The organism is Kribbella caucasensis (assembly GCF_004361855.1).
Classification (GTDB): domain Bacteria; phylum Actinomycetota; class Actinomycetes; order Propionibacteriales; family Kribbellaceae; genus Kribbella; species Kribbella caucasensis.
In genome coordinates this window covers 283,268-336,761 of the sequence record NZ_SNWQ01000008.1, presented here as the reverse complement: position 1 = coordinate 336,761, position 53,494 = coordinate 283,268, and the positions used below count along the sequence as shown (strand labels likewise).

The 53,494-nt window shown below is 67.2% G+C and carries 61 protein-coding genes and 3 pseudogenes (1 of these 64 only partly in view); 27 read left to right on the top strand and 37 right to left on the bottom strand.

Features of this window, described 5'->3' with window-relative positions:
- Together EV643_RS19150 and EV643_RS45710 are read left to right on the top strand one after the other, a co-directional pair.
- Positions 1 to 625 carry the 3' portion of an ABC transporter ATP-binding protein gene (locus tag EV643_RS19150; RefSeq protein ID WP_166665490.1) on the top strand. It extends 281 nt beyond the left edge of the window, so 625 of the gene's 906 nt are visible here — the last part of the coding sequence; its start codon lies beyond the left edge, outside the window; the stop codon is at positions 623 to 625.
- A pseudogene (locus EV643_RS45710) lies at positions 622 to 1,356 on the top strand (ABC transporter permease); the annotation flags it as partial. The gene EV643_RS19150 and the pseudogene EV643_RS45710, both read left to right, overlap by 4 nt.
- On the opposite strand, the gene EV643_RS19140 reads toward EV643_RS45710, so the two are convergent.
- The 7 genes from EV643_RS19140 to EV643_RS19110 form a co-directional block, all read right to left on the bottom strand.
- The gene (locus tag EV643_RS19140) at positions 1,249 to 2,217 is read right to left on the bottom strand and encodes an RNA polymerase sigma factor (RefSeq protein WP_238165663.1); all 969 of its coding nucleotides are present in this window, start codon (positions 2,215 to 2,217) and stop codon (positions 1,249 to 1,251) included. The pseudogene EV643_RS45710 and the gene EV643_RS19140 sit on opposite strands and share 108 nt — an antisense overlap.
- Before the next feature lie 13 nt (positions 2,218 to 2,230).
- Positions 2,231 to 2,539 (bottom strand): YciI family protein, encoded by a 309-nt coding sequence (locus EV643_RS19135; protein ID WP_202869617.1) that lies wholly within the window; start codon positions 2,537 to 2,539, stop codon positions 2,231 to 2,233.
- Between the two features lie 212 nt (positions 2,540 to 2,751).
- Entirely contained in the window at positions 2,752 to 3,141 is a 390-nt protein-coding gene (locus EV643_RS19130) for a hypothetical protein (protein ID WP_133801437.1), read from the bottom strand.
- Positions 3,141 to 3,506, bottom strand: a complete 366-nt coding sequence (locus tag EV643_RS19125) for a VOC family protein (protein ID WP_133801436.1) — start codon at positions 3,504 to 3,506, stop codon at positions 3,141 to 3,143. Before EV643_RS19125 ends, EV643_RS19130 begins: the two co-directional genes overlap by 1 nt.
- Positions 3,507 to 3,551: 45 nt before the next feature.
- On the bottom strand, positions 3,552 to 4,136 hold the full coding sequence (locus EV643_RS19120) for a helix-turn-helix transcriptional regulator (protein WP_133801435.1): 585 nt from the start codon (positions 4,134 to 4,136) through the stop codon (positions 3,552 to 3,554).
- Positions 4,133 to 4,336 carry an HTH domain-containing protein gene (locus EV643_RS19115; RefSeq protein WP_133801434.1) on the bottom strand — a complete coding sequence of 68 codons (204 nt, stop codon included), beginning with the start codon at positions 4,334 to 4,336 and terminating at the stop codon, positions 4,133 to 4,135. Before EV643_RS19115 ends, EV643_RS19120 begins: the two co-directional genes overlap by 4 nt.
- A 203-nt stretch (positions 4,337 to 4,539) precedes the next feature.
- Positions 4,540 to 5,490, bottom strand: a complete 951-nt coding sequence (locus tag EV643_RS19110; RefSeq protein ID WP_133801433.1) for a helix-turn-helix domain-containing protein — start codon at positions 5,488 to 5,490, stop codon at positions 4,540 to 4,542.
- A gap of 185 nt (positions 5,491 to 5,675) precedes the next feature.
- On the opposite strand from EV643_RS19110, the gene EV643_RS19105 reads away from it, so the two are divergent.
- The 4 genes from EV643_RS19105 to EV643_RS19090 all read left to right on the top strand — a co-directional run bounded on the left by EV643_RS19105 (position 5,676) and on the right by EV643_RS19090 (position 8,745).
- Entirely contained in the window at positions 5,676 to 6,695 is a 1,020-nt protein-coding gene (locus EV643_RS19105; RefSeq protein WP_133801432.1) for a carbon-nitrogen hydrolase family protein, read from the top strand.
- Positions 6,696 to 6,710: 15 nt separating this feature from the next.
- Complete coding sequence (locus EV643_RS19100) at positions 6,711 to 7,766, top strand: phenylacetaldoxime dehydratase family protein (protein ID WP_133801431.1); 1,056 nt, start codon at positions 6,711 to 6,713, stop codon at positions 7,764 to 7,766.
- 58 nt (positions 7,767 to 7,824) lie between these two features.
- The gene (locus EV643_RS44895) at positions 7,825 to 7,965 is read left to right on the top strand and encodes a hypothetical protein (RefSeq protein ID WP_202869616.1); all 141 of its coding nucleotides are present in this window, start codon (positions 7,825 to 7,827) and stop codon (positions 7,963 to 7,965) included.
- Between the two features lie 378 nt (positions 7,966 to 8,343).
- Positions 8,344 to 8,745: a DUF6262 family protein gene (locus EV643_RS19090; protein ID WP_133801430.1), complete on the top strand. Its 402-nt coding sequence runs from the start codon at positions 8,344 to 8,346 to the stop codon at positions 8,743 to 8,745.
- 496 nt (positions 8,746 to 9,241) lie between these two features.
- Here EV643_RS19090 and EV643_RS44890 read toward each other — a convergent pair whose 3' ends face one another.
- On the bottom strand, positions 9,242 to 9,409 hold the full coding sequence (locus EV643_RS44890; protein ID WP_202869615.1) for a hypothetical protein: 168 nt from the start codon (positions 9,407 to 9,409) through the stop codon (positions 9,242 to 9,244).
- A 295-nt stretch (positions 9,410 to 9,704) separates the two neighbouring features.
- Here EV643_RS44890 and glnII point away from each other — a divergent pair, with 295 nt between their 5' ends.
- Positions 9,705 to 10,724 carry a glutamine synthetase gene (gene glnII / locus EV643_RS19080; RefSeq protein ID WP_133801429.1) on the top strand — a complete coding sequence of 340 codons (1,020 nt, stop codon included), beginning with the start codon at positions 9,705 to 9,707 and terminating at the stop codon, positions 10,722 to 10,724.
- A 67-nt stretch (positions 10,725 to 10,791) separates the two neighbouring features.
- Here glnII and EV643_RS19075 read toward each other — a convergent pair.
- Positions 10,792 to 11,189, bottom strand: a pseudogene (locus EV643_RS19075) (AMP-binding enzyme); the annotation flags it as partial.
- A 250-nt stretch (positions 11,190 to 11,439) separates the two neighbouring features.
- The gene (locus tag EV643_RS19065) at positions 11,440 to 11,739 is read right to left on the bottom strand and encodes a hypothetical protein (RefSeq protein ID WP_133801427.1); all 300 of its coding nucleotides are present in this window, start codon (positions 11,737 to 11,739) and stop codon (positions 11,440 to 11,442) included.
- A gap of 253 nt (positions 11,740 to 11,992) precedes the next feature.
- Between EV643_RS19065 and EV643_RS19060 the strand changes: the two genes are divergently transcribed.
- From EV643_RS19060 to EV643_RS19040, 4 genes are all read left to right on the top strand, one after another.
- Entirely contained in the window at positions 11,993 to 12,712 is a 720-nt protein-coding gene (locus tag EV643_RS19060) for a hypothetical protein (RefSeq protein ID WP_133801426.1), read from the top strand.
- Position 12,713: 1 nt separating this feature from the next.
- Positions 12,714 to 13,139 carry a phage holin family protein gene (locus EV643_RS19055; protein WP_133801425.1) on the top strand — a complete coding sequence of 142 codons (426 nt, stop codon included), beginning with the start codon at positions 12,714 to 12,716 and terminating at the stop codon, positions 13,137 to 13,139.
- Positions 13,115 to 13,735, top strand: coding sequence for a DUF3618 domain-containing protein (locus tag EV643_RS19050; RefSeq protein WP_133801424.1), 621 nt, complete (start codon positions 13,115 to 13,117; stop codon positions 13,733 to 13,735). The genes EV643_RS19055 and EV643_RS19050 overlap by 25 nt, the downstream gene beginning before the upstream one ends.
- A gap of 412 nt (positions 13,736 to 14,147) precedes the next feature.
- A complete protein-coding gene (locus tag EV643_RS19040; protein WP_133801423.1) occupies positions 14,148 to 14,618 on the top strand; it encodes a DUF4383 domain-containing protein in 471 nt (156 codons plus the stop codon).
- Between the two features lie 679 nt (positions 14,619 to 15,297).
- Here EV643_RS19040 and EV643_RS19030 read toward each other — a convergent pair.
- On the bottom strand, positions 15,298 to 16,104 hold the full coding sequence (locus EV643_RS19030) for a sigma-70 family RNA polymerase sigma factor (protein ID WP_133801422.1): 807 nt from the start codon (positions 16,102 to 16,104) through the stop codon (positions 15,298 to 15,300).
- A 231-nt stretch (positions 16,105 to 16,335) separates the two neighbouring features.
- On the opposite strand from EV643_RS19030, the gene EV643_RS19025 reads away from it, so the two are divergent.
- Positions 16,336 to 16,554, top strand: a complete 219-nt coding sequence (locus EV643_RS19025; RefSeq protein WP_133801421.1) for a hypothetical protein — start codon at positions 16,336 to 16,338, stop codon at positions 16,552 to 16,554.
- A gap of 98 nt (positions 16,555 to 16,652) precedes the next feature.
- Here EV643_RS19025 and EV643_RS19020 read toward each other — a convergent pair whose 3' ends face one another.
- Positions 16,653 to 17,333, bottom strand: a complete 681-nt coding sequence (locus EV643_RS19020; protein ID WP_133801420.1) for a GAF and ANTAR domain-containing protein — start codon at positions 17,331 to 17,333, stop codon at positions 16,653 to 16,655.
- A gap of 201 nt (positions 17,334 to 17,534) precedes the next feature.
- Between EV643_RS19020 and EV643_RS19015 the strand changes: the two genes are divergently transcribed.
- Complete coding sequence (locus tag EV643_RS19015) at positions 17,535 to 17,909, top strand: DUF8129 domain-containing protein (protein WP_502255084.1); 375 nt, start codon at positions 17,535 to 17,537, stop codon at positions 17,907 to 17,909.
- Between the two features lie 138 nt (positions 17,910 to 18,047).
- Here EV643_RS19015 and EV643_RS19010 read toward each other — a convergent pair whose 3' ends face one another.
- Positions 18,048 to 18,629 (bottom strand): TetR/AcrR family transcriptional regulator, encoded by a 582-nt coding sequence (locus EV643_RS19010; protein ID WP_133801418.1) that lies wholly within the window; start codon positions 18,627 to 18,629, stop codon positions 18,048 to 18,050.
- Between the two features lie 189 nt (positions 18,630 to 18,818).
- On the opposite strand from EV643_RS19010, the gene EV643_RS19005 reads away from it, so the two are divergent.
- From EV643_RS19005 to EV643_RS18995, 3 genes are all read left to right on the top strand, one after another.
- Positions 18,819 to 19,613, top strand: coding sequence for a GAF and ANTAR domain-containing protein (locus EV643_RS19005; protein WP_133801417.1), 795 nt, complete (start codon positions 18,819 to 18,821; stop codon positions 19,611 to 19,613).
- On the top strand, positions 19,600 to 19,722 hold the full coding sequence (locus EV643_RS46485; RefSeq protein WP_255513002.1) for a hypothetical protein: 123 nt from the start codon (positions 19,600 to 19,602) through the stop codon (positions 19,720 to 19,722). Before EV643_RS19005 ends, EV643_RS46485 begins: the two co-directional genes overlap by 14 nt.
- Before the next feature lie 891 nt (positions 19,723 to 20,613).
- On the top strand, positions 20,614 to 21,093 hold the full coding sequence (locus EV643_RS18995; protein WP_133801416.1) for an MSMEG_6728 family protein: 480 nt from the start codon (positions 20,614 to 20,616) through the stop codon (positions 21,091 to 21,093).
- A gap of 5 nt (positions 21,094 to 21,098) precedes the next feature.
- Here the strand turns inward: EV643_RS18995 and EV643_RS18990 are convergent, their stop codons facing one another.
- The gene (locus tag EV643_RS18990) at positions 21,099 to 21,554 is read right to left on the bottom strand and encodes a hypothetical protein (protein WP_133801415.1); all 456 of its coding nucleotides are present in this window, start codon (positions 21,552 to 21,554) and stop codon (positions 21,099 to 21,101) included.
- A gap of 303 nt (positions 21,555 to 21,857) precedes the next feature.
- Between EV643_RS18990 and EV643_RS18985 the strand changes: the two are divergent.
- A pseudogene (locus EV643_RS18985) lies at positions 21,858 to 22,568 on the top strand (cytochrome c oxidase subunit I); the annotation flags it as partial.
- 5 nt (positions 22,569 to 22,573) lie between these two features.
- Here the strand turns inward: EV643_RS18985 and EV643_RS18980 are convergent.
- The 9 genes from EV643_RS18980 to EV643_RS18940 all read right to left on the bottom strand — a co-directional run bounded on the left by EV643_RS18980 (position 22,574) and on the right by EV643_RS18940 (position 30,575).
- A complete protein-coding gene (locus EV643_RS18980) occupies positions 22,574 to 22,861 on the bottom strand; it encodes a hypothetical protein (RefSeq protein ID WP_133801414.1) in 288 nt (95 codons plus the stop codon).
- 414 nt (positions 22,862 to 23,275) lie between these two features.
- The gene (locus EV643_RS18975; RefSeq protein ID WP_133801413.1) at positions 23,276 to 23,623 is read right to left on the bottom strand and encodes a hypothetical protein; all 348 of its coding nucleotides are present in this window, start codon (positions 23,621 to 23,623) and stop codon (positions 23,276 to 23,278) included.
- Positions 23,624 to 23,962: 339 nt separating this feature from the next.
- On the bottom strand, positions 23,963 to 24,544 hold the full coding sequence (locus EV643_RS18970) for a hypothetical protein (protein ID WP_133801412.1): 582 nt from the start codon (positions 24,542 to 24,544) through the stop codon (positions 23,963 to 23,965).
- A gap of 16 nt (positions 24,545 to 24,560) precedes the next feature.
- Positions 24,561 to 25,709, bottom strand: coding sequence for a zinc-dependent alcohol dehydrogenase (locus EV643_RS18965; RefSeq protein ID WP_133801411.1), 1,149 nt, complete (start codon positions 25,707 to 25,709; stop codon positions 24,561 to 24,563).
- A gap of 76 nt (positions 25,710 to 25,785) precedes the next feature.
- Complete coding sequence (locus EV643_RS18960) at positions 25,786 to 26,355, bottom strand: hemerythrin domain-containing protein (protein WP_133801410.1); 570 nt, start codon at positions 26,353 to 26,355, stop codon at positions 25,786 to 25,788.
- A gap of 278 nt (positions 26,356 to 26,633) precedes the next feature.
- Positions 26,634 to 27,971, bottom strand: a complete 1,338-nt coding sequence (locus EV643_RS18955; RefSeq protein ID WP_166665489.1) for a neutral zinc metallopeptidase — start codon at positions 27,969 to 27,971, stop codon at positions 26,634 to 26,636.
- A gap of 341 nt (positions 27,972 to 28,312) precedes the next feature.
- Positions 28,313 to 28,963, bottom strand: a complete 651-nt coding sequence (locus EV643_RS18950; RefSeq protein ID WP_133801408.1) for a HemK2/MTQ2 family protein methyltransferase — start codon at positions 28,961 to 28,963, stop codon at positions 28,313 to 28,315.
- The gene (locus EV643_RS18945) at positions 28,960 to 29,985 is read right to left on the bottom strand and encodes a carboxylate-amine ligase (protein WP_166665488.1); all 1,026 of its coding nucleotides are present in this window, start codon (positions 29,983 to 29,985) and stop codon (positions 28,960 to 28,962) included. Before EV643_RS18945 ends, EV643_RS18950 begins: the two co-directional genes overlap by 4 nt.
- Positions 29,986 to 30,365: 380 nt before the next feature.
- Positions 30,366 to 30,575 carry a CDGSH iron-sulfur domain-containing protein gene (locus EV643_RS18940; protein WP_133801406.1) on the bottom strand — a complete coding sequence of 70 codons (210 nt, stop codon included), beginning with the start codon at positions 30,573 to 30,575 and terminating at the stop codon, positions 30,366 to 30,368.
- Positions 30,576 to 30,661: 86 nt separating this feature from the next.
- Here EV643_RS18940 and EV643_RS18935 point away from each other — a divergent pair, with 86 nt between their 5' ends.
- Both EV643_RS18935 and EV643_RS18930 read left to right on the top strand, forming a co-directional pair.
- On the top strand, positions 30,662 to 31,654 hold the full coding sequence (locus EV643_RS18935; RefSeq protein WP_133801405.1) for an iron-containing redox enzyme family protein: 993 nt from the start codon (positions 30,662 to 30,664) through the stop codon (positions 31,652 to 31,654).
- Between the two features lie 434 nt (positions 31,655 to 32,088).
- Positions 32,089 to 32,436, top strand: a complete 348-nt coding sequence (locus EV643_RS18930; protein WP_133801404.1) for a COG4705 family protein — start codon at positions 32,089 to 32,091, stop codon at positions 32,434 to 32,436.
- A gap of 32 nt (positions 32,437 to 32,468) precedes the next feature.
- Here the strand turns inward: EV643_RS18930 and EV643_RS18925 are convergent, their stop codons facing one another.
- On the bottom strand, positions 32,469 to 33,209 hold the full coding sequence (locus tag EV643_RS18925; protein ID WP_133801403.1) for a catalase family protein: 741 nt from the start codon (positions 33,207 to 33,209) through the stop codon (positions 32,469 to 32,471).
- 61 nt (positions 33,210 to 33,270) lie between these two features.
- Positions 33,271 to 34,221 carry an acyl-CoA desaturase gene (locus tag EV643_RS18920; protein WP_238165662.1) on the bottom strand — a complete coding sequence of 317 codons (951 nt, stop codon included), beginning with the start codon at positions 34,219 to 34,221 and terminating at the stop codon, positions 33,271 to 33,273.
- A 609-nt stretch (positions 34,222 to 34,830) separates the two neighbouring features.
- On the opposite strand from EV643_RS18920, the gene EV643_RS18915 reads away from it, so the two are divergent.
- Positions 34,831 to 35,469 (top strand): sigma-70 family RNA polymerase sigma factor, encoded by a 639-nt coding sequence (locus EV643_RS18915; RefSeq protein WP_238165661.1) that lies wholly within the window; start codon positions 34,831 to 34,833, stop codon positions 35,467 to 35,469.
- Between the two features lie 101 nt (positions 35,470 to 35,570).
- Positions 35,571 to 36,533: a UDP-glucuronic acid decarboxylase family protein gene (locus tag EV643_RS18910; protein WP_133801400.1), complete on the top strand. Its 963-nt coding sequence runs from the start codon at positions 35,571 to 35,573 to the stop codon at positions 36,531 to 36,533.
- On the opposite strand, the gene EV643_RS18905 is transcribed toward EV643_RS18910, so the two are convergent.
- The 9 genes from EV643_RS18905 to EV643_RS18865 are packed head-to-tail and all read right to left on the bottom strand — an operon-like array spanning position 36,472 to position 46,255.
- On the bottom strand, positions 36,472 to 37,398 hold the full coding sequence (locus EV643_RS18905) for a glycosyltransferase family 9 protein (protein ID WP_202869613.1): 927 nt from the start codon (positions 37,396 to 37,398) through the stop codon (positions 36,472 to 36,474). The genes EV643_RS18910 and EV643_RS18905 overlap by 62 nt on opposite strands.
- On the bottom strand, positions 37,395 to 38,081 hold the full coding sequence (locus tag EV643_RS18900; protein ID WP_133801398.1) for an SDR family oxidoreductase: 687 nt from the start codon (positions 38,079 to 38,081) through the stop codon (positions 37,395 to 37,397). The genes EV643_RS18905 and EV643_RS18900 overlap by 4 nt, the downstream gene beginning before the upstream one ends.
- Positions 38,081 to 39,424 carry a PfkB family carbohydrate kinase gene (locus EV643_RS18895; RefSeq protein ID WP_133801397.1) on the bottom strand — a complete coding sequence of 448 codons (1,344 nt, stop codon included), beginning with the start codon at positions 39,422 to 39,424 and terminating at the stop codon, positions 38,081 to 38,083. Before EV643_RS18895 ends, EV643_RS18900 begins: the two co-directional genes overlap by 1 nt.
- Positions 39,421 to 40,029, bottom strand: coding sequence for a D-sedoheptulose-7-phosphate isomerase (locus EV643_RS18890; protein WP_133801396.1), 609 nt, complete (start codon positions 40,027 to 40,029; stop codon positions 39,421 to 39,423). The genes EV643_RS18895 and EV643_RS18890 overlap by 4 nt, the downstream gene beginning before the upstream one ends.
- Positions 40,029 to 41,231 carry a glycosyltransferase gene (locus tag EV643_RS18885; protein WP_133801395.1) on the bottom strand — a complete coding sequence of 401 codons (1,203 nt, stop codon included), beginning with the start codon at positions 41,229 to 41,231 and terminating at the stop codon, positions 40,029 to 40,031. Before EV643_RS18885 ends, EV643_RS18890 begins: the two co-directional genes overlap by 1 nt.
- Positions 41,228 to 42,187: a glycosyltransferase gene (locus EV643_RS18880; protein ID WP_133801394.1), complete on the bottom strand. Its 960-nt coding sequence runs from the start codon at positions 42,185 to 42,187 to the stop codon at positions 41,228 to 41,230. Before EV643_RS18880 ends, EV643_RS18885 begins: the two co-directional genes overlap by 4 nt.
- On the bottom strand, positions 42,184 to 43,182 hold the full coding sequence (locus EV643_RS18875; RefSeq protein WP_133801393.1) for a glycosyltransferase family 9 protein: 999 nt from the start codon (positions 43,180 to 43,182) through the stop codon (positions 42,184 to 42,186). Before EV643_RS18875 ends, EV643_RS18880 begins: the two co-directional genes overlap by 4 nt.
- Positions 43,179 to 44,624 carry an HAD-IIIA family hydrolase gene (locus EV643_RS18870; RefSeq protein ID WP_133801392.1) on the bottom strand — a complete coding sequence of 482 codons (1,446 nt, stop codon included), beginning with the start codon at positions 44,622 to 44,624 and terminating at the stop codon, positions 43,179 to 43,181. Before EV643_RS18870 ends, EV643_RS18875 begins: the two co-directional genes overlap by 4 nt.
- Entirely contained in the window at positions 44,621 to 46,255 is a 1,635-nt protein-coding gene (locus EV643_RS18865) for a carbamoyltransferase family protein (protein ID WP_133801391.1), read from the bottom strand. Before EV643_RS18865 ends, EV643_RS18870 begins: the two co-directional genes overlap by 4 nt.
- 405 nt (positions 46,256 to 46,660) lie before the next feature.
- Between EV643_RS18865 and EV643_RS18860 the strand changes: the two genes are divergently transcribed.
- From EV643_RS18860 to EV643_RS18845, 4 genes are read left to right on the top strand one after another with little or no spacing between them, the layout of a single operon-like run.
- On the top strand, positions 46,661 to 47,401 hold the full coding sequence (locus EV643_RS18860; protein WP_133801390.1) for a hypothetical protein: 741 nt from the start codon (positions 46,661 to 46,663) through the stop codon (positions 47,399 to 47,401).
- A 44-nt stretch (positions 47,402 to 47,445) separates the two neighbouring features.
- Positions 47,446 to 47,823: a phage holin family protein gene (locus EV643_RS18855; protein WP_238165660.1), complete on the top strand. Its 378-nt coding sequence runs from the start codon at positions 47,446 to 47,448 to the stop codon at positions 47,821 to 47,823.
- Positions 47,799 to 48,431 carry a DUF3618 domain-containing protein gene (locus EV643_RS18850; protein WP_133801388.1) on the top strand — a complete coding sequence of 211 codons (633 nt, stop codon included), beginning with the start codon at positions 47,799 to 47,801 and terminating at the stop codon, positions 48,429 to 48,431. Before EV643_RS18855 ends, EV643_RS18850 begins: the two co-directional genes overlap by 25 nt.
- Positions 48,431 to 49,384 carry a YihY/virulence factor BrkB family protein gene (locus tag EV643_RS18845; protein WP_133801387.1) on the top strand — a complete coding sequence of 318 codons (954 nt, stop codon included), beginning with the start codon at positions 48,431 to 48,433 and terminating at the stop codon, positions 49,382 to 49,384. The genes EV643_RS18850 and EV643_RS18845 overlap by 1 nt, the downstream gene beginning before the upstream one ends.
- A 58-nt stretch (positions 49,385 to 49,442) precedes the next feature.
- Here EV643_RS18845 and EV643_RS18840 read toward each other — a convergent pair whose 3' ends face one another.
- A complete protein-coding gene (locus EV643_RS18840; protein ID WP_133801386.1) occupies positions 49,443 to 50,321 on the bottom strand; it encodes an SDR family oxidoreductase in 879 nt (292 codons plus the stop codon).
- A gap of 207 nt (positions 50,322 to 50,528) precedes the next feature.
- The gene (locus EV643_RS18835; RefSeq protein WP_133801385.1) at positions 50,529 to 50,966 is read right to left on the bottom strand and encodes an SRPBCC family protein; all 438 of its coding nucleotides are present in this window, start codon (positions 50,964 to 50,966) and stop codon (positions 50,529 to 50,531) included.
- Between the two features lie 65 nt (positions 50,967 to 51,031).
- Between EV643_RS18835 and EV643_RS18830 the strand changes: the two genes are divergently transcribed.
- Positions 51,032 to 52,204, top strand: coding sequence for an alcohol dehydrogenase catalytic domain-containing protein (locus tag EV643_RS18830; protein ID WP_133801384.1), 1,173 nt, complete (start codon positions 51,032 to 51,034; stop codon positions 52,202 to 52,204).
- Positions 52,201 to 53,145, top strand: a complete 945-nt coding sequence (locus EV643_RS18825) for an SDR family NAD(P)-dependent oxidoreductase (RefSeq protein ID WP_133801383.1) — start codon at positions 52,201 to 52,203, stop codon at positions 53,143 to 53,145. The genes EV643_RS18830 and EV643_RS18825 overlap by 4 nt, the downstream gene beginning before the upstream one ends.
- A gap of 152 nt (positions 53,146 to 53,297) precedes the next feature.
- Here EV643_RS18825 and EV643_RS44190 read toward each other — a convergent pair whose 3' ends face one another.
- Positions 53,298 to 53,447: a hypothetical protein gene (locus tag EV643_RS44190; RefSeq protein WP_166665487.1), complete on the bottom strand. Its 150-nt coding sequence runs from the start codon at positions 53,445 to 53,447 to the stop codon at positions 53,298 to 53,300.
- Between the last annotated feature and the right edge of the window lie 47 nt (positions 53,448 to 53,494).

Below are 53,494 nucleotides of genomic sequence, written 5' to 3'. Positions count from 1 at the left end.
GTGCCTCGACTACCTCGGCACACTGCAGCAGCGCGCACCCGTACGCCGGCGGGAACTGTGCGATCGGCTGGAGCTGTCCCAGGCCGACCTGCGGCGCCAGGTCAGGCTGTACTCACGGGGTATGAAGCAGAAGATCGGCATCATCCAGGCGTTCCAGCATGAGCCCCGCGCACTGGTGCTCGATGAGCCGACCGAAGGCCTCGACCCCGTCATGAAGGAGCGGTTCGTCGAACTGCTCGCTGGGCACCGTCAGGCAGGTGGGACAATCTTCCTGTCCTCCCACATCCTCTCCGAGGTGGAGGAGACGACCGAGCGGGTCGCGGTGCTCAAGGCCGGCCGGATCGTGCGAACCGGGGCGACCGCGGACCTCACCGGTGAGCGCGTGCGGCACTGCACGCTCGTGCTCAAGCAGCCGCTCGCCGACGCGGCCGCACTGGATATCGAGGGCGTCTCGGGCCTGGAGAGCGACGGGCTGATCCATCGCTTCGAGTTCCGGGGCGACATGGAGCCGCTGATGCGCCGACTCGGGACGTTCGCCGTGCAGGAGTTCCTCTCCGAGCCGGAGCATCTCGCCGAAACGTTCTTCGAGATCTACGGGGACTCCGACCAGGGCCGGTCGCGATGAGCTCCACCGTGTTCCGCCAGACACTGCGGCAGGTGCGCCGCACCCTCGGCGTTCTCGTCCTCGGCGTCGGCGCGTTCTTCTACCTGGTACTCCTCGCCTCGTCGTCGTTCACCAAGGAGGCGCCGAACCTGCCCTTCTTCCAGTCGCCGCCCAAGGCCATCACGGCATTCCTCGGCGGCTCAGCCGACTTCTTCCACGCCGACGGATGGCTGAGTGCCGGCATGACCCACCCCGTCATCCTCTCGCTGCTGACCTCGTCGGCGCTGCTGGTCGCCGCAGGGTCAGTGGCCACGGAGGTCGAGCGAGGCACCATCGACCTCGTGCTCGCCCGGCCTGTTGGTCGCGTGCCGTTCCTGCTCGCCAAGGCGCTCGCCTCGATCATTGCCGTTACCGCTGCCGAGCTGGGAGGTCTAGCCGGCGTACTGATCGCCAGACAGACGATCGACGGGGTCCGGGAGTTGTCGATCGGGTCCGTCCTACGCGCTTTCACCGGCTCCTGGCTGCTGTTCGTGGGCGTCGCCATGGTCGGCATGCTCGTCTCAGCCCGGTCGAGCCTGCGCGGACAGTCGATCGGCATCACCGTCGGCATCGTGGTCGCGTGGTTCTTCATGAACTTCATCGCGCTACTCATCGACGGCATCAGCGGCCTGCGGTTCGCCTCTCCGTTCCACTACTTCCGGCCCATCGACCTGCTCGCCGGCAACGCCCCCGCAGGCGACCTGCTGGTCCTTGCGGCGGTCCCGGCGGTCGCCCTGCTCTTGGCGGCCGCCGAGTTCACCCGGCGCGACCTCACCCGCTGAGCGAGCGTGCCCCTCCCGGATGAGAACGCGATCCCATCGCCGCCGATCCTGATCCCGTAGTAGCGCCAGGGCGCCGTCGTACCCGGTGCGGGTGCGGCGACGAGCCTCGGTGAGGAGCATGAGTGCGAGTAGGCCGGCGACCTCGGGTTCGTCGGGCATCAGCAGCCGGAGGGTTCTACCCAGGTCGAGGGCTTCACCGGACAGATCGGGGGAGTGTTCGGGCTTGCCGTAGCCGGTGGTGTAGGTCAGGTAGATGGTCGCCAGGACCGCCTTCAGGCGATCTGGGAGTTCGGTGTCGTCGGGGATCCGGTAGGGAATGTTGGCCGCCTTGATCTTGTACTTGGTGCGGACCAGGCGCTTGGCCATCGTCGGTTCGCTGGTGAGGAATGCCCGGGCCACGTCCGCCGTCGACAGTCCGCACAGCAATCTCAGCGTCAGTTCGACCTGTGCCTGTGCTGCCAGCGCTGGATGGCAGCACGTGAAGATGAGCCGCAGTCGATCATCGCCCGTGGTCTGTGGGCTCAGGTGTACGGCGGCCTGCTGCAGCAACTCGTTGCCGCGGGCATCACGTCGCAGCCGGTCGATCGCACGGTTTCGTGCCGTGACGGTGATCCAGCCGCCGGGGTTGGGCGGCAGCCCTTCAGTCGGCCACCGCCGCAGGGCGATCGTGAACGCCTCCTGGACCGCGTCCTCGGCCAGGTCGATATCGCCGAACATTCCGATCAAGGCTGCGACCGACCGACCGGACTCCGCCCGGAAGATCCGCCCGATCGCCTCGTCCTCAGCCGTCATGGCGAAGCCCGCGTCAGGAGGTCATCTCGTCGACGAAGGGGCGGACCTCGATGGAGGCCTGAACGAGTGCGCTGACCTTCCCGGCCCAGCTCAGCGCCCCGTCGAGATCGCTCGTGCTGATCAGGTAGAAGCCCCCAAGGTGGTCTTTCGTCTCGGCGAACGGCCCGTCCGTCGCCAGTACGTCGCCCGCCTCGGCCTTCACGACCGTCGCCGTCGAAGGATCGTGCAACCGCCCGCCGAACACCCAGGCCCCGGAGGATTTCATCTCCGCCTCGAGTCGCCGGATCGCCTCCATGTGCTGCTTCAAATCGTCCTCGGACATCGTCGGACGCTGGGCAGCACGTCCTGGCCGCAACATGTAGTACGTCATGTGAGGTCCCTTCCCGTACGGCGGGACACGACTCCCGCTCTCACCCTCACTACGAACGCCGGACTCCCAGTATGGACAGCTCGGTCTGCATGAGGTCTCGCGAGAGCTTCGCGAGCTGCTTCAGGTAACCCGGTACGGCGGCTCCACCTCGACGTACATGCTCCTCACTGCTCGTGGCCGAGCGACTGTCGCGCGAAGGCGACGGCCTCGGCGAGCACCGTGCTCCACAGCTCGCGATCGAGCGTGGCGATGGCCACCCACTCGCGGAAGACCTTGCCGGCGGGGGCGAACGGGTCGCCGGTGCCGGTCTCGACGAGTTCGGTGACCCGCTCGCGCGGCAGCTTCACGACCAGACATGCTGCCTTGTGGTCGTAGCTCGCGAGGAAGCGTCCGGCCAGCCGCACGCAGGGGTACCCCATCATTGTGGCCCGGCCGATGGCGGGGTCGTAGAGCAGGTCGTCGAGGAGCTCATCGTAGAGGTCGCGGGGGGTGTAGCCGGCAGCGTCCCCGCCGGAACCCTCTGACGGGGACGTCGCCTGGTCGTTCGCCGGCATCAGGCCGCCGGCGGGGTGAAGACGCCGAACAGGTTGCCCGCGGGGTCGCGCAGGTACGCGAACGTCGGGGCGCCGGGGCCAGGGTCGAGGTGCTTGCTGACGACCAAGCCGCCGAGCTGTTCGGCATCGGCGCAGGTGGTGTCGATGTCGGCGACCAGGATGTAGAACACCGCGTGGTCGGGCGCTTGCCCCCCGGTGTTGGCGATGCCGCCCATCGGGGCGTCGGCGCCGGAGGCCTTGATGTTGCGGCAGTCCATGCCGCCGGACGCCGCGGGCCCGTCGGCCTCGAAGGCCCAGTCGAACAGGCTGCCGTAGAACTTCTGGGCGCCATCGGGGTCGCTGGTGGCGATTTCGAACCACGCCAGGGTGCCGGGAGCGGGGTTGGTCTTGGGTCTCTCCTTGTGCTCGGATCACCCGCCGGGGCGGCGGGCTGAACCCACCGTCTCGGTCGTTCGCGACAGCCCTATCTCGGAGTTCGGCAGAAGATTCTCGGGACGCAGGGCCGACGCCGGCAGCTTCGTTTCGTGGCCGTCGACGACCGGCTCGGGGGCGGGCCGCGGCCGGGTCGGGCGCGGCGACCGCTCGGCTTCGGTGATGCGGTCCATGCGGAACACCCGGTCGTCTCCCCGCAGGTGGCACCAGGCCGTGAGGTAGGAGCCGTTGGGGCCGACCACGACGTGCTGCGGCTCGACCTCTCTGACTGTCTCGACGCCGCCGACGTCGATGTAGTGGATACGGAGCACGTGGTTTCCGCGAACCGCCCGCCAGATGGCCTCGGCGATCTCTGTGTCGGGGTCGGGAACGGGCGGCACGAGCAGCCGCACCTTCTCGGCAGTGGTGCGCGCCTCGTCGAGTGCTCGCTCAGGCATCGCGGCCATGATCTTCTGCAGCGCGCTGCGTGCGTCCTTCTTGAAGAGCACGTGCTCGCTCCGGCTCAGCGCCACCGCAACGGCCGCCGCCTCGCGCGGCGTGAAGTTGAGCGGCGGCAGGCTCATCGAGCGGTCGATCGTGAAGCCGCCCCTCGTCCCTGCTTCGTCGCGAGCGGCACCCCGGCCTGGCCGAGCGCGCTCAGGTCGCGCTCGATGGTGCGCACACTCACCTCGAAGTGCGCGGCCAGTTGCCGGGCGGTCCGCCCGCGGGGCCCCGCCGCCCGCAGCTCCTCCACCAGGGCGTAGAGGCGGTCGATGCGGTTCATGCTCGAAGCGTAGACGCGGGCGGGGACAGTGCGCTGAAGTTCATGTGGCGAGGTTGCTTCCCGCACGCCAGTGTCTATCGCGACTTCGAGCTCGAGCTGGACGCTGGCCGAGCATGCTGCTCACAACTCACCTGATGGCCTGCAGCACGTGCTGGGCAGGGCCAGTTGGCACACGACGCGCTCGTGACGACCTAGGCCGGTTGTTATGGAGCGGCTCGGCGAGGCGGATTGGCAGCCACCCGAGCAGATGTCGTTAGGTGGCGAAGAGACGATGGGGATCTCCCGAACTCGCGCTTGAAGGCACGGCAGAAGGTGTCGGGGTCACTGAATCCAGAGAGGCGTGCCGCCCGCGCGACCGGTTCGCCACTGAGCAACAGGCGCCGTGCGGACTCCAGCCGACGGCGACGGATGTAGGCGGCCGGTGAGTCGTCGTCCGCGGCGAACAACTTCTGTACGAGGCGAAGCGAGACGTGGTGGGCTTGGGCGACGTACGCCGGACTCAGCCGCGGATCGGTGAGGTGCTCATCGATGAACCGGCGCAGAGCAGTGGCCAGTACATGGGAATCGATCGGGGGTGCGTTGAACGCGGTCTCGGAGGCAACCAATGCGGTGAGCAGGCTGATCATCGCGTCGGCAACGGCTGCGTCCTCGATCCTGCCGCTCACGGCTGGATCCGGCTCGACGGATGCGGCGAGAGCGGTCAGGGCGTGCAGTGGACCGCCCTCGGGAAGCGGCCGGGCGGTGAGGTCGGCCAAGGCGCCGCGGCAACCGGGAAGCGCGCGACGGGGGAGCTGCAACACGATCTCGCTCATCCGACCTGGGAAGGTCAACGTGTACGGCGACGAGGCGTCGTACAGCGCTGCGCTGCCGCCGCGGAGCGTCGCCTGACGCCCGTGCTGGACCACTGAGCCGCTGCCGCTGCGGTGCAGCGAGACCAGAACGTCGTCACTCGGGTGCTGCGCGATGACCTGGTCGCTGCGGTAGACCTCCGATGCGGTACTGGCCACGCGGGTGAGCGAGACCTCCGGACTGAGGACGTGCTGCTGCAGGCTTGCGGTGAAGCTGAGGGAGGCAGAGCGCACACGCAGCGGCACGAAGGCTGAACTGCACGCCTCTGCCCATCCCGCCACGGAGCTGACGTCCACACGCGACACGCTGTCGAGGATAGGCCGGTGCGGGGTTCGGGTGAAGATCTTGGCGTTACCCCGACGTTGCCCGGCGAGTCGGCGTGCGCGAATCGTCGGAAACGGTGCGCTCGAGGCCGGGGCGAGGCGCGATTCACATTCCTAAGGTGTGAGAACTCCGGGGCGCGACGAGCCCCGAACCCGAGGAGGTCTCCATGCCTGACTACACCAAGAAGTTCCGTGCCGCTGCCGTCCAGGCCGAGTCGGTCTGGGGCGACGTCGCCGGCGGCGTCGACAAGCTCATCGCGTACTCGCAGGAGGCCAAGAACAACGGAGCCGAGATCGTCGCCTTCCCGGAGACCTGGATCCCGGGCTACCCGTGGTTCGTGTGGCTGGACTCGGTCGCGTGGCAAAGCCAGTACGTCGTCCAGTACGCCGCCAACTCGATCGAGGTCGGCGACGCGAACTGGCAGCGCGTCGAGGATGCCGCCCGCAACATCGGCATCACGATCGCCTTCGGCTTCAGTGAGCGTCAAGGCGGCTCGCTCTACATGGCTCAGGCCGTCATCGACGAGATCGGCGCGCCCGTGCTGACCCGCCGCAAGCTCAAGCCGACCCACGTCGAGCGCACCCAGTTCGGTGACGGCGACGGCTCCGACATCACCGTCGTCGACTCTTCCCTCGGCCGGGTCGGAGCGCTCAACTGCTGGGAGCACCTCCAGCCGCTGACCAAGTACGCCATGTACTCCCAGGGCGAGCAGTTGCACATCGCCGGCTGGCCGAGCTTCTCGATCTTCGAGGGCTCCGCCTTCGCGCTCGGCCCCGAGGTCAACACCGGTGCCTCGCGCCAGTACGCCGTCGAGGGCCAGTGCTTCGTGCTCGCGGCCTGCGGCCTGATCGGACCGGCTGCCCACGATCACTTCGCCGACACCGACCTGAAGAAGCAGCTCCTCAACCTCGGTGGCGGCCACGCCCGGATCTTCGGGCCCGATGGTCGTGAGCTCGCGACGCCGCTGGCGCCCACGGAGGAAGGCATTCTCTACGCCGACATCGACTACGCGATGATCCTGGCCGCCAAGAACGCTGCGGACCCGGTGGGCCACTACTCCCGTCCGGACGTCTTCACTCTGCACATGCAGGTCGCCGGTCGGCTCCCGAACGTATCGGAGACCAAGCCCGTGATCACGGTCGAGATCGACGAGTCCGACGCGGTGCCCGAGCCCGTCGCGCTCTGAGGGAGGACGGCAGCCATGAGCGCGGAGACATCGACACTCGAGTCCTCGATCGCTCCGCACCTGTTGCGTGAGGGGCGCTCCCCGAAGCACAAGCCCGGCGCGTACCAGCCGCCGTACCCGTCGTTCTCGGCACGGTTCGGCGAGGACGTGACGGCCGTGGTGATGGCGTATTTCGGAGTGCAGGTCCGCGACGCGGACGACCCGGCGCTCGCCGCTTCGCTCGCCGACATGCGGCAGCGGTTCGCAGCGACCGACGGGCCGGCGTACTGGGACCGGGCCCGCTACGTCGACGCCGACGGCTACACCACTGTGATCGGCATTGCCTACTGGGTTGACAAGGCTGCCTTCGATGCTTGGTACTCCGCCGAGGGGGCGCCGTGGACGGACCCAGCGCGGGTGGCGGACGGGGTGGGGCACTTCCTGGAGTTGGTCACCCCGTCGGTGGACCGATTGGAGACCATCTTCTCGGCCAATGACAAGGTCGAGGGCGTGGCCGGCGCGGGCACGGGCATGAGCGGGATGATCGAGGAGCACGCCTACTGGGGTTCGATGCGGGACCGCCTGCCGCTGAGCCAGGGCGCCCCGCTCTACCCGGAGGGCACCCCCAGGATCGTCGAGGACGGACCGGTGTGCACGGTGGTGCTGCATGAGAACGCCTGCGTCATCCGGTCGGGCCAGGACCTCACCGAGACCGGCGAGACCGAGCGGTCGGCGTATCTCGCCGAGGTCGAGCCTTCGCTGCGCGAGGGGATGGACTTCCTGCGCGACCAGGGCAACGGCATCGGTTGCTACGACAACCGTTACATGACGGTGCTGGACGAGAACGACCAGCCCACGCTCCGCACCTTCGGTGTGAGCTGGTGGCGGGACCTGAGTGCGTTGGAGGATTGGGCGGCATCGCACCCGACCCACGTGCAGATCTTCGGCGTGGCCATGCGACACCTGTCCAGTTTCGGCCCGGAGTCCAGACTGCGGCTTTACCACGAGGTCACCGTCCCGGCGGCGACCGAGCAGCGGTTCGTGTACGTCGGCTGCCACGCGCGGACAGGCATGCTGCGTGCCGTGTCCTGACCGATCGCGACGTTCAGCACGCTGGCCGGGAGGCGACAAGAGTTCGAGGAAGTGAGTCATGCAGGACCTGAGCCCGCGTCCGGGAGACCTGGAGCCCATCGAGACCGCGTCGGTGGACGAGCTGCGCGCCCTGCAGCTGGACCGACTGAAGTGGTCGGTGCGGCACGGGTCGCCCCACCGTCGTCGGCTACACCCGTGACGACCTGGACAACTGGGCCACCGTTATGGCCCGCAGCATCCGGGCGGCCGGCGGCCGTGCCGGCCACACGCTACACAACGCCTATGGCTATGGCCTGTTCACCGGCGGGCTCGGTGCGCACGCGGGCGCCGAACGGCTGGGCTGCATGGTGGTGCCGGTCTCGGGTGGGATGACCGAGCGTCAAGTCCAGCTGATCCAGGACTTCCGGCCCGACGTCATCATGGTCACGCCGTCGTACATGCTCTCGATCATCTCTGCCGCCGAGGCCCGAGGACAGCAGCGGCCTGTCGGAGATGAACCGGCAGGTGCTTGGCAACCTCGACCGGATCATCGGCGCCCTCGAAGACGACGACAGCCACAACGACCAGGGCAGGAGCGATGAGAGCTGACAACACGATCCACCTGACCACAGCAGCCCGGCGCTGCCACGAACTCACCCGGAGCAGGACCATCCGGACGCTGCGCGAGCTCGACGCGTCCGGCGGCGCCGTCACCTTCGAGATCGTCGCCAAGTCCGCCGGAGAATCCAGGTCGTGGCCCTACACACAACCCGACATCCGCGCCGAGATCGAACGACTCCGGAGCCTTCACGACCGAGCACCGACGCAAGCGGTGCCCGCGCGACAACGCACTACCGACCCGTCACTGCTGCAACGGCTCCAGGTCGCTAACGCACGCAACGCTGAACTCGCCGACGACGACCAGCGACTCCGCCGGCAACTCGCCCAGGCGCTCGGCGAGTTACGAGCAATCGGAGTGACCGGCAAACTGCCGGGGTGATCCGTTTTCACGGGCATCCGCGCCGGAGATGTCGTTCGCTGCACCGCTGGGCAGTGGCTATCGCAGCAGACGCCGCGCTGGCCGCGGCGACTGCCTGCACGAGCACCACCTTCAGGGTGGCTCGCCCGCACCGGCCATAACAGCCACCGACTCCTCGAGCCACCCGAGCGAACCGCCCCGGGGTCGTTTGGCGAAGTCGCCACCGGATTGACTTCGGATGACCGCTGGCCGCGAGGACGTCAGGATGGACTGCATGCTGAGCCCACCGCAGATTCGTCGTCGACTGGGAAGGCGCCGCGGCGCCTTCCAGGGCGACCGGGCGGTCTTGGACGAGACCGCGTCCTGGGTCACCTCATTGACTGCACGTGCATAGATGTACGGCGGCCACCCGAGCGCGAAGGCGAGTCCGGCGAGCCTCGGCAGGGTGCTCGCGAGGACGGTCAGGCGGCGTTGCAGGGCAAGGGAGCTCGGCGGCCGTCGCGAACACACGCTGAGGTCAATGCCACCAGGAGACGTACCAGAAGATGCCGGTTGCGCAGAGCAACAGGAACCCTTTGAGCGTGTGGATCCACCAGTGCTGGTTGTCGATCACAAGGCACAGCAGCCCGGACACCGCGATGGCCGCGATCAGTCCGACCCACCTCCCGACGGCTGCCTGAGGCAATCACTGTCGTGAGCGCCTCGCGACCGGCGTGGTCGGCACCGAAGTACCGTCTTCAGCTTGGGTTGTACGACGAACAGCGAGTAGGCCATACCGCCGACCCCCATACCGCCGCGAGCCCCGCATGGACGATCGCCAGAACCGCGTCGACCATCGTCACACCACGAAACACTAGGTCGGAGGGGCGGTTAACGCGCTGTTCACAATCGGGCAACAGGTCCGTAATAGCCGATTGACACTGTCGGCATCGGTCGGTTCAGGAACACCTGAGGGACGGCCGCGACGAAGGGACAGACGGTTGACCTACAAGGCCGAGTACATCTGGATCGACGGTACCGAGCCGAGCGCGCGGCTTCGCTCGAAGACGAAGATCCTCGCCGACGGCGCCGAGCTGCCGGAGTGGGGCTTCGACGGTTCGAGCACCAACCAGGCACCCGGTGACAACTCGGACTGCGTACTCAAGCCGGTCTTCTCGTGTCCCGACCCGATCCGCGGCGGCGACCACAAGCTGGTGCTGTGCGAGGTCTACCTCGTCGACGGCACCCCGCACCCGACCAACAACCGGGCCAAGCTCCTCCCGATCGCCGAACGGTACGCCGAGCAGGATTCCTGGTTCGGCATCGAGCAGGAGTACACCTTCTTCCAGGAGGGACGCCCGCTCGGCTTTCCGGCAGTCGGCTTCCCCGCCCCGCAGGGCCCGTACTACTGCGGCGTCGGCGCCGACGAGGTCTTCGGCCGCGAGATCGTCGAGAAGCATCTGGACGCCTGCATCGAGGCGGGCCTGAAGATCTCCGGCATCAACGCTGAGGTCATGCCCGGCCAGTGGGAGTTCCAGATCGGCCCGGCGGGTCCGGTCGACGTCGCCGACCACCTGTGGGTGGCCCGCTGGCTGCTCTACCGCATCGCCGAGGAGTACGACGTCGCCGCGACCCTGGACGCCAAGCCGGCCAAGGGTGACTGGAACGGCGCCGGTGCGCACACCAACTTCTCCACCCGGGCCATGCGCGAGGGCTACGACGCGATCATCACCGCCTGCGAGTCCCTCGGCGCCCCAGGCAAGGTCGAGGAGCACATCGCCGGCTACGGCGACGGCATCGAAGAGCGCCTGACCGGCGACCACGAGACCGCCCCGCACGACGTCTACAGCTACGGCGTCTCCGACCGCGGCGCCTCGGTCCGCATCCCCTGGCAGGTAGAGGTAGACAAAAGGGGCTACATCGAGGACCGCCGCCCCAACGCGAACATCGACCCCTACAACGTCACCCGACTCCTGGTAAACACCTGCTGCACCGCCCTGGAAAAAGCCGGCCAGGTCTGACCACCCCACCCCCCAAAGCACAAGAAGGCCCCCAGGAAAATCTCTCGGGGGCCTTCGGCGTACGACGTCAGTCCTCGTCGGTCTTGCCGGATTCGAGGGTGGACTTGATGAGGTCTACGAAGGTGGAGTCGGCGAGGGTGGTGACGTCGCCTAGCTCGCGGTTCTCGGCGACGTCGCGGAGGAGGCGGCGCCTGAGCTTGCCGGAGCGGGTCTCGCGGAGTTCGGCGACGACCATGATCTGGCGCGGCTTCGCGACCGGGCCGATGTCCTTGGCGACGTGGTTGCGGAGCTCCTGGACCACGTCCGGACCGCCGTCCCCCGGCCCCGAGCGGCGGATCACGAACGCCGCGATCACCTGACCCGTGGTCGGGTCGGACGCACCGACAACGGCGGCCTCGGCGACCTTCGGGTGCGAGACGAGCGCGGACTCGATTCAGTGGTGGACAACCGGTGGCCCGCCGCTGAGGAAGGCATCGTAGGCGCCGTGGTCGGCGACCGCGACGCGGACGAAGTAGTCGGGGCGCCGTACCTGCGGCTGAATTCGGTGACCTTCTCGTAGGACGCCACGGTGTCCACGAACTCCTCGACGGTCTTGCGGTCGTTGGCGTAGATCTCGACGTCGATCAGGACCTCCAGCCCGCGACCCAGGGCCACGGGATCGATGACGTCCCGGTAGCCGGCGATGACGCCGGCCTGTTCCAGACGCTGCCGCGTGTCAGGAGGCGCGTACAGGTCCAGGTGCATCGGTTCTTGACCTGCTTGCCATCTGGTACGCGCGGAAAGTCCAGTCGTACGGGTCCACCGTGCAGTTCGGTGTCACCATGCTCGTCGCGACGCAGGTCGCCGCCGAGCAAGGACTGCCAGAACCGCCCGACCGCAAGCCCTGGCGGCAGACTGCGGGCGGCCACACCGACCAGCGACCGGCTTCGCCGAGTTGATTGGGTTCAAGCCCGGCGAGCATCTCGTGAATGTCGCGGTCGTTGCGCATCAGCCAGAGGCCGTGCAACTCGAGCATGTCCCGATGGCTCAACTCGCCTGGGCTCAGCGGGATTGTTGGGTTCGACGATGGGTACTGGCCAGGCAGTTCAGGGGTGGTACGACAGAGTGCCATTTGCCACGTCTTGTTGCGAGGTACGGATGCCGTGCCTATTTCGCCCGTTGGACCTTTCTCTCAACAGCTCTCGCCGACGATCGTCAGCGGCGGATCAGACGCGTGCGTGAAAACGAGCTTCGCAACGCCCCATCATGCTCCTGGAAGGAGTCGTCACATGACGCCCACGACGAACCATCGGATCGACGTTGACGGTCCACCCGCGGAAGGTGTGGCCGAGGCAGCCCGGGACGAAGCCGGACAGTTGAAAGAGACATCGGCCGAGGCCGCTCGTCAGGTTGCGGGGACCGTCAAGGACAAGGCATCGGACGTGACGTCGGATCTCGGTCAGCAGACCCGGCGGCTGGTCGGTCAGACGCGGGACGAACTGGTCGAGCAGGCAAGCCAGCAGAAGGAGCGGGCCGCTCGCAGTCTTCGTTCAGTGGGTGATGAGCTGCGGGGGATGGCCGAGCACGGTCAGCCCGGCTTGGGCGCTCAGCTGGCTCGGCGCGGTGCCGAATTCACGGATCAGGCTGCGGACTTCCTGCAGAAGCACGAGCCTGGCGACTTGCTGGAAGAGGTGCGCGGATTCGCCCGGCGCAAGCCTGGCATGTTCCTGCTGGCGTCCGCGGCAGCCGGGGGCCTAGCCGGTCGCCTCACGCGTGCCTTGGCAGCGGGCGGCACCGAGACGTCGAGCAGCACCACGACCGAACGTAGTGGGTCGGCGGATTCCGTCGTTGCCGCCGACGACCATCTCGTCCCGCCGCCGTCCGCACCGATGAGTGCTCCGCCGGTCGCCCCCACCTCGGCGCCACCCCCTGTCGCCAGCGCGGTAGTGCCCGACCCGGATCCAGGGGCGCCGGTGACGCCCAGGTTCGGACCCGGATCGGACCAGTGACATGAGTGTTGGCGGATCACCACCCGACAGCGGTCCGAAGCGGTTGTCGATGGACGAGTCGGTCGGCGAGCTCGTCTCCCAGCTGACCACCGATCTGGGACAGCTGACCCGCCAGGAGCTGGCGCTGGCGAAGGCCGAGCTCCAGACAGAGGCGAAGAAGGCCGGCAAGGGAGCGGGCATGCTCGGCGGTGCGGCCTTCGCAGGCTGGATGGTCGCTCTGTTCCTCTCCCTGACGGTGATGTGGGCTCTGGACGAAGCCATGGATCGCATCTGGGCAGCGCTCATCGTCGCCGCCGTCTGGGCGGTCGTTGCCGCCGTTCTGGCGATGACGGGACGCAAGGAGCTACGGGAGGTCAATCCGAAACCCGACCAGACGGTCGAATCACTCAAGGAGGACGCGAAATGGATGAAGACCCGGAACAGCTGAAGCGAAACATCGAGGAGACCAGACGCAACGTGGGCCGCGACGTCGACACCTTGACCGAGAAGGTCAGTCCTAGTCGCGTTGTCGGCCGGCGGGTCGATCGAGCCCGGTACGGAGTTCACCGGTTCAAGGAGCAAGTGATGGGCTCCGCGGAGTCGGTCGGCGACACCGCCGGCTCGGCGGTGTCATCAGTGCAGGACGCGGGCAGCAAGGTCGGTGACGCTGTCGGTTCGGCACCGGACATGGCTAGGGCGAGAACTCGCGGTACGCCGCTGGCCGCCGGCATGATCGCCTTCGCGGCTGGCTGGGTCGCGGCCGCCGTGCTCCCCGCGTCGACGAAGGAACGCGAGATGGCGCAGGAGGCCAAGGACAAAGCGATGGACGCAGCCGGCCCAGTGAAGGAGCAGGCTGCCCAGATGGCCCAAGAGGTCAAGGAGAATCTGCAGGAGCCGGCGCAGGAAACCGTTAAGCAGGTCAAACAGTCCGCGTCCCAGGCAGCCAGCGAGGTGGCGGACCAGAGCCGGTCGGCAGCTCAGCAGGTCGCGGGAGATGCGAAGGACTCGGCAGACAACGTGCGGCAGGCCGGTTCCTCCAGCTGATGAGCGACGAACGACGGCCGGACGTTCCGGGGTGGATGCGACAAGCCGACGGAGATCCCGGTGGCGGGCTGATGGCAAGTGATCAGGCGGGACGGCGAGTTCAGTGACCACGACGGTCCCACCACGACGGCTCCGATGCCCGCGCCCACACGTCCGGACGCACGCTTTCAGGGGCCATGGACCTGCCCAACACCGTCGAGAAGGTAGCGGGAGCACTTCAGGACAAGGCGAAAGAAGAGCGGGACTCCCCATCGCTGTGGGCGGCCGCCAGCGGTCGGCGCTTCGAGTGAACTCGGAAATTCGTGGCGCGCGTCGGGCGGCGGGCGCCACCGAATTCCGGCCGGTACGCGTACAGGGCCGCGAACGGGGTACCGCGCCGCAATCTTGGCTTACGAAGAGAAGGGGCATCGATATGTCCGGTTCGGTGAACACCCACCACAGCGCGGGGGCCACCACTGTCCAGAAAGCCGCGGTCGGCGTGGCGATCGCGTTCTTGGCCGTCGGCGTTCTCGGATTCGTTCCGGGGATCACGACCGACTTCGACACCATCGACTTCGCCGGTCACCATTCCGACGCGATGCTGCTCGGCTTGTTCCAGGTCTCGATCCTGCACAACATCGTCCACCTGTTGTTCGGCGTCGTCGGACTGGCAATGTCTCGCACCGCGCGCGCGGCGAGGGTCTACCTGATCGCCGGGGGAGCGGTCTACCTGGTCCTGTGGATCTACGGCCTGATCATCGACCAGTCCAGCCAAGCCAACTTCGTCCCGGTCAACACTGCCGACAACTGGCTTCACCTTGGTTTGGGTCTGGTGATGATCCTGCTCGGCCTAGTACTCACCCGTCGCGCAACTGGGCCTGCGGCACCAGCCTCCCACTCTTGATCGGTGCGGCGTAGCCGGCCATGCCTCATCGGAGCAGTACCCCGACCTCAGGATCCGAATGTCGGGGCAAGTTCCGGTGGTTCGTGGCTCGGTCGTGCATTCTGCTTCCGCCCGGGGGTACCAGCCACACTTCGATCTTCTGTGACCGATGAAGATGGTGGGTGATTTGGCTGCCTGCGTAGGTACTGGTTGCGCTGTCGGCGGGGAAGAACGAGGTGCGCGAAGATGTCGGGACAGCGAATCGTCTTGACCGGTGGTGCGGGATTCTCGGAAGTCATCTGAGCGAGCGACTGCTCGCTGACGGCCACCGGGTGATCTGCCTGGAGAACTTCGTCACTGGCGCGCCCGACAACGTGGCGCATTTGTTGCAGCACCGGACTTCACGCTGACACGCTGCGACATCACCGATTTCCTGCACGTGCCGGGTCCGGCCGACGTCGTTCTTCACTTCGCGAGTCCGGCATCCCCGATCGACTACCTGCAACTCCCGATCCAGACCTCGGCCCACGTCGGGGGTCACGGATCGCGATGCGCGCATGCTTGTCAGCGCGGGCGAGCTCCTGGAGAAGGCCGTTCTGATCCTCACGGACCAGGCCAGACGGCTGCCAGGATCGTCATCCACCTCGAGATGACGTGACTTCATGCTGAACCGGTCGCCATGTGTCCAGGCGATGGGCTGTCAGACCGACAGCGCCACGCGCAGCCGAAGCATGATCCGTCCGAGGAGCCGCGAGATCTGCATCTGGCTGACGCCGATTTCGTGACCGATCTCGGACTGGGTCTGATGTTCCAGAAAGCGCCGTTGGAAGATCAGCCGGTCACGGGCCGACAGGTTGTCAACGACCGGGCGCAGCGACTCGATCTGGTCGACGAGCTGGTATGTGTCAGCGGGATCGGCGACCTGCTGACCGCGCGTCATCGACGAGCCGTCGTGCAGGGGAACGTCCAGAGAAGACGGGCTGAAGCATCCCTGAGCTCGTTGCGCCTCGATGACCTCCTTCACGTCGAGGCCGAGGGCGTCGGCCAGTTCGTGGCTTGTGGGCCAGCGTTTGAGGCGAGCTGTCAGGGCCGCTTCTGTCGCGCTGATCTGCGTCTGTATTTCCTGCAGGCGACGAGGCACTTTGACGGCCCAGGCGTGATCCCGGAAGTGGTGCCGGATCCCGCCGCGGACGGTGGGAATGGCGAACGACCGGAAATCGGAGCCGTCGACCGGCCGGTAGCTGCGGGCTGCCTTCACTAGGTGCTCGTACGCGATCTGGTCCAGGTCTTCAGCGTCTACGCCGCGCCGGTAGTAGCGGCTCGCCAGCGTGCGGGCGAGCGAAACGGATGCAATGATCGCTTGATCGAGCAGGTCCTCTCGCCGTCGCCCGGTGGCTGCCGCAGCCTCCCGGAGAAGTCTTTCCGCAGTTGCCGCCTGCTCGCTGCGCGGATCAGTGCAGTCTGCCACCGTTGCGGTCGGCCGGGGCTGCTGGCTGTTGAACGACATGGGAGCCGCCTGAAATTCCATTGTCCAGCGGAGGTGGCAAGGGTTGAACCACGGCCAGACCACACCCACGTACCCACCTCTACCGGCTTGAATCGGACCGCTGCCCGTCGGTGGGAGACCGACGCTGAAGCCCGCTCCATCGACGGCCGGCAGACCTGCAGCATCCTCCAAAAAGTTCGCATCTGGTGGGTTTCGATCGTTCGGCGGGGGGAACCGCCACGAGCGCTGGAGATGGTGCCGAACGACTTGGTGTGGAGCTCGCTGGCGCTCACGCAGTTGGATGCCGCGTTGCGTGGCCGCGCGCCCGCCGAGGCAGCCCAGCTCGTGGAAAGGCTGGAGAACCTGCCTTTGCGCACTGGCTGGGGCCGACCGGATGGTGACGAGGTGATGGTTCTGTACTGCCCGGGGTTCCGGGTCACATATCAGCTCGTGGTGCCGGAACGACGATGAGGATTCTCGAACTGCAGGAGACCTCGTGACCGTGAGCCCGCACTGACCTCATCGGCGATCAGCGCTCATTGGGGCGAAACCTGTTCGGTCCAGCAGGGTTAGCGGGGCGGTTGTTCGCTCGTGGCGATGATCTGTTCGGCGATCGCGCGCAGTTTCATGTTGCCGTGCTGCGAGAGCCGGGTGAGGAACGCGAAGGCCCGGTCGTCGGTGAGTTTGTAACGCTCCATGACGATGCCGACGGCTTGGCCGATCATGCCGCGGGTTCGGACGGCTTCGCGCAGATTCTGGATCTCGCGGGCGTAGTCGATCGCCATCGCGGATTGATGCTGGAAGAAGGCGCCTAACATACCGAGGTCCTCGAAGGCGCCGGTCTCTCTCGCGTAGAGGTTGAGCGCACCGCGGGACTTGGGGGCCTCGAAGAGCCGGATGCCCGCTTGAGCGTTGATACCCGCGGTCACTGCGGTTGCGGCGTACCGGGGGAACCGCTGGTCGTTGGCCAGATCAGGGGAGACGACGTGAACCGCGTCGGCGGCTGCGTCGTAGCAGGGCCCCTCCCGCAGTTCGTACTGTGCGGCGTCGACGCCCCAGAGCAGGTCGTCGGTGGGAGCGACGGTTTCGAGTCTGCCGTCGCGATGCAGGACGGTGATGCTGGCGAACTCGACACTGGGCAGAACCTCCACCGCTGCCCCGGTGATTCGGCTGAGCGTGTGGTCCAGGTCGCCCGGCGTCAGGGACCTCGACAGCCGCTGCATGAGCTCGAGAAGTCGCTGGTCATCCATTGCATCCCGGTACCCCTTCTCCAACACCTGACGCTATCCACCGCAAAGCGCCGTACGCGCGTCGATCCGGGACGTTACATCCGCCGAGTTTGCGCGGACGCCGGTTGGAAACCGCGTGTCGCAAGGACAACGGACCGAGGAGCTGGCGAGCGATGACCAGTGCACGAGGATCACGTCTCAGAGTCGGGCACGGGGGGCGACATGACGGGTGGTGATGGCTCGCTACCGTCGCCAGAGTTCGACCACTTGCCCGTCGGATCCCTCGCGGCCCGCGTCCGCTCACTCGACGTCCAGCGGGTGGAGCAGTTGATCGAGTACGAGCGCAATGATGCGGAACGGGTCCAAGTACTCAACCTGCTCCAGCGTCGTCGCGACCAGCTCCACGACGGGCATGAACCGACCGGCGGCACTCCGAACTGGCTGAAAACCGGAGATCGACGCCTCAGCGGTCAAGCGGGTCAGGCCGAGTACGGCGAGCGCCATCGGGAGGCGGTTGTCTTCGACGCTGCGCGGGACAGGCCGGCGTCGACACCGGTCGGCAGGTCCACCTTCTGCGCCTGCGTCATGAACATCTGACGGCCAAGATCGACGCCTGGGTCGCCACGCCGTTCAACCCGGAATCGGGTTGCTGTGGCGGCCGTCCAGTACCCAAAGGGTGAACTTCAGCCGCCCGACAGTGGCAGAAGCATCCGCCAGTTCCTCGCCCGATGCGGTTCAGCGGTACTGGTCGATCAGGTTGGCCGCCATGGCTTGTGCGCGCCGTGCGGCTTCGGTGTCGCCTTCTGCGGCGGAGACGATGGAGCCTTTCATGAGGATGTGCCAGGAGCGGGCGAACTCCTCGGGCTCCCGCAGGCCGGCTTCAGTGGCCAGGTCGGCGATCACAGTGCGGATGTTTCCTAGGTGGCGGATGCTGGCCTCGCTCAAAACATGATTCGGACCCATCTCCAACAGCACGTTCACGAACGTGCACGCGTCGAATTCGTCGCTGCGGAACCATTCGTCGAAGACATCGAACACGGCCAGGAGCCGGTCCTCGGCGGTGGCGCCACGCCGGCGCGCCTCGGCCTCCACCAGACCCAGCGTCCAGAGCTGCTCGCGCTGCTCGAGCACCGCCAAGACGAGATCGGTCTTGGACGGGAAGTGCCGGTACAGGGTCGCCTTGGCGATGCCTGCTTTGGCGATCACCTCTTCGACGCCTACATCCCGGACACCTCGACGCGAAATCAGTTCGTAGGCGGTGTCGAGAATGCGTTGCCGGGGCGCCCGCTTCCGCTCCGTTGCCCCGTCGACCGTCATGCCACTCACTCTACGCCCTCGACATCAGCCCGGACACACGGTAGAAAGAGGTGTCTTCCTACCCGCGATTCAGTGGGCGGCAGTCGGAGCCTCCCGGCCTCGTCTGACCCGGGCACATCAAGCAGCGGTGTGTGCCGACCAGGGTATCGAGCGCAATGGAACCCAACCGGTTCCGACTCGGAGAAACCAATGACCTTCCCGGCAGCCGACCAAGGCCCGCAACCGACAGGCCCCACGCAGCTGAACAGCACCGCACCGCGAGATCCCCGGCCGGCGCCGATCCTCGAAGAAGACCGGCTGGAGAACCTGGTCGTCGAGCTACACGAGGCACCCGACGTGCAGCAGACGATGGACCGGTTCCTGGCCTTCGCAGTCGACTTCCTGGCCTGTGACCACGCGACTATCGCGCTGCGCCATCGCGCCAGGATCACAGCAGCGGCCGCCACCGACGACGCTTCACACGCCGCGCTGCTCGCTCAGCTGCAGTGCGGTGAAGGGCCGTGTCTGACAGCGATCTCGACCGGTTTGTCCGTTCTGGTTCCCGACACCGCCCGCGAAACCCGCTGGCCGCTGTGGGTGCGTCAGGTCGCAGCCCGCGGTCGTTCGATCTTCGCCATTCCGCTCACGGCGTCCAGCTCCACCTTCGGCGCTTTGACCCTGATCGGTGACCAACCGCACAGTTTCGACGCCGAGGACGCCAGAGCACCGCGCGTTGCCACCTACGGCGCAGTGGCGATCGCGTCGGCCAGACAGCACGACTCCCTCCTCGAGGCTGTGGAAACCGGCCAGCGAATCGGCCAAGCCATCGGCATCCTGCGCGAGCGGTACAGCATTGATGACGGCCGCGCCTTCGAGATCTTGAAGCGCTACTCACAGGACTCCAACAACAAGCTGCGCAACGTCGCACAGCACCTGCTCGACACCGGCCAGCTACCCACCGCCGGCCGCAACTGCCGCCACAACTCCACCGATGGAGCTTCCTGAAACCGCCGACCAGCTGGTCCTCGCCCTGGACATGACTACGGGCACAGCGCCGGAATTCCCGATCGTGGAGGCGGGCCGCTGGCTACTCGCCACCGGCACCCTGCCCTAGCAACGGACCTCGACGCCCGGGTCCGATGCGGGTCGGCGACCAGGTAATCGGAACCCGCAGACTGCAGAGCTAACCGTCCGGTCACCGCGAGGCCCGATGGCGACCTCGGAATCCATGCTGGCGGCGACAACTTCGGGAAGCTTGCGCAGGGCGTGTTCGAGGGTGCGGGCCACGGCGGGGTCGAGGTAGATCCCGTCACCCCGCCAGACCTGGTGCACCAGCACCTCGGCAACGGCTTTCGGTGATCTGCGGCAGTTACGCGCGCAGGTGGCGATCAGGGCGTCAGCCTGTGAGGCAGTCACACCGAACCACTCGGTCAACAGCGCAGTCGCCTGCTTCAGACACGGTCGAGTAGCCGGTTCAACGGAATGTGACGGGATCATGCTTGGCTCTGGTTCCTTGTCAGCACTGGACCGGTACCCGGCTTCTGCCAAACCGGTAGGACCAGCGACTCCCTAGGTACCCCGGCCGCAGTCGGCCATTCGCGCCCGGCCCACCGGTGACGCTCGGCGGCCGGCGGTGCGGCACCGACCACTGGCAATGTCTTCGACTCCAGCTAGCCGCCAGGCCTTTCCGGGATCCGGCCGGGTACCGCAGGTTCATGCCGCAAGCAATCGTGACGGGATCGGACAGTGGTATCGGCCGGGCGACGGCGGTCGTGTTGGCGCAGGACGGCTTCGATGTCGGCATCTGGGGCAGCTGACGCGCCGGCAACTGGAGCTCGCGAAGGCCGAGTTCCAGGCAGAGGCGAAGAAGGCCGCAAGGGCGATACAGCCGGCTCGGCGGCGTCATCAATGCGGAACCTCTGGCGATCCGGTTTGGGAGATCGCCGCGGCGAAGGTGATTTGGTGCGGCGCCGGGGTACCGCAGCCGACAGCGAAGGGGGTGGTCATGCAGTCGTTCTTGCCGTTTCCGGACTTCGCGGACAGCGCTGCCGTGCTGGATCCACGTCGTCTGGGCAAGCAACGGGTGGAGGCGCTGCAGATTCTTCGCGGGTTGACGGTTCAGGGATATGGCTGGCGTCATCATCCGGCGGTGAAGATGTGGGCGGGGTACGAAGAGGCACTGGTGCGGTACGGCCTGGAGATCTGCCGAGCCTGGACGGCGCAGGGGCGGGCGGACACCTGCCAGGTGACGTTGCTTCGTGACCTCGCCGATGTGTGTGAGGTCCGGGACGTGCGCACTCAATCCGACCTCGGCGAAGCGGGTGATCTGCCGCCTTGGCTGGGCGACGACGCCCTCCATGCCAGCCATCGCTCGGCGCTGCTACGTAAGGATCCGGAGTACTACGGTTGGCTGTTCAACGACCCGCCGAACCTGCCCTACGTGTGGCCGTCATCCGATCGGGGGCCATGCCGGGGGCCGGGCTGAGAATGTCAGATCTCGTGGCCGGGGTGTCCCGGGGTGACGCGACGCTGCTTCATCTCTGCCTCGTTCAGGTGGCGCTTGCCGCCGGTGAGCTGGTCGCGGGCCTGCTTCTCCAGGTCGGCGAACGGGCCGTAGTAGTGGTCGTCGTACTCCTCGATGATTCGGAACGTCCAGTGGCCGGGGATCACGTTGCGGCCGACGAGCTCCGTGGTGATCCGGTCCGCCAGGTCGTGGTGGCCGGCTTGCCGCAGCAGTTTTACGGCATCGTCGAGCCGGTGATCTGCGCGTCCGGTCAGTTGATGGAACGCATAGAGGTGACCGCGCGCCCGGATTGCCGTCTCCATCGCATCGGTCAACGTCCCGACCGCCGCGACGGTGAGATCGTCGACACCGCAGGGACGTTCGTGCCCTGCCGGAGCCGGCTGCACGTCCAGATCGGGCTGCAGGTCCGCAGGCTCAGTCATGCGCAGACGGTGCCCACCACCCGCGCGCCGAAACCGTGCGCGTAGTTATGCGCTGTCGGGCCGACAGCGCTAGGCGCAGCTGAAGCATGATTCGTCCGAGGAGTAGTGAGACCTGCACGGCCCCGGCATGAGCTCGAGAACCCGATCCGCAACACCGGCAAGCTCCGCTGACCTGGCTGAGTGTGTCGGCTGCATCGGCGACCGGGCACGAATCCGCATGAGCGTCTCAGGCTGGGCAAGACACCAGTCGGATGGGCGTGGACCGCATGGATTGTGATGCGGGGGGTACCTGCGCGGGCATCCATGTGGCAGGGATCGCTGTCCTTCGAGACGCCCATGTTGTGGTCGATCGGGTTCCTGGTCACGTTCCTGTTCGGCGGCCTGACCGGAATCATCCTGGCCTCGCCGGCACTGGACTACCAGCTCAACGACTCGTACTTCGTGGTCGCGCACTTCCACTACGTCGTGTTCGGGACCGTGGTGTTCGCGATGTTCGCCGGGTTCTTCTTCTGGTGGCCGAAGATGACCGGCAGGATGCTCGACGAGAAGCTCGGCAAGCTGCAGTTCTGGATGTTGTTCATCGGTTTCCACACGACGTTCCTGGTGCAGCACTGGCTGGGCGTTGAAGGCATGCCGCGCCGCTACGCGTCGTACGGGGCGAATGAGGGATTCACCGTTCTGCACCAGGTGTCGACGGTTGGCTCGATGCTGTTGGGGCTCTCGACTTTGCCGTTCCTCTACAACGTCTACAAGTCACGCCGGTCGCCGTTGGTGAAGGTGGACGACCCGTGGGGCTGGGGCCGGTCGTTGGAGTGGGCAACCAGTTCGCCACCGCCGCGGCACAACTTCGTCCAGCTGCCGCGGATCCGCTCCGACAGCCCGGCCTTCGACGTACACCATCCGCGCGTCGCACTCACCGAGTACGGCGACACCGGAGCGCCCGCCGACAACCTCCTCGACGCCGGTGAGGACCAGGGCCGCGTCGAACATCTCGAACAGCAGACTGACGACTGACGTCGTCACGTCCCGGGCCGAATTGGCGGCGCGTGCCCGTGGCGGCTGCCCTGGTAGGCGAGTTCCCGCACCGTTCGCAGCCAGGCAGGAGCCATTTGCCAGCCCGGCGGGGAGTTGAGCATCGGATCGAGCCGATCACCCGTGTCGCTCATCGGGTCCAGCAGGGTCAGCCGGCCGACGGTGAGCCACCCTCCCGTGAGACCGGCGATCGCGAGGGCGAACGCTTCGGGTGCGTTGTGTGCGAGCCCCGACACCGATGCGTGACCGACCTTCGGTCCTCGTGAAGTCGCCATGAGCCAGAATCGCCGATGGTCCAGTTCGTACGGAGACAATGTGCTGTAACGCGCAGTGCTCCAATCCCGGGCGGGCAGCGGCAAGCATCGGGTCAGACGGCCTTGTCCCGCGCTGGACATCAACAAATCCCAGGGATCATCGGCCGCTGGTCGAACCCGGATCGCGAGCCCTAGGACGTCTGCCAGGCCGTCGGGAGTGCCAGCGCCCTTGGTGAGCCTCGCCATGGCGTCGTACCGTCCCTCGGGGAGCGGAGCCACCAGCTCTAGTGTGGCTTCGAACGCCAGTCCGCGGGGATGAAAGGCGGCGGCACCGCGCGCAGCAGCGATCCGGCGAAAGGTCTCCCGGACCACTGTTTCGGCGGTGCGCCGGATGACCCCGATGGCTTTTCGACCTGTCGACATGAATCGATCTCCCTACTCGTCACCGTCGCGGCGCTGGCGCGCCAATTCCCGCGTTCGACGGCTGCGGCGCCACAGGTAGAACAGCAGCGATCCGCCGACGAGCAGGCCCAGGAAGAGGAACGAGATCACCGCCAAGGGAGTCTGGTCGAAGTCGCTGGGATCCGCATCGGTGTCGCCTGGTGGGTTCACGCCGGGCTGCGGCGTCGATCCCAAGGTCGGCGACGGAGTGTCCGCGACTGGAGCCTGGACCGCCGCTCGGGTCCGACCACCGCGGTCAGCAGATCCCGCGGTGGCGTGAACCCCGGCCGATGTCACCACCAGGACGAGCCCGGCCAGTAGGAGAATGCGCAACCGTCGCATCGCCTGCAGGTTCCCCGCGTGAGATCTTCTACACGCCCTGCGTGAGTGTGGCGCGTCCTGGCGGGTACCGGCGATGTCCAGAAGAAGGCAGCCCCCGAGGAGAAGGCAATGGTTGCGGTTCGCATTCGTCCGGTGGGAGGTGGGTCCGGTTGTCTGCTGATGATCCTGGTTTCCGTCGCCGCCTCCATCCTGCTCACTGTCGTCCTGAATATGCTCATCTGACCCGTACTGGGGTTACTGGCTCAGCGCGGAAGGTACTGGGGATCCGCTGCTGTGAGGTTCGGATCAGGAGGTGGAAGCTCGCCACGTGCCGTCGGTTGATGGGGCCACTGTGGGTCGTCATGATGTCGATCCCTGGGAGCGACGGATGCGGCGGACCGCGCGGTAGCCCAGGACGCCCGCGATGATCCATGGGGCGGCGACGATCAACGGATCCAAGGGCTGATGGATCAGGTCCGCGCGCTTCTGGCCGCGGCGGGACCGCAGCCCATGGTGCTTGATCTCGCTGAGGATCCCGGTCTCGGTGACTGGGTTGTCGGGGTGCCGGGAAGCGAAGGATCTCAGCGTGCTCTCGAGCGCGTCGACCCGGTCGGCTGCGATCAGGAGGAGCCAGTGGGCCGCTCGCCCTTCGCTGTATCGCTGGTAGGCGGTCCTGCGGATCACACCTGAGACGCCGTGAGGTGGGCAGGATGTGCCGAAGACCGGGGTGAGGAACTCGTGCTCGATCGACCGCTCCCGTGGCCGTTCCTCGGGTTGGCGGTCGGGGAAGTCCCACTCGGCGCCGTACGGATGCGGTTCGAACTGCTCCTTCGGTACGGCTGGACGGTCCTTCGGATCGAGATCCGCACCCCAGCCAGGAATGCGTGCACGCAGTTGCCCGCTGGTTTCCGGGTTCGGTGGTTTCTGCTGTGTGTAAGCCATGTCGCTCCGATCGGCGTCAGGCGGCTTCGGGTACGACGAGCGGCTTGATGCAGCCGTCGAGTTTGGCGGAGAAGATGTGGTAGCCCTCGGCGATGTGCTCGAGCGGGATGCGGTGGGTGACGAGTTCGCTGGGCTTGAGGTAGCCGTTGCGGACGTGCTCGAACAGCCGCGGCCACTGCCGCTTTACCGGGCACTGGTTCATCCGCAGCGTCAGGCCCTTGTTCATCGCGTCGCCGAACTTGACCGCGCTGAACATCGGGCCGTAGGCGCCCATCACGGACACGGTGCCACCCTTCCGGACCGAGTCGATGGCCCAGTTGAGCGCAATGGGGGAGCCGCCCTGCAGTTTCAGTTTCGCCGACGTGATGTGCTGCAGTAGGTTGCCGTCGGCCTCGGCGCCGACGGCGTCGATCGCCACGTCGGCGCCGAGGCGGTCGGTAAGTTTCTTCAGCAGTACGACGACATCGGCGTGCTCAGTGAAGTTGTGGGTTTCGGCGTGGGCGAAGGTGCGTGCCTTGGCCAGCCGGTACTCGAGGTGATCGATGACGATGACCCGCCCGGCTCCCATCAGCCAGGACGACTTGGCGGCGGACAGACCGACCGGGCCGGCGCCGAACACGACGACGACGTCGCCCTCGCCGATGTCGCCGAGTTGGGCGCCGAAGTAGCCGGTGGCGACCGCGTCGGTCAGCAGTACGGCGTCCTCGTCGTCCATCCAGTCGGGGATCGGGCTGGGGCCCACGTCGGCGAACGGCACCCGGACGTACTCCGCCTGGCCGCCGTCGTACCCGCCGCAGGTGTGGGAATAGCCGTAGATACCGCCGACCGCCGTCGCGTTCGGATTGACGTTGTGACAGTTGGCGTACAGGCCGCGGGCACAGAAGAAGCAGGTCCCGCAGAAGATGTTGAACGGCACCATCACCCGGTCACCGGGCTGCCGGGTCTGGACCGAGGGGCCGACCTCGTCCACGACTCCGATGAACTCGTGCCCGAACGTCATGCCGACCCGGGTATCCGGCATCATCCCGTGGTACAGATGCAGGTCCGAGCCGCAGATGGCGGCCCGGGTGACTCTGACGATCGCGTCGTTCGGATGTTCGATCGCCGGGCGCGGTTTGTCCTCGACGCGGATCCGGTACGGACCTCGGTAGACCATGGCGCGCATGGGCGACTCCTTTTCGCGAAAGGCAGCCAGTGCCCCGGCCCGGGCGCGGCAAACCCGCAGCCGTGGCGGATGTCTGCTAGGTCGAGCGGCCGGTGAGCCTGTCCCGGAGCCGGTCGACCAGTCCCACTCCGGGACCGACGAGCTTGTGGAAAAGCTCGGCGTTCGGTGCGGCCGGATGTGGCCTGGTGGGTGCGACCTTCTTCGCCAGCTCGACCTTTTCCTTCAGCTCGACCAGCGTGGCGGCAGGGACATGGGCCCGCAGTTGCGGGAACTGCGTGGTCTCCTCGTCCTGCACGTGGTCGAGGAGTGCTTGCCGTAGGTTCCCGAGCACGTCCTCGAACTCGGCGCTGTCCGTGTCGGCGCCCTCCAGCTGTTTCATCAGCGTCTCGAGTTCCTTGTGTTCCTGGATGTCGTGCTCGACGGCTTGCTCACCGTTCGGCAGGTGGTCGCGCATCGCTGGATAGACGTACATCTCTTCGGCGACCGAGTGCCGCACCAGTTCCGCGATGAGCTGGTCGGCCAGGTCCCGGCGTTCTTCCGGGTCGACGGTGGCCGTGATCTGATCGGTGAGGTTCTCGACCTCTCTGTGGTCCGCGGTGAGGACGTCGATCATGTCCCGATTGGTGTCGCCGTCGGTGGAAGTCATCAGCTTCTCCTCCTACGTAGTGGTGGAAGTGCGTAGGTACCCCCCGGGAGGCCTTGCAAGCACGTGTGTCTGCTGCCGTCTGAATGTCGCGGGGGCGGGGTACCGAGGCGGTGACGGCGAACGAGCGCAGGGACGGCGTGCGCAGGACGGGACGACCGCCTGGTCCACCTGGTGGCAGCGGGAGAGCCGGATCCTGTCGCGGCCACAGACCCGACGGTCGCCCCCGACACCGCACCGGGGGCGCCCAACCGGTGTGGACTGAGCTGCCCAGTGTGAGCTCACAGGCAGCTCGTCAGGCCTTCGAACACTCCGGCGCGCAGTGATTTGGAGCGCTCGAAGGCGCCGCCGCGGTCCATTCGCCGGCCGTCTTCGGTGAAACTGCTCGCGACGATCTCGGTGAGCGCTTCGTCGAGGTCGCCGGGGGACAGTTGAGAGCTGGGCAGGTCGCCTTGGGCGAGGTACGCGAGCCACGCGCCGGTGAAGCAGTCGCGCTGCAGTCCGGCCTGCCGGCCGGTGGTTTGCAGGCCGGACTGGCTCTGCGCGGCTTCCGCCCATGCTTGGCTGAGTACTGCTCCAGTGGCCAGGTCACCGATGCGCTCATGGGCAGTCTGAACCCGCGAGGTCAGCCAATCGATCGATGCTGTCGCGGCACAGTACTGCGAGAGGCCGCCCTGCTCGAGGTCTCCGGGACAGGTCGGCAGCTTGTCCGCGTCCGTCGCGTTCAGCGTGGGTGCGGTGAACGTCTCGCCGGTGCGAAGCTGGGGTACAGCGGTCGACCAGAAGTCGTTGAGGGTTCCGGAAAGAAGCTCCACGGTTTCCGGGTAGGGCAGGTTGCCGCCGGTCGCTGCCTCGGTCGCCGTTCGGAACGGCAGTTCGGTGGAGACCACACCCTGCTGCGGAAACTGTGCACAACGCTCAGCGCCTTGTTCATAACCGGTCTGGAACGCGTTGACCCGATCGAACCCCAGGCCGTGGGCCTGTGGAGCCGTGGCCGCGGTGCCAGGCTGGTCTCGCAACGTCAGGATCGTCGCCACCGCGCTGTCGAGTGCACCGTCAGTCAGGCTGATCGCGTCAGTTGTGGAGGTTTCGGCGAAGCGAGTCCATGATCCGGCGAAGCAGTCGGCCTGCAGTTCACGAACGACCGAGACCGCCTCGACGCGGACGCGTGCCTGGATGGCGTGACCCAGCTCGTGGGCGAGCACGATGGCCGGCGCGACGCTGCCGAACTGTTCGGTCAGCCGCGGAAACAGTCCGGCGTCGTCCCACGCGATGTAGTCGTCGCCGGCACCGCAGTAGAACGCGTTACCGCGCAGGTCGGCGTACGTCTGCGGCTGGCCACCGCAGGAGAAGGGCCGGCTCTGTGGAGTCTTCGGCTGAAAGCCACCGGCGAGTTCCACGAACTCCTGCTGGTAGACCTTGGGCAGTTCGGCGGACCAGTAGTCGACCAGACTGCGTTGTGCAGCGCCGGTGACGTCCGTGGTGGGGGAGGTACGCCCCAGCGATAGGCCGTCGAGGCCCTGGCCGTCGTCCGGTCGATTCCGGGACACCAAGGCGATCACGGCGACCAGAGCCGCCACGACGACCAGAAGGCTGAGACGCCCCGCGCCTCTTTCCATACGCACTGTGTTCCCGGGTTCCATCACGGCGGCGCCCCTTGATCACTAGGTCGCGGCAGCGGTACCCCGATCCCGACCGCCGAATCGTCGCTCTCTCCGCATGGCGCCCCCATCGCTCTCGAGCCAGCGAAGTACGGCTGGCCTCTGCCTCGATCGGCTCGATCTCGCGGACTGGGTTGGCGGAGATGGCTCCGTGGTGGCCGTCCAGCAAGACGCATGCCTCCGAGCATGGTCAGCGCCGTGGCGAAGGCTGAAATGCATCCACCTGTTGCTGCCGGCCGAGTCCGAAAGCGGTCGGGACCACCTACGGCGAGGATCGGGTATGGGTCAGACGACTGTCATCAGCGGGCCGGTGGGGCGCTCGCCCGGATGATCACCACGTCCTCCTCGTCGACGTCGGAGGGGATCGTCCCTGCGGCCTGCTGCGCTCGCATCAGCGGGCCCAGCGGACCCCGCTCGCATGCTCGCACCTCGACGTCCACCAGACCGACCCGTCGCAGCCGCTGCAAGGTGGTGTCGATGCCGATGAGGGACGAGTGCACGAGGAGCAGCGCCCCACCGGGGCGCAGGTGGGCAGGGGCCCCGTCGCACAGCGCGTCGAGAACAATTCGGCCGTCGTGACCCGCCTCCCACGCCCGGCTGGCGCCATTGCGGGGCACGTCGGGCTTCGGTGACGGCACGTAGGGCGGGTTGCTCACGATCAAGTCGAACCGCTCGCCGGCCACGGGCGCGAACGTCCGGCCCCGGAGCGCCCGGACGCGCAGGCCGGACCGGAACGCGTTGAGCCGGACAGTGAGCAGCGCTCGCCGAGAGACGTCGATCGCGGTCGTGGTCGCGCCGCACTCGGCGGCGGTGAGGGCGAGAACACCGCTCCCGGTGCACACATCGAGCGCCTGCGAGCCCGGACCGATGGCCTCCTGGCGGATGGCGTCGGCCAGCATCCACGAGTCGGAGATCGGGGCGAAGACGCCTGGAAGGGTCAGCAGTTTCATGCGGTGAACACCTCCGCGAGCCATGGCACCACGCGTTCAGGACCGAGCGCTCGGAGGTGCTCCACCGGTGGGTCCTCCACCATCGCTCGTACGTCGTCCAGGCCGCCCGGCGCGTGGGGCTCGGCGGCGTCGATGAGGTCGTGAAGGCAGCGGCGGGTGGATCGGGCCTCGCCGGTGCGGAGGTCGAGGAGTTCTCCCCGGACACCGTCGCGGAGCGCGGCCCACCGGTTCTCCGCGATCCTCCAGGTCGGCGCCGGCGATTGGAGCTCGCCGAGGTGGTGCAGGTCGGCAAGCCTGGCAGCGAGCGCGTGCACGAGCCGGGCGACCGCACTGGTCCGATCCACGGTCGCCTGCACGTCGAGGACCCGCAGCTCCAGCGTGCCGAAGCGGACATGCGGTCGGAGCTCCCACCACCACTCCGAAGCGTCGGTCACAGCGCCCCCTCGGACCACCCAGGCGAGGTCGTCGGCGAGCTGCTCCCAGGAGGTGATGACCGGAGGCACGCCCTGGCGGGGCAGCTGGGAGGCGATCACCGGACGCACAGAGCACAGGCCGGTGTCCCGTCCGGCAGCGAAGGGAGCGGCCCCGGCCAGCGCGGCCAGCTCCGGGAGAAGGTTCCGCAACGCGTGGTAGACGCCCAGCGTGCAGTCGGCATCGCCAAAGGCCAGGTGCACTTGCAACGAGGAGACCAGCTGCCGACCGATCACCTCGCGGTAGCGTGCCCCGAGCCCGGCGGCCCGCTCCGTGGGCGACAGTGCGGTGGGTCCGTCGAGGAGCGGGTGAACCGGCGCGGCGATCGCGGCCAGGTCGGGGCCGCAGGCGGCGGCGACCAGCGCTCGGCACGAGCCCAACTCCTCGACAGCGTCCGCCACGTCCTCGTGAACAGAGGTCGCGATCTCGAGTTGGCAGGCCGGCAGCTCCGGCTTCACCCGCGGGTCGCCGATGCCCGCCAGCACGGCGGCGGCATTCGCGGGCAGCCAGCTCCCCCGGTGCACCAGCAGTAGCTCCTCCTCGAAACCCACGGTTCCGGCGACGGTGCTAGAAAACAGCGACCGGAGCAGCGCAGTGTCGAGGGGCGCGCCGGCCCACCGGCCGGACGGCGGAGCGCCAGAAGACCCTTGGAATCCGCTCCGATCGATCATGGACGCGCTCAGCAGCGGATCGCTCAGCCCCACCCCCGCTGCGGGGTGGACAGACTCGGCGTTGGCCACGCAAGCCTCCAGTCCGCGCCGGGCGCAGCGCGCACCGGCGTTCCTGAGGCTCTCCTCTGAACCCCGCGACCCCCCGGTTACCCCCGGCGCGTAAGTCAACCCTCGGCGCCGCGGCGCAACGCTCCGGCGTCGTACGAGGTGCTCGACCCGTTGACAACCGCGGTATCTACTTCTGGTGGAAACGTCTTGGCTCAGCTTGCCGTGGCGTGGCGGGGCAGGGTGTGGGTGCCGTCGCAGAAGGGAGGTATGGCGGTGCGGCCGCAGCGGCACAGTGCGATGGTACGGCGTGGAGCCGGAATCGGATCGCCGTCCTCGTCCAAGAGCAGGAAGTCGCCGCGGACCAGGATCGGACCGTCCGGGTAGGGGCGGATCTGTGTCGCGCTGTCGTCCTTCGTGGTCATGAACAGGTAGTACCCACCTGAGGGTGATTCACGATGGTTTTCCGGCGGGTACCGGGGCCGCAGCCCGATGCCTCGAGGAGAAGATCATGCAGCTACCACCGCCACGTGGGCCGCTCAGCGCCTGGTTGAACGACCGGCTCACGGGTGGCGACGATGGAGACCGAACCATCGAAGTCAGGCCATCCGGTCGGCCGTTCGCCGACGATGATCTGCAGTTGGCCCTCTGGGTCGCCTACGAGCTGCAGTATCGCGGCTTCGACGAGGTAGACCCCGATCGCCAATGGGATCCGGGCATCATTGCTCTCCGCGCACGGTTGGAGCGGCCCTGGATCGACTGGCTGGAAGCCAACTGCCGGATCTGTCCAACTGATCAACCGGTCGCGGAGCAGCTGCGAGCATTGATCGACGCCGATGACGGTCCACGGCTGGCGCCGTACCTGCGTCGGCACGCCACGATGGAGCGGTTCCGCCAGTTCGTTCTGCACCGGTCTGTCTACCAGCTCAAGGAGGCCGACCCGCACAGCTTCGCCATCCCGCGCCTGGACGGCGCTGCCAAGGCGGCGTTGGTCGAGATCGAAGCCGACGAGTACGGTGGTGGCCGCCGGGACCGGATGCATTCCGAGCTGTTCCGTACGACGATGCGCTGGCTCGGGCTCGACGACAGCTACGGCTGTTACGTCTCGGCGGTGCCGGCCGTCACATTGGCCGTGTCGAATGTGATGTCGCTGTTCGCGGTCCATCGCCGTTGGACTGGCGCGCTCCTCGGTCACCTGGCAGCACTCGAGATGACGTCCACTCTTCCCAATCGTCAGTACGCTGCCGGAGCCACCAGACTAGGCGCCTCGGAAGAACAGGCACGTTACTTCACAGAGCATGTCGAAGCGGACGCGGTCCACGAGCAGATCGCGGCGCACGATCTCTGCGGCAGCTATGTGCAACAACACCCCGACGCGATCGGCGACGTACTGTTCGGGGCACGCTGTTCGCTTGCGGTGGACAACCTGTTCGCCGAGCAGCTGCTGACCGAATGGAAGGTGTCCGCTCGCTATCTGCGCGGGGCTGATACGGCCGCAGGATGAGTCCGGCTCTGTGTTTCTTTCGGGCGTCGGCTGACCTCTCCAGAACTGGGGGCTAGCACTGGGGGCCAGAGGCCGGATGGACCGGCGCCTAGGCCGGTCCAGCTGGAAGTCGGCCTTGCTTGCGGGTTACGTGCCTGGAGCTTGGGGCGTGGGCGGTAATCGTTGACCAGAACCGCACTGAACGAGACAGTGTCTTCGCTGTTACTCAGCGTGCGCTCAGGTCGCCGCCACTACGGTCCTGCGCACGACTTCTGATCTGACGCGCTCGGCGTCCAGCCCGGCTGGTGTGAAACTGCTCAGCAAGGTCCCGGAGGTGACTGCCTACTTCTGGCTGATCAAGGTTTCTCGGTACGACGGTCGCCGTCTGGTACGGCCGGGAGGGCACGCTGTCGATCCACAGCATCATCACCCGGCGCCGGGAGGCCTGGTACTGGATGGCCATCTTGTTCACGTTCGCGCTGGGGACCGCGGCGGGTGACCTGGCGGCTGAGCAGCTCAGCCTCGGTTACTGGGTCTCGGCTGTGATTTTCGGGCGGATCATCGGAGCCGTCGCGATCGCGCACTACGGCCTGCGGCTGGGTGCGGTGCTGTCGTTCTGGATCGCCTATGTGCTGACTCGCCCACTCGGTGCGTCGATCGGCGATTACCTTTCGCAGTCCCGCGATGACGGCGGCCTGGGCCTCGGGACCACCGGCACGAGCGCCGTCTTCCTGGCTGCGATCCTGGCGCTGGTGGTCTACCTGACCGTCTCCCGGGCCGACCTGTTGGGGCCGGCCGAATGATGGTGGCGAAGAGCGCTAGTGGGTTGGGAGGGTTACCCGTCGCTGGCTCCCGGCGCTGTCGCCTGTGGTGAGCTGTCGGCGGGAGGCCTCGCCGCAGGAGTTCCGTTGTGTCCGCGGCGGCTGCCCTGGTAGGCCATCTCCCGGATCGTCCGCAACCACGCGGGCGCCAACCGCCAGCCGGGTGGGGAGTTGAGCATCGGGTCGAACCGATCGCCCGTGTCCGTGAGCGGGGTCAGCAGAGTCAGGCGGCCGACGGTGAGCCAGCCTCCTGTTTGGCTGGCGATCGCGAGGGTGAACCCCTCGGGTGCGTTGTGGTCGAGCTTGATCACAGATGAGTGGCCGACCTTTGGACCCCGGGGCGTAGCCATGAGCCATATCCACCGGTGGTGGAATTCGTACGGCGCCAGCGTGCTGTACCGCGCGGTGCTCCAGTCACCGGCGGGGACCGGCAAGCATCGGGTCAGGCGGCCTTGTCCTGCGCTGGACAGCAGTAGATCCCAGGATCCGGCCTCGGCTGCTGGTTGCACGCGGATTGCCAGTCCGAGGACGTCGACCTGGTCGCCGGGGGTGCCTGCGCCTTTGGAGAGTCGCGCCACAGCGTCGTACCGGCCTTCAGGAAGCGGGGCAACCAACTCGAGTTCGGCCTTGAACGCCACCCCGTGGGGGTGAACGGCAGCGGCACCCCGGACGGCAGCGATCCGGCGGAAGGTCTCCCGCACCACCGCTTCGGTGGATCCCCGGATGACATCGATGACTTTTCGACCTGTAGACAAAGTTGAATCCTTGCATCGCGGTACCGTGCCGACTCCAGGTACCCGCCGCGAGCTCTGACAGTCAGCCTGGCGGTTGTGGCTGTTCTGGGTCTTGCCGTCGCACTCCACGGCGGTGTCCTTCTTTTCCTCCTGCTGGTATGCGCGAGCTCGCCGCGCAAGCTATGGCCGCACGCTTCTTCTGGAGGCGTTCCTGGTCTGGCCATTTGACGTTGTACACCCAGCCGAGCCGTTCGAATCGCTTGATGAACCAGGCGTTGATGTCGATCTGTCCCTTGAGTACGCCGTGGCGTGCGCACGTGGGGTCGGCGTGGTGGAGGTTGTGCCATGACTCGCCCTGACTCAGGACGGCCAGCCACCAGACGTTCCCTGACCGGTCGCGGGACTCGAAGGGCTTCTCGCCGGTGAGATGACAGATTGAATTGATCGAGAATGTGACGTGGTGCATCAAGGCGATACGGACCAGAGTGCCCCAGAAGAATCCGGTAGCGGCACCGTGCCACGACATGCGCCACAGCCCGCCGATGAGCGCAGGTGCCAGCAGAGAGATCGCCGCCAGTTCACGGAAGTGCCGCGAAATCCAAACCATGTCGCGGTCGTTCAGGAGGTCTGGGGCGTAGTGCTTCGGGTCGGCGCGATCCTTGCCCCAGAGCACCCACCCGACATGGGCGAAGATGAACCCCTTGGTCACCGCCCAAGCGGTGGTGCCGTAGCGCCAGGGCGAGTGTGGATCGCCCTCTCTGTCGGAGAACTTGTGGTGTTTGCGGTGGTCGGCCACCCAGCGGATGACGGGTCCTTCAAGCGCCATACTGCCGGCGATTGCGAGTCCGATCTTGAGGCCACGCTTGCTCTTGAAGGAGCCGTGGGTGAAGCCTCGGTGGTAACCGGCGCCTATGCCGGTGGCGGTGATCACGTAGAACACGACCAGGAGGACGATGTCGCGCCAGCCGATCCAGCCGCCCCAGGCGAAGAAGATCCCTGGCAGTAGCGCGAGAGTGGGCACGACGATGAACACCCAGATGAGCCCACGCTCGAGGTTGCCACCAACGGGTTGGAATTCGCCCGGAGGCGACTCACCGGAATCTGCTGCTGACGTCATGTCCCACTCCTAGATGTTGGTCTCCTCACCAACCCCACACCAGCGCGGGTGGGGTTGGTGAGCAGCCGCTTGGGCGGCCCAGCGCTGCGCTGTTGAACGCCGACGCCCCGACGTTTCAGTCGGCCCGGGGCGGACCGGCGCTGTATCCCTTAGGTGCCCCGACGCACGATCACTTACTCGCGGCTCTACACGCCCTTGCGCGCTCGGAGCCACCGCGAACTGAGCGGCCGAGCAGACATCCGACTTCCCGTCTGAAGTGCAACCGACTGTGAATGACCCTGCATGACCCGGGGTACTGCAGACCAGGGGAACCTGGGACGAACTCGCCATGGTCAAGACGGTGCCAGCTTTTGCGGGATTGATCGCCCCAGTGTCGATCTGATGACTAGTTGTTCTGTATCTGCGTCGCCTGTGCCTTGGGAACAACAGCGCACACTCACCGAGACTCTGCTTCGCGACGCGGCCAACGCCGCCGGTGCTCGTCGCGCGGACCTGCTCTCTGAAGCGATCGTGCAGGGTACCGCGATGGCGCGGTCGCTCGCGTTACGGTACGACGGACGGGGGGTGGAGCGGGAGGAGTTGTTCCAGGTCGCGTACGTCGGACTCGTGAAAGCGGTGCAGGGATACGTACCAGGGCCGGACACGGACTTCCGGTCGTATGCCTTCCCGACCATTCGAGGCGAGCTCAAGCGGCATTTCCGGGACTACGCGTGGAGTGTTCGGCCGCCGCGGCGAATCCAGAACCTGCAGGCGTCCATCAATGCCGTCGAGGGTGAGCTGGCTGCGCGGTTGCACCGCTGGCCGACCGACCAGGAGTTGGCCGACCGTATCGGCGTACCACTCGGGGATGTCAGGGATGCGCAACGTGCCTTGGGATGCTTTCGTCCAGTGTCGCTGGACGCTCCGGTGGGCGTCGAGTCCGCGATGTCGCTCGGCAGCCTGATGCCGGACCAGGAGAACACGTTCGAGCTGGTCAACCAGCTCGAGACGCTGCGCCCGGCGGTCGAGAACCTCGCCGCTCGGGACAAGCTGATCCTCCGCCGGCGGATGATCGATCACTGGAGCCAGGCCGAGATCGCCGCTGAGATTGGGGTCAGCCAGATGCAGGTCTCGCGGCTTCTGCGCCGGATCATGAGCATCCTCCAAGACGCACTGGCCGCCTGATGCCACGGCGGATTCCATCCAGCTTGTGAGTGCACAGCTGACCGAGGTCACCACCACAGAGCTGAGCGTTTTCAGGGGAGCGGCAGGGGTACCCAGGCCGGATGGAGCATGCGCACGTGGTGGTTACCGGTGGGGCAGGATTCTTGGGGAGTCACCTGTGTGAGCGACTGCTCGCGGACGGGCATCGAGTGACCTGCCTGGACAGCCTGCTGACCGGCACGCCGGCCAATATCGCCCACCTGATGGAGCGGCCCGAGTTCACCTTCACGCGTTGCGATCTGACCGGGTTCGTCCACGTCGCGGGCGACGTAGACGTCGTGCTTCACTTCGCCAGTCCGGCGTCCCCGGTCGACTACCTCCGGCTGCCGATCCAGACGCTCAAGGTCGGTGCGATCGGCACGTGGCACTCGCTCGGCCTGGCGAAGGAGAAGAACGCCCGGTTCCTGCTCGCCAGTACGTCGGAGGTGTACGGCGACCCGCAGGTGCACCCGCAACCCGAGACGTACTGGGGACACGTCAATCCCATAGGTCCGCGCGGGGTGTACGACGAGGCAAAGCGCTATGCCGAGGCGCTCACCACCGCTTATCGGGGCAGCGAGGGCGTTGACACGGCGATAGTCCGCATCTTCAACACTTATGGACCGCGGATGCGGCCCGACGACGGCCGCGCGATTCCAACCTTCGTCCGGCAGGCACTGGCCGGCGATCCGCTGACGGTGGCCGGTGACGGCAGCCAGACCCGGTCGGTGTGCCATGTCTCCGATACCGTCGACGGCATCCTCCGGCTCGCGTTCAGCGATCATGCCGGGCCGATCAACATCGGCAATCCGGACGAGCGCTCAGTTCTATGCATCGCTCAGGACGTCATTGCCGCGACAGGTTCGGACTCGACCATCGAGTTCGTGGACCGCCCGGTCGACGATCCCGGCGTACGACGCCCGGACACGACGCTCGCCACTCAGGTCTTGGGCTGGAAACCCACGGTCGACTGGCGGGGTGGACTCATGTCGACGGTGGCCTGGTTCCGGCAAGCTGTGCCCGTGCCGCGGTCAGCACCTCGGTGACACTGATTCGCAACAGCCCTTCGTCGGGCCGGTCGGCATGCGGATCGCCCACGCGGCTGCCGTGATAGAGCACGGTGTGCAGGTCGAGGTCGATCGCAGGACCCCACCACGTAGGCGGAACCGGCCCGAACAGTGTCACCGACCGAACACCGAGGGCTGTGGCCAGATGCGCGATGCCGGTGTCGCCGCACAACACCAATGCCGCCGACGCGACGCGCTCGGCCAACTGGTGGATACCCAGTCGCCCGCTCAGGTTCTCGGCCCCCGAGGCCACCGACAATGCCTGGCACAACTCGGCTTCCGTTCCGGTCAGTACGACGTGATGCCCGTCGGAGCGCAAGTGAGCGGCGACGTGCGCCCACCGCGTGACCGGCCACCGCCTCGCCATACTCGCCGCGCCCGGATGGATCACCACCGCCCGATCGCTCGCTGCGGTGATCGGCAGCCGCAGGTCCGCCGCATCGCATGAAGCGCCGACGCTGGCAACGAGACGGCACCATCGACCCACCTCGTGCTCGTCGACGAACCATCGGCAACCCGCGAGGTGACCGGCGGCCGCAGAGTCGAACGCGATCAACTCGCGAGGTGCCGCAGCCTGCAGCAACTGATGGCTCTGCGGCCCGCGCCCGTGCAGATTCACGGCCACATGGGAACCCAGCCGGCGTCCGGGCGGTCGCCCAGACAGATCAGTCGTCGACACGACGCCGTCGACCACCCCGAGACTGGCAAGCCAGTTGGACACCGGCTCGGGCCCGGCCAGAAGAAGCAGGTGGTCGGCGTACCGGCGTCGAAGACCGCGCAACGCGGGGACACCGGTCAGCGCGTCACCCAGACCGAGGGCGCGCAGAGCGAGGAGAGCCGTCACGGCCAGGAGGGCTCGACCGACGGACAGACCACGAGTTCGCGGATCTCGACGCCGTCGGGTTGGCTCAGCGCGTGAATGACGCTCTCCGCAACGGCTTCCGGATCGTTCAGCATCGCGTCGTCACCAGGTTTGTACTGCTCCGGTCGCCCATCGAAGAAGGAGGTCCGCATCCCGCCCGGCACCAGCATGGTGACACCGACCCGTCCCGCTGTCTCCACCGCCAGTGCCCGGCTGAATCCGGCCACGCCGAACTTGGACGCGCAGTAAGCTGTGGCGTCGCTCAGCGCCCGTAGACCGAGGGTGGAGGCGACGGTGACGATCCGCCCATGGCTCCTCTCCAACCGTGGCACCGCCGCCCGCGCGACCGCCGCCGTACCGATGAGGTTGACCTGGATCACCCGAACCCAATCGTCCAGTGACACGTCCTCAATCCGGCCGCAGGCGTCGATTCCCGCAGCCGTCACCACGCCGGTCAGTCCGCCGATCGCGTCCTCGGCCGCGGCGAGGGCCGGTTCGGCGGCGGCAGGATCGGCGAGGTCGACCTCGATCCACGGCACATCGTCCGTTGACGGCTTGTGCCGGTCGAGCGCGATCGCCGTTCCACCATGTTTGCGCACGGCTGCGACCACGGCGGCACCAAGTCCGCTGGCGCCACCGGTGACGACCACTCGGGCCAGGCTCATCAGGTTCTTCCTTCCAAGATCGAGGTGGTGGATCGTCCCGGCAGGTACGGAACGAGCACGACGCGGCCGCCCCAGCTCCTGACGACCGGTGCTTCAGGCAACATCTCCTCCGTGTAGTCGCCACCCTTGGCCCAGACGTCGGGCCGCAGTTCATCGAGCAGCTCGCACGGGTCGTTGCCACCGAACACGATGGCCGCGTCGACGCATCGCAACGACTCGAGCACCCGGCAGCGGTCCTGCTCCGGGTTGATCGGGCGGTCGGCGCCCTTCAGTCGTTGGACGCTGGCGTCGGAGTTGACCAGAACGATCAACGCGTCGCCCAGCCGCCTCGCGGCCTCCAGACTGGCGATGTGGCCGGCGTGCAGAACATCGAAGCAGCCACCGGTGGCCACCACAGTGCCACCGGCCGCATGGACGCGGCGAATGACCGCGGCGGCATCCACCCCCGATGCTGCTCCACCGACAACCGCCTTGGCGCTGACGCCTCCGGCGGCGAGCCAACTGGCCGTGTCGTCGACTGCAGCCGCGATGGCGGACCGGGCCGTCGCACCTGCTCCGAGCTTGACTGCCGCCGTACCGGCGAAGCGATCGCCGGCGCCGCAGGCATCGCCGGAGTGGTTGAACGGTGCCGGCGCGAAGAACGGCGGCGTGCCCCCGGCTGCGGTGAAGACACCGGCCCCGCCATCCGTGACCGCGACAGCCCAGGCCTGCCACCGGTCGCGAAGCTCGGCCGCGAGCACGTCGAGTGGTGCCGACGGGTTGCCGCTGAAGTGACGGGCCTCGGCCCGGTTGGGGGTTGCGAGGGTCAGCCCGGGCACGAGCGCGGCGCCGCGCGGGTGCGGGTCCCACACCATGGCCCGCTGGGGGGCCCACCGGCGCAGCACCCGATGGACCTCCGGATGGCTGACCACACCGCCGGCGTAATCCGAGACCAGGACTGCGTCGGCCTGGTCGAGCTCTTCTTCCAGGGCAGCGACATCACACGCGTCGTCGAAACCGTCCGGTGTCTCGATATCCAGCCGCAGCAGCGACTGCCCGGCGCTGCGTATTCTCGTTTTGCACCGGGTGCCGGCGGAGCCCAGAATCGCCGTCACCGGCACGCGTTCGGTCAACAACGCGGCGAGTCGCTTGGCGGGCTCGTCATCGGCCAGCGCGGTCGCCAGCCGGACTTCGACGCCCTCCCGTGCGAGCAGGACGGCCGCGAGACCCGCACCGCCGGCACGCTCGCTGGTGCCTTCGACCTGAACGACAGGAACAGGCGCGTCGGGACTCACTCGGTGTACGTCGCCTTCGATGTCACGGTCGAGCATGACGTCCCCGACCACCAGGACCCGTATGGTCATCGGCTCACCTTCTCGAGGTCGTGCGGATCGACGGTGTGCAGATGGCGCTCGACCGCCGAACACAAGGCGTGCACCGCGACAAGCTGGACTTCCTGTACGGCGGTGGGCGCCGGGGACTCGACCGCGACGGCCCGGTCTGCCGCGGCTGCCAGCGGATTCGGTCGCGGTCCCGTGAAAGCCCAGACCTGAAGTCCACCGGACCGCGCCGTCGTGGCGGCCGTCAGCAGGTTCGTGCTGTGGCCGCTCGTGGACAGCAGCAGCAGGACGTCGCCTGGACGCCCGTGCGCTCGGACCTGGCGGGCAAAGATGTCGTCAGGACCGAAGTCGTTGCCGATCGCCGTCAGGCTCGACGTCTCGGCGTGCAGAGCGATGGCGGACAGCGGGGGCCGGTCCGGCGCCTCGAAGCGGCCGACCAGCTCGGCGGTCAAGTGCTGTGCCTCGGCCGCGCTCCCACCGTTGCCTGCAGCAAGTAGTCGGTGGCCGCTCGACAGGAGGTCGGCCAGCTCACGGCCACAGGCATCGATGGTCGAGTCCTGGCGTTCCAGGCTCACCAGTCCGTCGTGTAGATGCACGAGATGTTGGGTGAGCGATCCGAATCCTGCCATCAGCGTGTCCTGCCCGTGGGCAGCGGCGCCATGATGCGGCTGTAGACGTCCTCGGTCTCGGCCGCAACGGTCGTCCAGGTGTATCGCTGCGCCACCCTTGCCGCGCCGGCGCGGCCCAGCCGTCTACGCAGTGGCGGATTGCCGAGGAGCTCGGCGAGCACTGCGGCCAGTCGCTCGGGATCTTTCGGCGGGACGTGGATGCCGGTGACGCCGTCGACAACGGTATCGAGCAGGCCACCGACCGCGGCGGCGACGACCGGCCGGCCGCAGGACATCGCTTCCAGCGGCACGATGCCGAATGGTTCGTACCAGGGTGTACACACGACCACGTCAGCGGAACGGATCAGCGCGGGTATGTCGGTCCGGGACACCGCACCGACCAGGTGGACTCGATCCGCCACCCCGAGACGCTCCGCTTCCGCACGCAACCGCCGTACCTCAGGATCATCCTCGAAGACGTCAGTGGGGCCGCCGGCGACGACGAGCTCCGCTCGAGGAAGCCGGCTGACGGCCTCGAGAACGGTGTCGACACCTTTGCGTTCGACCAAACGGCCGAGGGAGAGGATGCGCCCGTCATGGCCGTGCCACCAGTGATCCTGCGGCAGCGAGGGCTTGAAGATTTCCACGCCACAGGGAACGACGTGCAGCGAACCAGCGGGTGCTCCGAGAGCCAGTAGCTCACGTACTTCGTCGGTGGCGGTCGCGATGACGGCGTCCGCCTCGGACGCCAACCGAGCCTCGAATTCCACCCGCCGGTGTGGACTGGTGTCGGCGGCACCCTGGTGGCGGCGTTTCACCACACCGAGGGCGTGGAACGTCTGCGCGAGCGGAAAGGAAACCGCGCGGCGCGCCTCGAGGCAGGCGACGCCCGACATCCAGAAGTGAGCATGTACGACGTCCGGGGGATCCTGGGACCAGCGCTGCCCGATCCACTGCCCGAACGTCTGCATGTACGGCAGCAGGCTGTCCTTCGGAACCTGCTGGGCGGGTCCGGCTGGTACATGGACCACGTCAACGCCTGCGCCCAACGGCACGCGCTCCGGGCTGTCGGGGTCATCACGTCGCGTGTAGATCTCGACCTGATGACCGCGGCCGGCGAGTGCCTGGGAGAGCGCCGCCACATGGACGTTCTGTCCACCCGCGTCGGCACCGCCGAGTACGGCCAGCGGGCTGGCGTGCTCGGACACCATCGCGATTCTCATCGGCAAACCTCCTTCAGCATGCGGTCCCAGTCGTCGAGGAACCTCGGCAGCCCGAAATGAGCCAGCGCGTGTGCTCTCGCCGCGAGACCGCATCGACGGGCCTCGTCGGGGTCCGACAGCCAGCGCGACGCGGTGCGCGCCAGTAGATCGAGCCTCGAGGTGACGACTCCCGTCTCGGGCGGGACAGCCTCCGGTGCGGCAGTGGCCGCGACGACGAGGACGGGCATGCCCAGCGTCATCGCCTCGATCAGTGCCAAACCGAGACTGGTCCAGCGGTACGGGTGCAGGTATGCGAAGTGCATCGCCATCCGCCGGTGCAACTCGTCCTGGGACAGCGAGCCCGTGACGGCCAGTCCGCGGTGGATCCGCGCGGACAGCTCCTCCGTACCCAGGCCGTAAACGCTGACCGGTACCTGCTCGGCGATGGTGGCGACCAGATCCAAACCCGCGACTCGTGACCGCCGGACGGGTTCGTTGATCGAGACGACGAGTGAGTCGAGGGTTCCGGTGTACTGGTACCCGTAGTCCGGAACACCGTGCTCGATCACCTCTGCGGGCGCGAGACCGTTGTCCCACATCGTCCGGTTGAACTCTGTCACGTGCACGATGGGGATGTCGCCGCGGTCGGCCAGCGGGTGACGCCAGTCGTTGACATCCCCCCTTGGTGTGTTGTGCTCGACGTACACGGCAGGTCGGCCGTTCCGGCCGAGTGCATGGCCGGTCCAGCGGTGGAAAAGCTCGAGTTCGTGGGGGCGCTGAAGAACGACCACGTCGAAGTCGGTCCGCCGAAGCTCTTCGGGGGTCAGCTCCCGCACGGAGTCGGGCCACGGGTATGTCTGCGCGCGTCCCATGCCGTCCGGTCCACGATCCGACAGCACCGGGACGTAGTACTCGTGCGCGCCTTGGACGAACGATGTCATCCAGGCCGCGTGGACATGCCATGCCAGGATCCTCATGCGGCGACCTCCTCGATCAACGTGCGAGTGGCAGTGACCACTTCCTCCGGCGCCACGTCGTCCAGGCAGGGGTGCCCGGGGATCGGGCAAACCCTCGCTCGCGAGGCGCGGCACGGGGCCTGCTGGTCGCCCAGGACGACGGAGGGCACCCGCCAGGGCGCCCATTGGTCAGCGGGCACGACGGGGGAGAAGAGCGACACCACCGGGGTTCCGACGGCGGCGGCGAGATGTGCGGGACCAGTGTTCCCGACGACGACCACGCGGGCGGCCCGCAGCAGCGCCGCCAGTTGCCGGTAGCTGGTGCGGCCGCCGAGATCGACCGCGTTGCTTCCGGCAACTTTCGCGGTCAGGTCCCGTTCAGCTGCCGAGCCGGTGACCACGACCCTGTTCCCATCGGCCGCGAGGGCCTTGACCATCGCTGTCCAGTGATCCGCGGAGGCGGTCCTGGCGGGCACCGACGCACTGGGATGGACGACGATGAACGGCCCGTCGTCAACGGCCGGCAGAGCATCCTTGATCATCAGCCGGCCGTCGTCACCGTTCGGCAGGTTGTAGCCCAGCGCCCTCACCAGTGCCAGCGAGCGCTCGACCTCATGACCGCAGGCGGCCCGGTGCCGCAGATCCAGGAGTGATCCCGGGTAGTCCTCCGAGTCGGCGGCGACGAACTTGATACCGGCCATACGCAGGATCAGGGCCATCGGCAACGGGCTCTGGTGGTACGACGTGAGCACGATCGCCGCGCCGATATGCTGGATCGCCAGTGCATCGATCAGCGTGTTCACGCTGCGCCGGTCGACCTGCGGCGGATCGAAACCTGTCCACGGGCACGGCCAGACGTACACGTCGCGGACACCTGGTAGCAGCCTCGCTGCTTGTTCACCTGAGGGCGCCACCAGCAGCACGACCCGATCGGTCGCCGCGACGGCCCGGACGGCGGGGCCGGCCAGCAGGACGTCGCCGTCGTTGTCCATCCGGATGATCAGCACGGTTCTCATCGACGCCGTCCGTTCTCCAGTACGTGGTCGACCGCGGCGAGGAGATCTGGCCGCACGATGCGGGCCGCCCGCACCTCGTCTGCACGGGTCTTCTCGTTGGGCACCAGCACAGAGCGAGCCCCCGCGGCTTCGGCGGCGGCGACATCGGAGCCAATGTCGCCGATGACCACCACGTGGCTCGGTGGGACGCCGAGGTCTGCAGCCGCTGCCAGAACGAGTCCTGCCGCGGGCTTACGGCAGGCGCAGCCGTCGGCCTCCGAGTGCGGACAGACCTGCCAGGTGTCGAACGGACCGAGCAACTCGTCGATCCGTCTGTTGACCGCGGCAACCTCTTCGGCAGTGATCAGGTCTCGGCCGATCCCGGACTGGTTCGTGATCACCCCGACAGCCAGTCCGGCCCGCTTCAGCCTGCGCAGTGCTTCGTGAGCCTGTGGCACGGGGTGCACCTGATCGGGATCGCCGTTGTAGGGCACGTCCTGGATGAGCGTTCCGTCTCGATCGAAGAGGACGGCGCTGACATTTCCCGTCCAAGCCTTACTGCCGCGATGCCGCCATGATCCACGCGCGCGATGCCAGACAGCAGCGAAGGGCAGGACGGCAGACGTGACCGCCATTCGAATAACCTCGTCTGAGGTCCGCGGACCGGGCATGATGCGACGCCGGGCGAAGTCGGCGGTCAGAAGGACCCAGATCGCGGTGGCTTTCCTGGTGATCAGGACAGCAGCGGCCGCGCAGAGCACCGTCGCGACGTGCCACTCGAGCCGGCCCGGTGGACACTCGGCCAGGGTGCGCCAGCGCCGGCCATGGGCGGCGCGCATCAGCGCGTCGTCGGCATTGCCGCGTTGCACTTGGACGCTGATCCAAAAGCCCTCGTTGCGCACGGGATGGATCACGTGCCGGTGTCCCTCGACAAGCCTCCAGCCATGGCGCCTCATCCGCAGCGCCAGATCGGCATCTTCGCGGAAAGCCCTGGGGAACCGCTCGTCGAATCCGCCCACCTGCTCCAGCGCGGCGCGGCGATACGCCATGTCCGCGGTAGCCCATCTGGCGCGTTCAAGTCCCGCCGTACTGCGTTCCCAGTCGGTAGGCTTCGCCGAGGTCGGTACCTCGATCACACCTTGTACGCCGGCAACGCGGTCGTCGACCCGCCGAAGATCGTCGTACAGCGCAGAGAGCCAGCCCTCAGGGAGTCGTACGTCGTCGTCCAGGAAAGCGATCCACTCGGTGTCTGCCGCTCGCCAGCCGACGTTGCGGGCGGCGGCCGGACCTCGGCCGCCGGAGCGCAGTACGCGGTGAGCACAGGTCAGCGGACGGTCCGGATCCGGGCGGTCGTCCACCACGCAGATCGTTGCCTCGTGCAACTGTTGCGATGCGAGATCGGCGATCAGATTCGTCAGGCAGCTACGGCCGATCGTCGGGATCACGATGGTGAGGCCGCTCAACGGAACGCTCCCGCCCGCCGTACGACATGAGGGCCGATGACAAGCACGTCCGCAGGCGTCGAGCCGAACAGCTCGAGCGCATCCGACGGGCTGTCGACCATTGGGCGTCCGGCGGTGTTGAGACTGGTGTTGACCAGAACTGGTAGCCCGGTGCGCAGCTCGAACTGATCGAGAAGCCTTGCCAGCAGCGACTCGTCCGCCGGGTCCACCGTCTGGATGCGCGCGGTCCCGTCGACGTGGACGACCGCCGGGATCCGTTGCTGCCAAGCTGGTGAGACGTCGTGCACGAAGAGCATGTAGGGGCTGGGGAGTGGGCCGTCGAAGATCTCGGCGGCGCGGTCTGCCAGCACCAGCGGCGCGATCGGCCGGAACTGTTCGCGGCCTTTGATGTCGTTGAGACGCTCCAGGTTCTTCCGACGCCCGGGATGTGCGAGCAACGAACGATGTCCGAGGGCACGTGGTCCGCACTCCGACCTGCCTTGATACCAGGCGACAATCCGGTCGTCAGCCAACTCTTGTGCGATCACTGCCGCCAGGTCCGTGGGTGTCTCGAAGGGCAGCGCGGCCTGCTCGAGTCGTGCCCTCAGTTGCTCGTCGGTCCAGCCACGCCCGAGTGCGGGTGTTCGCATCGGTTCGGGTCGTCCGCTTGCGGCACTCAGTTGAAGGGCGGCACCCAGCGCCGTACCAGCGTCTCCCGCGGCAGGCTGGACCCAGACGTGGTCGTACGGACCCTTACGGGCCAGGACCGAGTTGGCTACACAGTTGAGGGCGGTGCCGCCGGCCATGGTCAGCGCCCGTGTGCCGGTCTGCTCGTGCAGCCATGTCGCGAGCTCGAGCATGACCTCCTCCAGCCGTCGCTGCACGCTGCAGGCAAGGTCCGCATGGGCGCCTGTGAGTTGGTCGCCAGGTTCGACCTTCGGTGCGTACGCCGACCAGTCCACCTTCGCCGTCCGGAATCCGCCGTCATCTGTCGTCCGGACCAGTTCTCGGAAGTCGGCAAGGTGGCGTGGCTTGCCGTAGGAGGCATACGCCATCACTTTGTATTCATCGCTCGAGCGGAGGAACCCGAGGTGGTCGGTCAGGTCCTCGTACAGCAAACCGAGCGAGTGGGGCAGCTCCTGTGTGGCCAACACTTGCAGCTCTGGTCCGTCGTACCTGCCCGCCAGATGCGAGGCCCGCTCGCCCCGGCCATCGAGAACGAGGCAGGCGCTCTGCTGGTACGGCGCTGCCAGGCCGGCGGACGCGGCATGAGCGACATGATGCGGCACGAACGTCCCCTTGGCCGGATCCAGGCCGCGCAGAGCCGCGCTGAGAAACTTGGGCGCACGGCGGGCGTAGTCGGTTCGCACCCGATCGCCGGGGTCGGACACGCCCAGTTCGGCCAGGTCGACACACAGCGCGGGGTCGAACGAGTAGCCCACCACGTCGATGTCCTCGGGCCGAAGGCCGGCCTCTTGGAGGCACCATCGCATCGCCTGTTCGGGCAGTTCCCACGCCGACCACGGCACCGGGCGCTTTCCATGCTTGCGCCGGCTGAACCGCTCTTCCTCTGCCGCCGCGACGATCCTGCCGTCGACGACCAAGGCCGCCGACGGATCGTGGAAAATCGCGTTCACCCCCAGCACCCGCATCGTGTCCACCTCCTCGAACGAGACGCGTAGGTACCCCGCAAAGCGCCTCCTACACGTGGAGTAGCGCTGATTTCGACCGCGGCTGACAAACATCGGACGCTTGGCGACATGGAGGTTTGTTGAGGCTCTGTTGGGCTACCTAGGCAGCCGATCAGAAGAAGGCGTCAGATGACATCCACCACCAATCAACCGCTCGGACTGTCTGTTTGGCTGCGGGTACCGGGCGTCTGGTTTCAGTGGTGTGGTACGGACAAGTGCCATTTCAGGAAGTCCTTGTTGCGCAGAGATGCTGCGCCCTCTGGCATGAGCAGGCCACCCCCTCGACGCATGTCGCCGTCCTTCTCGTACGGCGGATCAACCGCGGGTCTCGCAAAGTCAATCAATGCTCCTGGAAGGAGCCGTCACATGACGCATACGACGAATCATCGGGTGGACGCCGAGAGTCCACCAGCAGAAGGCGTGACCGAGGCTGCCCGGGAGGAAGCCGGGCAGCTGAATGAGACGTCGGTCGAGGCCACTCGCCAGGTTGCGGGGACCGTCAAGGAGAAGGCATCGGACGTGACGTTGGATGCCCGTGAGCAGGCCCGGCGGCTGGCCAGCCAGACGCGGGAGGAGTTGGTCGGGCAGGCTGGCCAGCAGGAGGAACGGGCCACCAACGGCCTTCGTTCGGTGAGCGACGAGCTGCGCGGGATGGCCGAGCACGGTGAATCCGGCCTGGGGGCTCAGCTGGCGCGGCAAGGTGCCGACTTCACGGATCAGGCCGCGGACTTTCTACAGAAGCACGAGCCTGGCGACTTGCTGGAAGAGGTCCGCGGTTTCGCGCGGCGCAAGCCAGGCACGTTCCTGCTGGCAGCCGTGGCCGCCGGCGTTGTAGCCGGCCGCCTCACGCGTTCCTTGGCAGCAGGCGGCACCGGTACGCCGAGCAACACCGGCTCGCCGAGCGGCGTCGGTATGCCGGAGCAGTCGGTCGGAGGGGCTGCCGCCGACGACTATCTCGTCGCACCGCCCCCGGCACCGGTGAACGCCCCACCGGTCGCGCCGACCTCGGCGCCACCTCCGGCGCCCACGCCGGTAGCGCCCGACCCGGATCCGGGAGCACCGGTCACGCCCAGGATCGGGCCGGGATCGAACGAGGCGCTGAGATGACCGTCAGCGGATCACCACCCGACAGTGGTCGGGCGCGGCTGTCGATGGACGAGTCGGTCGGTGAGCTGGTCTCCCAGCTGACCACCGATCTGGGACAGCTGACCCGCCAGGAGCTGGCGCTGGCCAAGGCCGAGCTCCAGACGGAGGCGAAGAAGGCGGGCAAGGGCGCGGGCATGCTCGGCGGCGCGGCCTTCGCCGGCTGGCTGATGGCCCTCTTCCTTTCCTTCACCGTGATGTGGGCTCTGGACGAGGCAATGGATCTCATCTGGGCAGCGCTTATCGTCGCCGCTATCTGGGCGGTCGTCGCCGCCGTTCTGGCGGCGAAGGGACGCAAGGAGCTTCAGGAGGTCAACCCGAAACCCGACGAAACGGTCGAATCACTCAAGGAGGACGCGAAATGGCTGAAGACCCGGAAGAGCTGAAGCGGAACATCGAGCAGACGCGGCGCGACGTGGGCCGCGACGTCGACGCCCTGACGGAGAAGGTCAGCCCCAGTCGCGTCATCGGCCGGCGGGTCGACCGGGCCCGCGGCGGGGTCCACCGGCTGAAGGAGCACGTGATGGGCTCGGCGGAGTCGGTCGGCGGATCGATGAGCGACACCGCGGGTTCGGCAGTGTCGACGGTGCAGGACGCGGGTAGCAAGGTCGGTGACGCTGTCGGTTCAGCACCGGACATGGCTCGCGCGCGGACCCGCGGTACGCCGCTGGCCGCCGGCATGATCGCCTTCGGGGCGGGGTGGGTCGTGGCCGCCGTACTCCCTGCTTCGACGCGGGAACGCGAGCTGGCACGGCAGACCAAGGACAAGGCGATGGAGGCCGCCGGTCCTGTGAAGGAGCAGGCCGCACAGCTGGCCCGAGAGGTCAAGGAAAATCTACAGGAGCCGGGCCAGCAGGCGGTCGACAACGTCAAGCAGTCCGCATCTCAGGCAGCAACCGAGGTGGCGGACGAGGGCCGGTCGGCGGCTCAGCAGGTGGCGGACGGCGCGAAGGACTCGACGGACAACGTCCGCCAGGCCGGTACCTCGGGCTGATGAGCGGCGAGCGACGGCTGGACGTTCCAGGAGTGGATGCCGACAAGCCGACGGAGATTCCGGCGACCGGCTGGTGGCAGGTGATCCGGCGAGCCTGGGCTGAGGCCAAGGCCGACCAGGTTCCGCTGCTTGCGGCCGGCGTCGCGTTCTTCGCGTTCCTCTCGCTGTTTCCGGCCGTCGTCGCCGCGGTGCTGGCCTACGGGCTGGTTGCGGATCCGGCAAAGATCCGCGACCAGGCCAAGGACCTGACCGCAGCCATGCCGGCGTCAGGACGCGATCTGCTGCTCCAACAGCTCGACGCTCTGACCTCGGCGCCGCGGCAGGGGTTGGGGATCGGCGTCGCGGTCGCCGTGGCGGCCGCGCTGTGGAGCGCGTCCGGAGGCGTGGGGTACCTGCTCACTGCGGTGAACCTCGCGTACGACGAGGAGGAGACGCGCGGGTTCGTCCGCCGGAAGCTACTGGCTCTGGGCATGACCCTGGGCGCGATCGTCTTCGTCCTGCTCGCGGTCGGCCTGTTCGCGGCCGGCGCGGCGATCGGGAACGACGTGGCAACGCCAGTTCGGATCCTGCTGGAGGTGGCACGACTGGCACTCGCCGTTGTTCTGATCACGGTGGCGCTTGCCGTCATTTACCGGCTGGGGCCGGATCGGGACGCGCCGCGCATCCGCTGGGTGTCCACGGGAGCCGTCATCGCCACCGTCATCTGGCTGATCGCATCGATCGGCTTCTCGATCTATGTCGAGACGTTCGGCAACTATGCCAAGACGTACGGCAGTCTGGCCGCGGTGGTGGTCTTGATGTTGTGGCTGTGGCTCACCGCGTACGCCGTACTGCTCGGAGCCGAGATCAATGCGGAGGCCGAGCAGCAGACGGCGCGGGACACCACGAAGGGGGAGCCTCGTCCTCTCGGCGAGCGAAACGCCGTCAAGGCCGACTCCGCCCCGCGGTCGTAGGTCAATTGCTCTCGTTCGCGTTGAGTGCCTGGCCTGTACCGGTGGTCGTCGGCGTGGATCAGGGGAGTGGTCGGCCGCCGGTGGCGCCGATGCGTTCGCCGGTGATGTACGTGGAGTCGTCGGAGGCGAGGAAGACGTAGGCCGGTGCGAGTTCGGCGGGTTGCCCGGCGCGACCGAGTGGGGTGTCGGCGCCGAATTCGCCGACCTTCTCCGCCGGCATGGTGGCCGGGATGAGAGGTGTCCAGATCGGGCCGGGTGCGACGGCGTTGACGCGAATGCCTTTGGGTGCAAGCTCCTGTGCCAGTCCCTTGGTGAAGTTGAGAATGGCGGCCTTACTGGTCGCGTAGTCGAGCAGGTTCGGCGAAGGTTCGTAGGCCTGGATGGAAGTGGTGTTGATGATCGCCGATCCTTCCGACAGGTGTGGAAGGGCAGCCTTGCAGAGCCAGAACATCGCGTAGACGTTGGTCTTCATGACCTGGTCGAACTGTTCGGTCGAGATGTCGGCGATACTGTCGCGGGACATCTGGTAGGCGGCGTTGTTGACCAGGATGTCGAGCCCGCCGAGCTCTTCGACGCACTGGTCGACCAGTCGTCGGCAGTGTGCCTCGTCCTGGATGTCTCCGGCCAGTGAGGCCGCCGTACTCCCGGCGTCTCTGACCAGGCGGCAGGTCTCGCGGGCGTCGGCCTCCTCGGCGGCAAGGTGGGAGATCATCACGTCGGCACCTTCCCGGGCGTAGGCGAGGGCGACCGCACGTCCGATGCCGGAGTCGCCTCCGGTGATGAGGGCTCGTCGCCCGGCGAGCTTGCCGTTGCCTCGGTAGGTCTGTTCGCCGTAGTCGGGCTCGGGGTTCATCGCGGCGCTGTGCCCGGGGTGCTCCTGCTGATCGGGCTCCTGCTGCTCGGGTCCGGGGTACCGGTTGCGCGGATCTGTGCTCATCGTCTGCCTTCCGTCGTCCGGCACAGGCGGCTCCCGACAGGCGTCCGCCTTGGACCGGGAGCCACCCAGCACGAACTCGGTCCGTGCGCGCTTTGGGTACCCGCGCCGCCGCGATCCATGCATCCCTTCAACGGCGACTGTGCGAACGAGGACAGCCCAGCACACACATCGCCGAGGGAGAGCGAGCCTTCGCGACAGTTCGATCGGCTAAGAGTTGCGGCCCTCGGCCAGCAGCGCCAAACGTTCGAGAGTCTCTGCATTACGCAGGTGCAGGACAGGGTCGATCACCGCGTCCGGAATGAGTGTAGCCGGCCCTTTCGAGGTGTGTTCACGCATGATCAGGTGGCACTGGCCGTCCTGGTCGTTCGCCACGAAGTCGACAATTCCTTCACCGGTCGGCCAGGCGCGGACCTTCAGTCGGAGCAGGCGCAGGGGCTCGTACTGCTCGACCGTGGTGGCGTCATCGATGAGCAAGGGCCAGACGCCGACGGAGTGGTGGATGCTGTGCCCGGGCTGTGGCCAGCCGGCCTCGACGTCGCGGATTCGAGAAGCGCCGACCACCCAGGACGCGTAGCTCCATCCGTCGGTGAGTACGGCGAAGACGTCCTCGACGGACGCATGGATCAGACGCTCGTTCTCGCTCATTCACAACCGGTACCCAGCGAGCAACCGCTACCGGTTCGCCGTCGGCATTCGGGGTACCAGGGGGCATGAAAGCTTTGACATGGCAGGGAAAGCGGAAGATCGAGTATTCAGATGTACCGGATCCGGCAATACAGGAGCCGACGGACGCCATCATCGAGGTCACGTCGACCGGGATCTGCGGATCGGACCTCCACTTGTACGAGGTGATGGGCCCATACCTGGAGCCAGGTGACGTGCTGGGGCATGAGCCGATGGGCATCGTGGTCGAGACCGGGGCGGAGGTGACGAACCTGACGGCGGGAGACCGGGTGGTCATTCCCTTCGGGATCGCCTGCGGCCGCTGCTACATGTGCGACCGTGGCTTGCAGTCGCAGTGCGAGACCACCCAGGTTCGTGACGAGGGGATGGGCGCAGCGCTCTTCGGCTACACGAGACTCTATGGGCAGGTGCCCGGCGGTCAAGCCGAGTATCTGCGTGTGCCGCAGGCGCAATACGGGCCTATCGTGGTGCCTGCCGGCCCGGCGGACGATCGTTTTGTCTTCCTGTCCGACGTGCTGCCGACCGCCTGGCAGGCAGTCGAGTACGGGGGCGTGCCGGATGGTGGAACTTTGGCGGTCATCGGTCTCGGACCGATCGGAGAGATGGCGGCCAGGATTGGGCTGCACCGCGGGTATCGGGTCATCGGGATCGATCTGGTGCCTGAGCGACTCAAGCGCGCCCAGGACCGCGGCGTCGAGATCCTCGAGTACTCCGACGAGGTCGCCGAGCAGGTGCACCAGCTCACCGATGGTCGTGGTGCGGACTCCGTGATAGATGCCGTCGGCATGGAAGCGCACGGATCGCCGAAGGCGCAGGCCGCGCACAAGCTTGTCGGACTTCTCCCGGATGGGATCGCCGAGAAGATGATGGAGACTGTCGGTGTTGACCGGCTTGCGGCGTTCTACCTCGCGATCGAGCTGGTCCGCCGCGGCGGCACGATCTCGTTGAGCGGCGTGTACGGCGGTGCGGCCGATCCGCTGCCGATGTTGACGATGTTCGACAAGCAGATCCAGCTCAGGATGGGGCAGGCCAACGTACGTCGGTGGGTCGACGACATCCTGCCGCTGTTGAGTGACGAGGACCCACTAGGTGTCGACGGATTCGCGACTCATCGGCTTCCGCTGTCAGAAGGCCCGGCGGCTTACGAGATGTTCCAGAAGAAGCAGGACGGTGCTGTGAAGGTGCTGTTGACGCCGTGACCCGAGTCGTCGTGGTAACCGGGGCCTCGAGTGGTATCGGACTCGCGACAGCGCGGGCGTTCGCTCGGCAAGGCGCTCGGCTGGTGCTGGCCGGGCGCTCGTCGGACAGCCTCGCGGTTGCGGCGAGGCTCTGCACGGCCGACGGCGGCGACGTACTGGCCGTGCCGACGGACGTGTTGCAGGCTGCGGAGGTCGATGCGCTGATGGAGGCTGCGGAGCGGCGCTTCGGAAGGGTCGATGTTGTCGTCCACGCCGCGGCAGTCCTGGCGTATGGACGGTTCGAGGACGTTCCGAGCGACATCTTTGACCAAGTGGTCTGTGTCAACGTCCGGGGCACGGCGAACGTCGGACGCTCGGCTCTGCACGGATTCCGGCGCCAAGGGGGTGGCACGTTGATCGTGGTCGGCTCCTTGCTGGGGATGATCGCAACGCCGTACCTGAGTGCGTACGTCGCCAGCAAGTGGGCTGTCCACGGTTTGACCCGCTCGTGGCAGATCGAAGTCAGATCCGATCCCGGGGTCGAGGTCGCGCTCGTCTGGCCGGGGTCGGTGAACACCCCTGCGTACTCGCAGGCCGCGAACTATGCCGGCCGGATCGGTCGTCCGCCGCCTCCGATCGATCCGCCGGAGAAGGTCGCTCGGCGGATCCTCCGTCTGGCCGACCGTCCCAGCCGCTCGGTGTCTGTCGGGGTGGCAAACGGCCTCACCGTGTTCGGTTTCCGCAACCTGCCTGCGTTCTTCGACGTCCTGGTGACTCCGCTGATGAGGGCCGGAGCGCTGTCTCGCGAGGAGATCGGCCCGCACCCGGGCAACGTCATGGTCCCCTGCCCAGCTGGCGACGGAGAGTACGGTCGCTGGGGGCGGCATTGGCTGCGGGCCATAGGCGGTACAGCGGTGGCCTCCGTTCTGGTTGCCGCCGGCTGGAAGACGGTTCGCAGTTAGCGGGCGTGGAGGAGTGCGGCGCGGGCTGCGTTGGAACCACACGCCGTGTACTCCACCTCCAGGGTGAGCCGAGGAGGAGGCGAGGTAGAGCGACTTGATGGCCGTTTCGGCCCGGCCTAGGCCAGGCATCGGGCGGAGTACGAGTTCTTGCCTCAGGCCCGAGGTCCCGCCGTTGACCGCGCCGCCGACGAGGTTGCGTCGCGCCGCTCCAGCTCCGGCGATGTGAGAACCCGGCGGGCGGTGATCCTGTCGGTGAAGCCCGGGGCGTACTCCTCGATCTTAGTCTCGATCCGTTCGGTCATCGCCGCAGTGTCCGCGGGATCCCAGTCGCCGTTGATCCTGCCGCGGG

Excerpts from the sequence above, each read along its gene's own strand:
- EV643_RS19140 (WP_238165663.1), bottom strand. The coding sequence starts at position 2,217 with ATGACGGCTGAGGACGAGGCGATCGGGCGGATCTTCCGGGCGGAGTCC.
- EV643_RS19135 (WP_202869617.1), bottom strand. The coding sequence starts at position 2,539 with ATGTCCGAGGACGATTTGAAGCAGCACATGGAGGCGATCCGGCGACTC.
- EV643_RS19130 (WP_133801437.1), bottom strand. The coding sequence starts at position 3,141 with ATGCCGGCGAACGACCAGGCGACGTCCCCGTCAGAGGGTTCCGGCGGG.
- EV643_RS19120 (WP_133801435.1), bottom strand. The coding sequence starts at position 4,136 with ATGAGCCTGCCGCCGCTCAACTTCACGCCGCGCGAGGCGGCGGCCGTT.
- EV643_RS19115 (WP_133801434.1), bottom strand. The coding sequence starts at position 4,336 with ATGAACCGCATCGACCGCCTCTACGCCCTGGTGGAGGAGCTGCGGGCG.
- EV643_RS19105 (WP_133801432.1), top strand. The coding sequence starts at position 5,676 with ATGCCTGACTACACCAAGAAGTTCCGTGCCGCTGCCGTCCAGGCCGAG.
- EV643_RS19100 (WP_133801431.1), top strand. The coding sequence starts at position 6,711 with ATGAGCGCGGAGACATCGACACTCGAGTCCTCGATCGCTCCGCACCTG.
- EV643_RS44895 (WP_202869616.1), top strand. The coding sequence starts at position 7,825 with ATGCAGGACCTGAGCCCGCGTCCGGGAGACCTGGAGCCCATCGAGACC.
- EV643_RS19090 (WP_133801430.1), top strand. The coding sequence starts at position 8,344 with ATGAGAGCTGACAACACGATCCACCTGACCACAGCAGCCCGGCGCTGC.
- EV643_RS19065 (WP_133801427.1), bottom strand. The coding sequence starts at position 11,739 with ATGCTCGAGTTGCACGGCCTCTGGCTGATGCGCAACGACCGCGACATT.
- EV643_RS19060 (WP_133801426.1), top strand. The coding sequence starts at position 11,993 with ATGACGCCCACGACGAACCATCGGATCGACGTTGACGGTCCACCCGCG.
- EV643_RS19055 (WP_133801425.1), top strand. The coding sequence starts at position 12,714 with ATGAGTGTTGGCGGATCACCACCCGACAGCGGTCCGAAGCGGTTGTCG.
- EV643_RS19050 (WP_133801424.1), top strand. The coding sequence starts at position 13,115 with ATGGATGAAGACCCGGAACAGCTGAAGCGAAACATCGAGGAGACCAGA.
- EV643_RS19040 (WP_133801423.1), top strand. The coding sequence starts at position 14,148 with ATGTCCGGTTCGGTGAACACCCACCACAGCGCGGGGGCCACCACTGTC.
- EV643_RS19030 (WP_133801422.1), bottom strand. The coding sequence starts at position 16,104 with ATGTCGTTCAACAGCCAGCAGCCCCGGCCGACCGCAACGGTGGCAGAC.
- EV643_RS19025 (WP_133801421.1), top strand. The coding sequence starts at position 16,336 with ATGGTGCCGAACGACTTGGTGTGGAGCTCGCTGGCGCTCACGCAGTTG.
- EV643_RS19020 (WP_133801420.1), bottom strand. The coding sequence starts at position 17,333 with ATGGATGACCAGCGACTTCTCGAGCTCATGCAGCGGCTGTCGAGGTCC.
- EV643_RS19015 (WP_502255084.1), top strand. The coding sequence starts at position 17,535 with ATGACGGGTGGTGATGGCTCGCTACCGTCGCCAGAGTTCGACCACTTG.
- EV643_RS19010 (WP_133801418.1), bottom strand. The coding sequence starts at position 18,629 with ATGACGGTCGACGGGGCAACGGAGCGGAAGCGGGCGCCCCGGCAACGC.
- EV643_RS19005 (WP_133801417.1), top strand. The coding sequence starts at position 18,819 with ATGACCTTCCCGGCAGCCGACCAAGGCCCGCAACCGACAGGCCCCACG.
- EV643_RS46485 (WP_255513002.1), top strand. The coding sequence starts at position 19,600 with ATGGAGCTTCCTGAAACCGCCGACCAGCTGGTCCTCGCCCTGGACATG.
- EV643_RS18995 (WP_133801416.1), top strand. The coding sequence starts at position 20,614 with ATGCAGTCGTTCTTGCCGTTTCCGGACTTCGCGGACAGCGCTGCCGTG.
- EV643_RS18990 (WP_133801415.1), bottom strand. The coding sequence starts at position 21,554 with ATGACTGAGCCTGCGGACCTGCAGCCCGATCTGGACGTGCAGCCGGCT.
- EV643_RS18980 (WP_133801414.1), bottom strand. The coding sequence starts at position 22,861 with ATGGCGACTTCACGAGGACCGAAGGTCGGTCACGCATCGGTGTCGGGG.
- EV643_RS18975 (WP_133801413.1), bottom strand. The coding sequence starts at position 23,623 with ATGCGACGGTTGCGCATTCTCCTACTGGCCGGGCTCGTCCTGGTGGTG.
- EV643_RS18970 (WP_133801412.1), bottom strand. The coding sequence starts at position 24,544 with ATGGCTTACACACAGCAGAAACCACCGAACCCGGAAACCAGCGGGCAA.
- EV643_RS18965 (WP_133801411.1), bottom strand. The coding sequence starts at position 25,709 with ATGCGCGCCATGGTCTACCGAGGTCCGTACCGGATCCGCGTCGAGGAC.
- EV643_RS18960 (WP_133801410.1), bottom strand. The coding sequence starts at position 26,355 with ATGACTTCCACCGACGGCGACACCAATCGGGACATGATCGACGTCCTC.
- EV643_RS18955 (WP_166665489.1), bottom strand. The coding sequence starts at position 27,971 with ATGGAAAGAGGCGCGGGGCGTCTCAGCCTTCTGGTCGTCGTGGCGGCT.
- EV643_RS18950 (WP_133801408.1), bottom strand. The coding sequence starts at position 28,963 with ATGAAACTGCTGACCCTTCCAGGCGTCTTCGCCCCGATCTCCGACTCG.
- EV643_RS18940 (WP_133801406.1), bottom strand. The coding sequence starts at position 30,575 with ATGACCACGAAGGACGACAGCGCGACACAGATCCGCCCCTACCCGGAC.
- EV643_RS18935 (WP_133801405.1), top strand. The coding sequence starts at position 30,662 with ATGCAGCTACCACCGCCACGTGGGCCGCTCAGCGCCTGGTTGAACGAC.
- EV643_RS18930 (WP_133801404.1), top strand. The coding sequence starts at position 32,089 with ATGGCCATCTTGTTCACGTTCGCGCTGGGGACCGCGGCGGGTGACCTG.
- EV643_RS18915 (WP_238165661.1), top strand. The coding sequence starts at position 34,831 with ATGGCGCGGTCGCTCGCGTTACGGTACGACGGACGGGGGGTGGAGCGG.
- EV643_RS18910 (WP_133801400.1), top strand. The coding sequence starts at position 35,571 with ATGGAGCATGCGCACGTGGTGGTTACCGGTGGGGCAGGATTCTTGGGG.
- EV643_RS18900 (WP_133801398.1), bottom strand. The coding sequence starts at position 38,081 with ATGAGCCTGGCCCGAGTGGTCGTCACCGGTGGCGCCAGCGGACTTGGT.
- EV643_RS18895 (WP_133801397.1), bottom strand. The coding sequence starts at position 39,424 with ATGACCATACGGGTCCTGGTGGTCGGGGACGTCATGCTCGACCGTGAC.
- EV643_RS18890 (WP_133801396.1), bottom strand. The coding sequence starts at position 40,029 with ATGGCAGGATTCGGATCGCTCACCCAACATCTCGTGCATCTACACGAC.
- EV643_RS18885 (WP_133801395.1), bottom strand. The coding sequence starts at position 41,231 with ATGAGAATCGCGATGGTGTCCGAGCACGCCAGCCCGCTGGCCGTACTC.
- EV643_RS18880 (WP_133801394.1), bottom strand. The coding sequence starts at position 42,187 with ATGAGGATCCTGGCATGGCATGTCCACGCGGCCTGGATGACATCGTTC.
- EV643_RS18875 (WP_133801393.1), bottom strand. The coding sequence starts at position 43,182 with ATGAGAACCGTGCTGATCATCCGGATGGACAACGACGGCGACGTCCTG.
- EV643_RS18865 (WP_133801391.1), bottom strand. The coding sequence starts at position 46,255 with ATGCGGGTGCTGGGGGTGAACGCGATTTTCCACGATCCGTCGGCGGCC.
- EV643_RS18860 (WP_133801390.1), top strand. The coding sequence starts at position 46,661 with ATGACGCATACGACGAATCATCGGGTGGACGCCGAGAGTCCACCAGCA.
- EV643_RS18855 (WP_238165660.1), top strand. The coding sequence starts at position 47,446 with ATGGACGAGTCGGTCGGTGAGCTGGTCTCCCAGCTGACCACCGATCTG.
- EV643_RS18850 (WP_133801388.1), top strand. The coding sequence starts at position 47,799 with ATGGCTGAAGACCCGGAAGAGCTGAAGCGGAACATCGAGCAGACGCGG.
- EV643_RS18845 (WP_133801387.1), top strand. The coding sequence starts at position 48,431 with ATGAGCGGCGAGCGACGGCTGGACGTTCCAGGAGTGGATGCCGACAAG.
- EV643_RS18840 (WP_133801386.1), bottom strand. The coding sequence starts at position 50,321 with ATGAGCACAGATCCGCGCAACCGGTACCCCGGACCCGAGCAGCAGGAG.
- EV643_RS18835 (WP_133801385.1), bottom strand. The coding sequence starts at position 50,966 with ATGAGCGAGAACGAGCGTCTGATCCATGCGTCCGTCGAGGACGTCTTC.
- EV643_RS18830 (WP_133801384.1), top strand. The coding sequence starts at position 51,032 with ATGAAAGCTTTGACATGGCAGGGAAAGCGGAAGATCGAGTATTCAGAT.
- EV643_RS44190 (WP_166665487.1), bottom strand. The coding sequence starts at position 53,447 with ATGACCGAACGGATCGAGACTAAGATCGAGGAGTACGCCCCGGGCTTC.